Annotated in this window: 51 protein-coding genes and 1 tRNA gene (2 of these 52 only partly in view); 23 read left to right on the top strand and 29 right to left on the bottom strand. The window is 44.6% G+C overall.

All coding sequences use genetic code 11. The features are described 5' to 3' along the window. Positions 1–448, bottom strand: the start of a protein-coding gene (lepA, locus tag Q1B04_RS07090) for a translation elongation factor 4 (RefSeq protein WP_299757327.1). 1,337 nt of this gene lie to the left of the window's left edge; only the first 448 of its 1,785 coding nucleotides appear in the window; its start codon is at positions 446–448; the stop codon falls past the left edge of the window. Positions 449–645: 197 nt separating this feature from the next. Here lepA and Q1B04_RS07095 point away from each other — a divergent pair, with 197 nt between their 5' ends. The 3 genes from Q1B04_RS07095 to Q1B04_RS07105 all read left to right on the top strand — a co-directional run bounded on the left by Q1B04_RS07095 (position 646) and on the right by Q1B04_RS07105 (position 4,743). Further along, the gene (locus Q1B04_RS07095) at positions 646–822 is read left to right on the top strand and encodes a hypothetical protein (protein ID WP_299757330.1); all 177 of its coding nucleotides are present in this window, start codon (positions 646–648) and stop codon (positions 820–822) included. A gap of 240 nt (positions 823–1,062) precedes the next feature. Further along, the gene (locus Q1B04_RS07100; protein WP_299757333.1) at positions 1,063–4,449 is read left to right on the top strand and encodes a methylmalonyl-CoA mutase family protein; all 3,387 of its coding nucleotides are present in this window, start codon (positions 1,063–1,065) and stop codon (positions 4,447–4,449) included. Positions 4,450–4,581: 132 nt separating this feature from the next. Next, entirely contained in the window at positions 4,582–4,743 is a 162-nt protein-coding gene (locus Q1B04_RS07105) for a hypothetical protein (RefSeq protein ID WP_299757336.1), read from the top strand. 138 nt (positions 4,744–4,881) lie between these two features. Here the strand turns inward: Q1B04_RS07105 and Q1B04_RS07110 are convergent, their stop codons facing one another. Beyond that, complete coding sequence (locus Q1B04_RS07110) at positions 4,882–6,438, bottom strand: FMN-binding glutamate synthase family protein (protein ID WP_299757338.1); 1,557 nt, start codon at positions 6,436–6,438, stop codon at positions 4,882–4,884. Between the two features lie 543 nt (positions 6,439–6,981). On the opposite strand from Q1B04_RS07110, the gene Q1B04_RS07115 reads away from it, so the two are divergent. Next, a complete protein-coding gene (locus tag Q1B04_RS07115; RefSeq protein ID WP_299757340.1) occupies positions 6,982–7,113 on the top strand; it encodes a hypothetical protein in 132 nt (43 codons plus the stop codon). Between the two features lie 222 nt (positions 7,114–7,335). After that, positions 7,336–7,935, top strand: coding sequence for an FKBP-type peptidyl-prolyl cis-trans isomerase (locus Q1B04_RS07120; RefSeq protein WP_299757343.1), 600 nt, complete (start codon positions 7,336–7,338; stop codon positions 7,933–7,935). Between the two features lie 85 nt (positions 7,936–8,020). Here Q1B04_RS07120 and Q1B04_RS07125 read toward each other — a convergent pair whose 3' ends face one another. Beyond that, positions 8,021–8,503 (bottom strand): hypothetical protein, encoded by a 483-nt coding sequence (locus tag Q1B04_RS07125; RefSeq protein WP_299757346.1) that lies wholly within the window; start codon positions 8,501–8,503, stop codon positions 8,021–8,023. Positions 8,504–8,814: 311 nt separating this feature from the next. Here Q1B04_RS07125 and Q1B04_RS07130 point away from each other — a divergent pair, with 311 nt between their 5' ends. Then, positions 8,815–10,239 carry a Glu/Leu/Phe/Val dehydrogenase gene (locus tag Q1B04_RS07130; protein ID WP_299757348.1) on the top strand — a complete coding sequence of 475 codons (1,425 nt, stop codon included), beginning with the start codon at positions 8,815–8,817 and terminating at the stop codon, positions 10,237–10,239. A 28-nt stretch (positions 10,240–10,267) separates the two neighbouring features. Here Q1B04_RS07130 and Q1B04_RS07135 read toward each other — a convergent pair whose 3' ends face one another. Beyond that, positions 10,268–10,714, bottom strand: a complete 447-nt coding sequence (locus Q1B04_RS07135) for a hypothetical protein (protein WP_299757351.1) — start codon at positions 10,712–10,714, stop codon at positions 10,268–10,270. A 193-nt stretch (positions 10,715–10,907) separates the two neighbouring features. Between Q1B04_RS07135 and Q1B04_RS07140 the strand changes: the two genes are divergently transcribed. Next, the gene (locus Q1B04_RS07140; RefSeq protein WP_299757354.1) at positions 10,908–11,636 is read left to right on the top strand and encodes an SIMPL domain-containing protein; all 729 of its coding nucleotides are present in this window, start codon (positions 10,908–10,910) and stop codon (positions 11,634–11,636) included. 74 nt (positions 11,637–11,710) lie between these two features. On the opposite strand, the gene Q1B04_RS07145 is transcribed toward Q1B04_RS07140, so the two are convergent. Together Q1B04_RS07145 and Q1B04_RS07150 are read right to left on the bottom strand one after the other, a co-directional pair. Then, positions 11,711–13,519 (bottom strand): PDZ domain-containing protein, encoded by a 1,809-nt coding sequence (locus Q1B04_RS07145; protein WP_299757357.1) that lies wholly within the window; start codon positions 13,517–13,519, stop codon positions 11,711–11,713. Between the two features lie 98 nt (positions 13,520–13,617). Further along, positions 13,618–14,037, bottom strand: a complete 420-nt coding sequence (locus Q1B04_RS07150) for a hypothetical protein (protein ID WP_299757360.1) — start codon at positions 14,035–14,037, stop codon at positions 13,618–13,620. 269 nt (positions 14,038–14,306) lie between these two features. On the opposite strand from Q1B04_RS07150, the gene Q1B04_RS07155 reads away from it, so the two are divergent. Beyond that, positions 14,307–14,891 (top strand): C40 family peptidase, encoded by a 585-nt coding sequence (locus Q1B04_RS07155; RefSeq protein WP_299757363.1) that lies wholly within the window; start codon positions 14,307–14,309, stop codon positions 14,889–14,891. Positions 14,892–15,970: 1,079 nt separating this feature from the next. After that, positions 15,971–16,402, top strand: a complete 432-nt coding sequence (locus Q1B04_RS07160) for a DUF2147 domain-containing protein (RefSeq protein WP_299757365.1) — start codon at positions 15,971–15,973, stop codon at positions 16,400–16,402. 125 nt (positions 16,403–16,527) lie between these two features. Here Q1B04_RS07160 and Q1B04_RS07165 read toward each other — a convergent pair whose 3' ends face one another. Continuing rightward, on the bottom strand, positions 16,528–16,995 hold the full coding sequence (locus Q1B04_RS07165) for a hypothetical protein (protein WP_299757367.1): 468 nt from the start codon (positions 16,993–16,995) through the stop codon (positions 16,528–16,530). Between the two features lie 71 nt (positions 16,996–17,066). Here Q1B04_RS07165 and Q1B04_RS07170 point away from each other — a divergent pair, with 71 nt between their 5' ends. Together Q1B04_RS07170 and Q1B04_RS07175 are read left to right on the top strand one after the other, a co-directional pair. Further along, positions 17,067–17,774 (top strand): hypothetical protein, encoded by a 708-nt coding sequence (locus Q1B04_RS07170; protein ID WP_299757370.1) that lies wholly within the window; start codon positions 17,067–17,069, stop codon positions 17,772–17,774. 124 nt (positions 17,775–17,898) lie between these two features. Beyond that, positions 17,899–20,448 carry a gliding motility-associated C-terminal domain-containing protein gene (locus Q1B04_RS07175; protein ID WP_299757372.1) on the top strand — a complete coding sequence of 850 codons (2,550 nt, stop codon included), beginning with the start codon at positions 17,899–17,901 and terminating at the stop codon, positions 20,446–20,448. Positions 20,449–20,554: 106 nt separating this feature from the next. Here Q1B04_RS07175 and Q1B04_RS07180 read toward each other — a convergent pair whose 3' ends face one another. Further along, a complete protein-coding gene (locus Q1B04_RS07180) occupies positions 20,555–21,181 on the bottom strand; it encodes a cytochrome c oxidase subunit 3 (protein WP_299757375.1) in 627 nt (208 codons plus the stop codon). Between the two features lie 272 nt (positions 21,182–21,453). Between Q1B04_RS07180 and Q1B04_RS07185 the strand changes: the two genes are divergently transcribed. The 4 genes from Q1B04_RS07185 (at position 21,454) to Q1B04_RS07200 (ending at position 26,018) form a co-directional block, all read left to right on the top strand. Beyond that, positions 21,454–22,035 carry a hypothetical protein gene (locus Q1B04_RS07185; RefSeq protein ID WP_299757378.1) on the top strand — a complete coding sequence of 194 codons (582 nt, stop codon included), beginning with the start codon at positions 21,454–21,456 and terminating at the stop codon, positions 22,033–22,035. A gap of 223 nt (positions 22,036–22,258) precedes the next feature. Beyond that, a complete protein-coding gene (locus Q1B04_RS07190; RefSeq protein WP_299757380.1) occupies positions 22,259–22,765 on the top strand; it encodes a DUF4920 domain-containing protein in 507 nt (168 codons plus the stop codon). A 192-nt stretch (positions 22,766–22,957) separates the two neighbouring features. Continuing rightward, the gene (locus Q1B04_RS07195; RefSeq protein WP_299757383.1) at positions 22,958–24,808 is read left to right on the top strand and encodes a glycoside hydrolase family 13 protein; all 1,851 of its coding nucleotides are present in this window, start codon (positions 22,958–22,960) and stop codon (positions 24,806–24,808) included. 127 nt (positions 24,809–24,935) lie between these two features. After that, positions 24,936–26,018: a mechanosensitive ion channel family protein gene (locus Q1B04_RS07200; RefSeq protein ID WP_299757385.1), complete on the top strand. Its 1,083-nt coding sequence runs from the start codon at positions 24,936–24,938 to the stop codon at positions 26,016–26,018. Positions 26,019–26,101: 83 nt separating this feature from the next. Here the strand turns inward: Q1B04_RS07200 and arsB are convergent, their stop codons facing one another. The 6 genes from arsB to Q1B04_RS07230 form a co-directional block, all read right to left on the bottom strand. Beyond that, positions 26,102–27,187, bottom strand: coding sequence for an ACR3 family arsenite efflux transporter (gene arsB / locus Q1B04_RS07205; RefSeq protein WP_299757387.1), 1,086 nt, complete (start codon positions 27,185–27,187; stop codon positions 26,102–26,104). 62 nt (positions 27,188–27,249) lie between these two features. After that, the gene (locus Q1B04_RS07210; RefSeq protein ID WP_299757389.1) at positions 27,250–28,020 is read right to left on the bottom strand and encodes a metallophosphoesterase family protein; all 771 of its coding nucleotides are present in this window, start codon (positions 28,018–28,020) and stop codon (positions 27,250–27,252) included. Positions 28,021–28,100: 80 nt separating this feature from the next. Beyond that, on the bottom strand, positions 28,101–28,634 hold the full coding sequence (locus Q1B04_RS07215; RefSeq protein WP_299757392.1) for an ArsI/CadI family heavy metal resistance metalloenzyme: 534 nt from the start codon (positions 28,632–28,634) through the stop codon (positions 28,101–28,103). A gap of 32 nt (positions 28,635–28,666) precedes the next feature. Beyond that, positions 28,667–29,008, bottom strand: a complete 342-nt coding sequence (locus Q1B04_RS07220; RefSeq protein WP_299757394.1) for a metalloregulator ArsR/SmtB family transcription factor — start codon at positions 29,006–29,008, stop codon at positions 28,667–28,669. A gap of 277 nt (positions 29,009–29,285) precedes the next feature. Then, positions 29,286–29,849 carry a hypothetical protein gene (locus Q1B04_RS07225; protein ID WP_299757396.1) on the bottom strand — a complete coding sequence of 188 codons (564 nt, stop codon included), beginning with the start codon at positions 29,847–29,849 and terminating at the stop codon, positions 29,286–29,288. Positions 29,850–29,916: 67 nt separating this feature from the next. After that, positions 29,917–30,612 carry a hypothetical protein gene (locus Q1B04_RS07230; protein ID WP_299757398.1) on the bottom strand — a complete coding sequence of 232 codons (696 nt, stop codon included), beginning with the start codon at positions 30,610–30,612 and terminating at the stop codon, positions 29,917–29,919. A 134-nt stretch (positions 30,613–30,746) separates the two neighbouring features. Here Q1B04_RS07230 and Q1B04_RS07235 point away from each other — a divergent pair, with 134 nt between their 5' ends. Together Q1B04_RS07235 and Q1B04_RS07240 are read left to right on the top strand one after the other, a co-directional pair. Beyond that, the gene (locus tag Q1B04_RS07235) at positions 30,747–31,463 is read left to right on the top strand and encodes a hypothetical protein (protein ID WP_299757400.1); all 717 of its coding nucleotides are present in this window, start codon (positions 30,747–30,749) and stop codon (positions 31,461–31,463) included. 67 nt (positions 31,464–31,530) lie between these two features. Beyond that, a complete protein-coding gene (locus Q1B04_RS07240; RefSeq protein WP_299757403.1) occupies positions 31,531–31,767 on the top strand; it encodes a hypothetical protein in 237 nt (78 codons plus the stop codon). 128 nt (positions 31,768–31,895) lie between these two features. Here the strand turns inward: Q1B04_RS07240 and Q1B04_RS07245 are convergent, their stop codons facing one another. After that, positions 31,896–32,141 carry a hypothetical protein gene (locus Q1B04_RS07245; RefSeq protein ID WP_073851105.1) on the bottom strand — a complete coding sequence of 82 codons (246 nt, stop codon included), beginning with the start codon at positions 32,139–32,141 and terminating at the stop codon, positions 31,896–31,898. Between the two features lie 543 nt (positions 32,142–32,684). On the opposite strand from Q1B04_RS07245, the gene Q1B04_RS07250 reads away from it, so the two are divergent. Then, entirely contained in the window at positions 32,685–33,302 is a 618-nt protein-coding gene (locus Q1B04_RS07250) for a TetR/AcrR family transcriptional regulator (protein ID WP_299757412.1), read from the top strand. A 48-nt stretch (positions 33,303–33,350) separates the two neighbouring features. Here the strand turns inward: Q1B04_RS07250 and Q1B04_RS07255 are convergent, their stop codons facing one another. The 10 genes from Q1B04_RS07255 to Q1B04_RS07300 all read right to left on the bottom strand — a co-directional run bounded on the left by Q1B04_RS07255 (position 33,351) and on the right by Q1B04_RS07300 (position 44,515). Next, positions 33,351–34,508 (bottom strand): iron-containing alcohol dehydrogenase, encoded by a 1,158-nt coding sequence (locus tag Q1B04_RS07255; protein WP_299757414.1) that lies wholly within the window; start codon positions 34,506–34,508, stop codon positions 33,351–33,353. Between the two features lie 102 nt (positions 34,509–34,610). Continuing rightward, positions 34,611–35,624 carry an NADP-dependent oxidoreductase gene (locus tag Q1B04_RS07260; protein WP_299757416.1) on the bottom strand — a complete coding sequence of 338 codons (1,014 nt, stop codon included), beginning with the start codon at positions 35,622–35,624 and terminating at the stop codon, positions 34,611–34,613. Between the two features lie 254 nt (positions 35,625–35,878). After that, complete coding sequence (gene bshB1, locus Q1B04_RS07265; protein ID WP_299757419.1) at positions 35,879–36,595, bottom strand: bacillithiol biosynthesis deacetylase BshB1; 717 nt, start codon at positions 36,593–36,595, stop codon at positions 35,879–35,881. A gap of 11 nt (positions 36,596–36,606) precedes the next feature. Further along, a complete protein-coding gene (locus tag Q1B04_RS07270; protein WP_299757421.1) occupies positions 36,607–37,584 on the bottom strand; it encodes a M23 family metallopeptidase in 978 nt (325 codons plus the stop codon). A gap of 214 nt (positions 37,585–37,798) precedes the next feature. After that, the gene (gene trxB, locus Q1B04_RS07275) at positions 37,799–38,737 is read right to left on the bottom strand and encodes a thioredoxin-disulfide reductase (protein ID WP_299757423.1); all 939 of its coding nucleotides are present in this window, start codon (positions 38,735–38,737) and stop codon (positions 37,799–37,801) included. A gap of 146 nt (positions 38,738–38,883) precedes the next feature. Continuing rightward, complete coding sequence (locus Q1B04_RS07280; RefSeq protein WP_025605096.1) at positions 38,884–39,747, bottom strand: sigma-70 family RNA polymerase sigma factor; 864 nt, start codon at positions 39,745–39,747, stop codon at positions 38,884–38,886. Between the two features lie 192 nt (positions 39,748–39,939). Next, the gene (gene pnp, locus Q1B04_RS07285) at positions 39,940–42,078 is read right to left on the bottom strand and encodes a polyribonucleotide nucleotidyltransferase (RefSeq protein ID WP_299757434.1); all 2,139 of its coding nucleotides are present in this window, start codon (positions 42,076–42,078) and stop codon (positions 39,940–39,942) included. A 136-nt stretch (positions 42,079–42,214) separates the two neighbouring features. Continuing rightward, positions 42,215–42,490: a 30S ribosomal protein S15 gene (gene rpsO / locus Q1B04_RS07290; RefSeq protein ID WP_266205382.1), complete on the bottom strand. Its 276-nt coding sequence runs from the start codon at positions 42,488–42,490 to the stop codon at positions 42,215–42,217. A 109-nt stretch (positions 42,491–42,599) separates the two neighbouring features. After that, a complete protein-coding gene (locus Q1B04_RS07295) occupies positions 42,600–44,012 on the bottom strand; it encodes an LptF/LptG family permease (RefSeq protein ID WP_299757440.1) in 1,413 nt (470 codons plus the stop codon). Positions 44,013–44,110: 98 nt separating this feature from the next. Continuing rightward, a complete protein-coding gene (locus tag Q1B04_RS07300) occupies positions 44,111–44,515 on the bottom strand; it encodes an START-like domain-containing protein (RefSeq protein WP_299757442.1) in 405 nt (134 codons plus the stop codon). A 134-nt stretch (positions 44,516–44,649) separates the two neighbouring features. Between Q1B04_RS07300 and Q1B04_RS07305 the strand changes: the two genes are divergently transcribed. Both Q1B04_RS07305 and Q1B04_RS07310 read left to right on the top strand, forming a co-directional pair. Next, a tRNA-Met gene (locus tag Q1B04_RS07305) sits at positions 44,650–44,723 on the top strand. Between the two features lie 772 nt (positions 44,724–45,495). Then, positions 45,496–47,112, top strand: a complete 1,617-nt coding sequence (locus tag Q1B04_RS07310; RefSeq protein ID WP_299757445.1) for an alpha-amylase family glycosyl hydrolase — start codon at positions 45,496–45,498, stop codon at positions 47,110–47,112. Positions 47,113–47,181: 69 nt separating this feature from the next. Here Q1B04_RS07310 and Q1B04_RS07315 read toward each other — a convergent pair. Together Q1B04_RS07315 and Q1B04_RS07320 are read right to left on the bottom strand one after the other, a co-directional pair. Then, positions 47,182–48,424 (bottom strand): IS3 family transposase gene (locus tag Q1B04_RS07315; RefSeq protein WP_299757448.1). Its coding sequence is split into 2 segments (ribosomal slippage): positions 47,182–48,085 and positions 48,084–48,424, totalling 1,245 coding nucleotides; the frame shifts between segments, so codons are not numbered across the junction. Between the two features lie 217 nt (positions 48,425–48,641). Continuing rightward, positions 48,642–50,570 carry an ABC-F family ATP-binding cassette domain-containing protein gene (locus tag Q1B04_RS07320; RefSeq protein WP_299757451.1) on the bottom strand — a complete coding sequence of 643 codons (1,929 nt, stop codon included), beginning with the start codon at positions 50,568–50,570 and terminating at the stop codon, positions 48,642–48,644. A 351-nt stretch (positions 50,571–50,921) separates the two neighbouring features. Here Q1B04_RS07320 and Q1B04_RS07325 point away from each other — a divergent pair, with 351 nt between their 5' ends. Then, complete coding sequence (locus tag Q1B04_RS07325; RefSeq protein ID WP_299757453.1) at positions 50,922–51,473, top strand: 2'-5' RNA ligase family protein; 552 nt, start codon at positions 50,922–50,924, stop codon at positions 51,471–51,473. Positions 51,474–51,887: 414 nt separating this feature from the next. After that, entirely contained in the window at positions 51,888–54,098 is a 2,211-nt protein-coding gene (locus tag Q1B04_RS07330; RefSeq protein WP_299757456.1) for a catalase, read from the top strand. An 84-nt stretch (positions 54,099–54,182) separates the two neighbouring features. On the opposite strand, the gene Q1B04_RS07335 is transcribed toward Q1B04_RS07330, so the two are convergent. Both Q1B04_RS07335 and hslV read right to left on the bottom strand, forming a co-directional pair. Next, positions 54,183–55,154, bottom strand: a complete 972-nt coding sequence (locus tag Q1B04_RS07335) for a deoxyhypusine synthase family protein (protein WP_299757458.1) — start codon at positions 55,152–55,154, stop codon at positions 54,183–54,185. A gap of 183 nt (positions 55,155–55,337) precedes the next feature. Beyond that, positions 55,338–55,880, bottom strand: a complete 543-nt coding sequence (gene hslV, locus Q1B04_RS07340; protein ID WP_299757460.1) for an ATP-dependent protease subunit HslV — start codon at positions 55,878–55,880, stop codon at positions 55,338–55,340. A 296-nt stretch (positions 55,881–56,176) separates the two neighbouring features. Here hslV and Q1B04_RS07345 point away from each other — a divergent pair, with 296 nt between their 5' ends. Continuing rightward, a protein-coding gene (locus tag Q1B04_RS07345; RefSeq protein WP_299757462.1) for a CTP synthase crosses the window boundary here: on the top strand, positions 56,177–57,671 show its 5' portion. 119 nt of this gene lie beyond the right edge of the window; the window shows 1,495 of its 1,614 coding nt (coding positions 1–1,495); it begins with the start codon at positions 56,177–56,179; the stop codon falls past the right edge of the window.

Genomic DNA, 57,671 nt, shown 5'->3' on the forward strand with positions numbered 1-57,671 from the left:
TCAGTTCAATAATTTGGTCAGACACCTCTTCCGGCATGGAGTGCGGCAGGTCGATCTTGTTCAATACCGGAATAATTTCCAGGTCGTTACCGATTGCCAAGTATAAATTCGAGATTGTCTGCGCTTCTATACCTTGCGATGAGTCCACAATCAGAAGTGCGCCCTCACAAGCGGCAATCGAGCGGGAAACTTCATAAGAAAAGTCAACGTGGCCTGGTGTATCAATCAGGTTGAGTACATACTCCTCACCTTTATAATGATAGTTCATCTGGATGGCGTGGCTCTTAATGGTGATGCCCCGCTCGCGCTCCAGGTCCATATTGTCTAGCAGCTGGTGTTGCATTTCACGCTCCGCTACCGTCTGGGTAAACTCCAGCAGACGGTCGGCCAGGGTACTCTTACCATGGTCAATATGGGCGATGATGCAAAAATTACGGATGTTCTTCATAAATATCTATACGAAGAACAAAGTTAATAAATCTTCTATTCATGTCAGCAGATTTAGCTTATCCTTGTAAAGAAATAAACCGACTGAGGTTATGGATGGCTATGTTTATGGTTGCAATCTGCCTAAAACTGTACTTTGAATCTAATTCCAGCAGCTTAAGTTACTCAGTTGGTTGTGAAGAAAACTAACCCAGAGAGATGACAAAAGAAGAATTTGGAAGTGTGTTTCAGGAGAGCCTGGACGCAATATTGGAAGCAATGGCTGAGAATCAGGAAATTGACCCTGAGAAATTTTATAATATGACCTGCATCTTAGAGAACCTCAGCTTCTTCAGTCCTATACTTTACAATGCCATCCGGTCTAAGAAACTATAAAGTTTGGTTAAGCTTACATTCAGATTGTTATCAGGTACAAATGTAAGCTGCTATTATAAATACCTTTTAAATTTATCATCGCCTCAGGCTTTTTGCTCCCTCTGTACACTTCTGATTACCGTAAAGTCAGGTAACTGAGCACCGCCTGCTTCTGATGCCGGCAGGGCGTACTGCTACAGCAATTGTGCTACAAAATGAGTATATTCGCATCAAATCTGGAAAAAACCTGTTAATATAAGTATGCAACTTACTAAAGTAGAGCCTTATAAGCCTGTCAACCATATCCGTATTGTTACAGCCGCCTCTCTATTCGATGGTCACGACGCTTCCATTAACATTATGCGTCGTATTATTCAGGCCTCGGGTGCAGAAGTAATTCATTTAGGACATAACCGCTCAGTACAGGAAATAGTGGATTGCGCCGTGCAGGAAGATGCGCAGGCCATTGCCATTACCTCCTACCAGGGCGGGCACCTAGAATATTTTAAATACATGCACGACCTGCTCAGCGAGCGTGGCTGCGGACACATCTGCATCTTCGGCGGCGGCGGCGGGGTTATACTTCCCACCGAGATCGAGGAACTTCACGAATACGGCATTTCCCGCATCTACTCCCCTGACGACGGGCGCGCCATGGGCTTACAGGGCATGATCAACGATATGCTGGAAAAATGCGATTTCCCAACCGGTAAGGACTTAAATGGCGAGGCAAAGCACCTCCGTGATAAAGATCCTAAAGCGATTGCCAGGCTGATATCAGCAGCAGAGAACTTTCCGGATGAGGCAAGGGCTATACTTAACGAGGTAAAAGAGCAGGCAAAGGATATTAAAACGCCTGTGCTCGGCATTACAGGTACGGGTGGAGCCGGTAAATCTTCTTTAGTTGATGAACTGGTACGTCGCTTTCTGATGGACTTCCCGGAGAAGAAAATCGCCATTATATCAGTTGACCCGTCGAAGCGAAAAACAGGCGGTGCGCTGCTCGGCGATAGAATCCGGATGAACTCTATCTCCAACGAACGTGTGTATATGCGCTCTCTGGCTACCCGCCAAAGTAACCTGGCCCTTAGCAAGTATGTGCAGGACGCCGTGGACATTGTTAAGGCCGCTGATTTCGATCTGATTATACTGGAGACTTCTGGTATTGGCCAGTCCGACACCGAGATTATCGAGCACTCCGACATGAGCCTGTATGTGATGACACCAGAATATGGTGCCGCTACGCAGCTCGAGAAAATCGACATGCTGGACTTTGCCGATGTAATTGCCCTAAACAAATTCGATAAGCGTGGCGCCCTGGACGCTCTGCGCGATGTGAAGAAGCAGTATAAGCGCAACCATCAGCTTTGGGATATCAATGACGAGGAGATTCCGGTATTCGGGACCATTGCCTCGCAATTTAACGATCCGGGCATGAACCAGTTGTACCGCGCCATTATGGCGACTATTTCAGAAAAAACAGGTGTAGCATTTGCTTCAAATCTTCAGACTTCTAAGGAAATGTCGGAGAAGGTGTTCATCATCCCTCCTAGCCGCACACGTTACCTTTCTGAAATTTCTGAGACTATCCGCAACTATGATAAGTGGACGAACGACCAGGCAGAAGTAGCGCAGAAACTATACGGCATCAAAAAGTCTATTGAGGCGGTGCAAGGTATAGAAGTGGAGGACAAAGACCGTTTGGTGAAGCAACTGGAGCAGGCATATGCTGAAGTAGAACTGAATCTGGATGGCCAGAACAAGAAAATCCTGGAGAACTGGAAAGAGAAGGTTCAGGCGTACAAAAATGAGTTCTATGTCTTTAAAGTTCGTGATAAAGAGCTAAAGATAAAGACACATACCGAGTCGCTTTCGCACCTACAGATACCTAAGGTTTCTACACCACGCTATGAGGCTTGGGGCGATTTGCTGAAGTGGAACCTGCAGGAGAACGTGCCGGGCGAGTTTCCTTACACGGCAGGAGTGTTCCCGTTCAAGCGCGAAGGTGAAGACCCTACCCGTATGTTTGCCGGCGAGGGCGGGCCGGAGCGTACCAACCGTCGTTTCCATTACGTTAGCCTTGGCATGCCAGCCAAGCGTTTGTCTACGGCCTTTGACTCTGTAACGCTTTATGGCGAAGACCCGGATTACAGACCAGATATTTACGGTAAGATAGGCAACTCAGGTGTAAGCATCTGCTGCCTGGATGATGCTAAAAAGCTATACTCCGGTTTTAACCTGGCCGACCCGAAAACATCGGTTTCCATGACCATCAACGGCCCGGCCGCCATACTTACGGGCTTCTTTATGAACGCCGCTATCGACCAGCAGTGCGAATTATACATTAAAGAGCATGGCCTGGAAGATGAAGTAAACGCCAAAATCGAAGCCATCTATAAGGAAAAAGGTATTGCCAGACCAAGCTACCAAGGTCCTTTGCCAGAAGGAAACGATGGTTTAGGCCTGATGCTACTGGGCGTTACCGGTGACCAGGTTCTGCCTGCCGAAGTATACGGACCGATTAAAACACGCACCTTGGCTGCCGTTCGTGGCACGGTGCAGGCAGATATTCTGAAAGAAGACCAGGCGCAGAATACCTGTATTTTCTCAACGGAATTCTCGCTGCGTTTAATGGGCGATGTACAGCAATACTTCATCGATAAGAGCGTACGTAACTTCTACTCAGTTTCTATTTCCGGTTACCATATTGCGGAGGCGGGTGCCAACCCAATCTCACAGCTGGCCTTTACGCTGGCAAACGGCTTCACTTTTGTAGAGTATTACGTGAGCCGAGGCATGGACATCAACAAGTTTGCGCCAAACCTGAGCTTCTTCTTCTCCAACGGTATTGATCCGGAGTATGCCGTAATTGGCCGTGTGGCGCGTAGAATCTGGTCCAAAGCCATGAAGCACAAGTATGGCGCTGATGCCCGTTCGCAGATGTTGAAGTACCACATCCAGACATCGGGGCGGTCGCTGCACGCGCAGGAAATCGACTTTAACGATATCCGCACCACGCTACAAGCGCTTTACGCCATTTACGACAACTGTAACTCGCTGCATACCAATGCTTACGACGAGGCGATTACTACGCCAACTGAGGCTTCGGTGCGCAGAGCCATGGCGATACAGCTGATCATTAATCGAGAGCTTGGCTTGGCTAAAAATGAGAATCCGCTGCAAGGTTCGTTTATCATCGAGGAACTGACTGATTTAGTGGAAGAAGCTGTATTGACCGAGTTTGATCGCATTACAGAGCGTGGCGGCGTATTGGGCGCCATGGAAACTATGTATCAGCGCGGAAAGATTCAGGAAGAGAGTTTATACTATGAAACCCTGAAGCATACTGGCGAATACCCTATTATCGGCGTTAACACTTTCCTTTCCTCAAAAGGCTCTCCAACAGTTATCCCAACTGAGGTTATTCGTGCCACTGAGGAGGAAAAGAAATACCAGATAAACATGGTGCATATGCTTCAGGAAGGTAATTCCAGCAAGTCAGCAGAGATGCTTACCAAACTGCAGCAGATGGCCATTAACAACGGCAACATCTTTGAAGAGATGATGGACACTGTTAAATACTGCTCACTGGGCCAGATTACAAACGCCTTGTTTGAAGTAGGCGGACAGTATAGAAGAAATATGTAAAACTAATTTGATAAAGGAAAAGCCGGATTCATTGTCCGGCTTTTCCTTTATCACACTTCTATTGCAATAATTTTATATTATTGGGAATCAATAGTGTAAAGCTACCGTAAGTATAAACTTGTTTCGCACAGCATGAAAATTATGAGGGAACCAACCGCTACCAGAGTATTGATGGTTTTCGGAGTGGCGCTAGCAGTTTTAGGAACAGCGGCCTACCTGATCGTTAACAACAGTTTTGATGAAGATGATTTCGAGTTTGACACCCATGATGAACTTAGCGACGACTATCTTTAGATTTAAAACCATCTTCTGAGCTTAAATTAAAAGAGCCCGCTATACTCCAAGTATAGCGGGCTCTTTTAATTTACAGTTACCACTTTTAAAAAAAGCTACTATCTCTGCAGCAGTTTAAGATAAGCTCCTGCAGAGATATTAATTTAACACATAGTTTTGGCTGATGCTATTAGAAGTCTGGTTTTTAGAAAAATACAGCTCCTTGAAGCTCATGTTTTTGCCCTGTTCCACGCGGCGGAAAATCTTATCAGGAGTAATGCTGCTTACGCTGTCAAAGCCGCAAGCCTCCATCACTTCTATGGTAGATTTGATAGTATTTCCGTGGAAATTAGCAACGCGCACGCGCTTATCAGCCACATCAAGTCCTTGATACAGGTTTTTATCCTGCGTGGCAATTCCCACCGGGCAACGACCAGAGTCGCACTGAAGCGCCTGTATACAGCCTAAAGCAAACATCATTCCGCGGGCACTGTAGCAGATATCCGCCCCTAACGACACGGCCTTGATAATGTCAACACCTGTAATAATCTTTCCGGCAGCAATTAGCTTTATCTCCTCACGCAGACCATACTTGTGGAGCGTATTTTGAGCGAAGGCAAGCGCATCGTAAAGAGGCATGCCCAGGCTGTCAGTAAACTCAAGAGGTGCAGCTCCAGTACCTCCCTCTGCCCCGTCTATAGTAATGAAGTCAGGATAAATACGGTTGTGCATCATTTCCTGGCACAGGCGCTCAAACTCCTGCTTATTACCGATACAGAGTTTGATACCTACCGGTTTACCTTCAGAAAGCACACGAAGCTTCTCGATAAAGAGCAGCATGGTAAACTGATCATGGAAAGAAGCGTGCGCAGGAGGTGATGCCACTGTCGTAAATGGCTCAACTTTACGGATGGCAGCAATTTCAGGTGTGTTTTTAGCCGCCGGAAGTATACCACCGTGTCCGGGCTTGGCACCTTGAGAAAGCTTCACCTCTACCATTTTTATCTGCGGATGAGCCACCTGCTCCCGGAAAAGCTCCTCTGAAAACTGGCCAATTTTATCGCGGCACCCAAAGTAGCCGGTGCCAATTTGCCAAATCAGGTCGCCACCCCCTTCTAAATGGAACGGGCTTACACCACCTTCACCGGTATTGTGGGCAAACCCTCCTAACTTAGCTCCAGCACTTAAGGCCGTAACCGCAGTTTTGCTTAAAGAGCCATAGCTCATAGCCGAAATATTGTAGATGCTGGCATTGTAGGGCTGCTTGCACCGGCTGCTGCCAACAGTTACACGCAGGTCCTCTACTTTAACATGCACCGGAAACATGGTATGAGCTATCCACTCATAACCCACCTCCAGGCTATTGCTGTGCATACCGAAAGGCACTGTCTGCCGAACGTTTTTAGCACGCTGGTAAACGATGGACCTTTGACGCCGGCTAAAAGGTTTGCCATCCGTATCTGATTCAAAAAAATACTGCCGAAACTCGGGGCGGATACTTTCGAAGAAGTAACGCAGATAGCCTACCAGCGGATAGTTACGCAGCAGCGAGTGCTTTGCCTGCCTAATGTTGTACAGGTACACCAGGTGCAACGGCACAAGCAGCAGCACCAACCAGAGCATCTGCCGGTCGAAAATAGATAGGAAAAGCGTAACAAGGTAAGCACTTGCAAAGGCGTACGAAAACGTGCGCCTGACGCTAACAGTTGTAGCCATATAACTGATTAAAATGTATGACGGATTTTTATACTTTAGAAAGCCTTGGGGATGTAACACCAGAACTGCCGGAGCTAAACGTAGCCAACAACTCTGGAAAGATTAGCTAAAGTCTTTAGGAGTGGTATAAAAGTGGAGACAATAACCGCTCAGTTTATCGCACTGCGAAACATGGTGCGAAGCCGAAACCATACCTGCGCGAAGAGAGCAAGTAAAATTTAAATTGCTATATAGTTGCTGCGGTTGCATATCGTGTATCCGGGTGCAAAGTTATGCGAAACTTATTGATAAAAGCCAGCTAAACTTTCATGTATATTTTACTCCAACCTATTCCGGCAGATTAGCGGCAAAACATATATCCTTAGTACACCTTTAAGTCAGCTTACTATTATTCACACCTGCTTCTTGGCACTACTTTAGTACCTGAAATGGATGCTTACATAAGTTTAACATCATGGTAAAGTATAAGTTACATAAGATAGCAACCTTAGCATCAGAAACGCGTTTTAAAACCAAGTCAAACCCTTTACCTCCTTACTGCTTATGAGACAGTTCGCATCCATATCGTCTGTGCTTTTGCTGGGCACTTCAGTAGCGCTTTTTGTAAAAAAATGGTTAGCTCCTGCAGACATCAATATTGACATGACAGATGAAGATTATCATCTGTACCTATAAGTAACGTTATATAATGCAAAGGCTGCTTCTCCTAAGAGGTAGCCTTTCTGTTCAGGCTATATTCCCAATTTTAAGTAACAACTCCCGTTAAACTTAGAGCCTCCAGTAGGCCAACCTACCTAAACTTTGTCTTAGGGCTTAAAATTGGTAACTTTGTACTACAAGCTCTGTTGAGCTAAACGATCATATTAAACCGCACCTGAGGGTGCACAACCACACACTATGGATTTAAAAGAAAAAATCAGCTACATCATTGGCCGCGACATGGCTACTAACCTGAAAAAGCAAGGCATCGAAGTTGAAGCCGAATCTTTTATGAAAGGCTTAAAAGATGTGCAAGCTGGTACCGCCTCTAGCTTATCGCAGCAGGAAGTGCAGGAGGCAATGATGGCGCTTCAGCAGGAAATGGCACAGAAGCAGAATGCTGCCGGCTCCTCTAACCAGCAGGCTGGAGAGCAGTTTTTGGCTGAAAACAAAAATAAAGAGGGTATTAAGACATTGCCAAGCGGCCTACAGTACATGGTGCTGCAGGAAGGCTCAGGCAAATCGCCTTCTGCTACAGACACAGTAACAACACATTACCACGGCACGCTGATTGACGGCACTACATTTGACTCATCTTACGAGCGCGGACAGCCTGCCACTTTCCCGGTAAACGGCGTAATAGCAGGCTGGACGGAAGCATTACAGCAAATGAAAGAAGGCTCTAAATGGAGACTTTTCATTCCGGCTGAACTGGCTTACGGTGCCCAAGGTGCCGGTGACGTAATTGGACCAAACTCTGCGCTAATATTTGATGTAGAGCTACTGCAAGTAAAATAATAATCTGCAAAGCAGCCTTAAAGTATAAAAGCCCGCACTTTAGTAAGTGCGGGCTTTTATACTTTAAGGCATTGATTATATTGGCTCAATTAACACCGTACTTAATCAGGCACATTTCATTCAGCCAACGCTGCGCTTCTTCTGGGTACATAAAATGCTGCATAATCAGAAAGTTCTCCCCCGTCATCAACTCATCACCGTCTAGCTCCCCTACCAAATTGTATATGGAAGAAACTGGCACAACCACAGCTACAAACACGTCATCATTTACAATCTTAAGAACCTCCGGAAATACATACTCAAACACCCAGCGCTGATCCGCCCTCCTGAGCGATTGCCTGTTCTGCACATTCAGCTGCCATTTTACAGGTTTAAAGGCTTTGACATGCTCTATTATCTGCGTGTAGCCATACTTAAACTCATCAGAGGTTACATCTCCTTCCCAGCAAATTTCGAGCGTTTCTTCTTGTTTCAAATACTTAACACTTAACTTATCAGTCTTCAGCAACTGTATTGTTTCTTCAGGTAAAATGAATCGGGAAGTATAAACTTCTACAGTTTTTGCCATGCCTCTATGGTTAATATTATTAAGTTTGATAATGTATACAGCTGTATGAATAGAATTTAACCCATACTTTTACTTCAGGGATATTTTATGATGATAGCATGGTAAATTTGCTTATTTTTAAGTTCAAAAGCAACTATATTATAATTAATATATAAAATTTATAATATTATCTTACAGTTTGGCATTGCAATTCATTCATTACCAATAATTAGGAGTAGATTGAATGTACCAAAATAAGCTATAAGTAAACAAATAGTTACTTTAGCCGTTCTAAAACCATCTAACTATCATACCTTAAAAAGAAAACTTGTATGGCAAATACACCTAACGAAGGCAAAAAATTCTTAGACAGTGTCCATCAGTATTTCGATCACGCCGCCAGTTTTTCCAAACTCAGCCCCGGCATACTGGCACAGATCAAAGCAACAAATAGTGTATATAAAGTATCGTTTCCGGTAGAAATTGAAGGCAAGATTGAGGTGATAGAAGGAATACGGGTACAGCACAGCCATCACAAACTTCCATCTAAGGGCGGTATCCGGTTTAGCATGCAAGTTGATGAGGAGGAAGTAAAGGCACTGGCTACTTTGATGACGTTTAAATGCGCGGTGGTTGATGTTCCCTTCGGAGGTGCTAAAGGAGGTGTAAAGATAAATCCGAGAACCAGTTCTGTAAAGACGCTGGAGAAAGTAACGCGCAGGTATGCAGCCGAACTTATAAAAAAGAACCTGATAGGCCCGGGCATGGATGTACCTGCACCTGATTATGGTACGGGCAGCAGAGAAATGGCTTGGATTGCCGACACTTATCAGGCACTGAAGTATGGTGAGACCAACGCATTAGGTTGTGTTACAGGCAAGCCTGTTGGCCAGGGTGGTATTAGGGGCCGTGCTGAAGCAACAGGTTTAGGTATTTACTTTGGCCTGCGCGAGCTGTTGGCTGACACAGAAATGCTGAAAGGAAAAGGACTGGACGGCAACACCATGGAAGGCAAGCGAATTATAGTGCAGGGCTTAGGAAATGTAGGCTACCACGCTGCTTTCTTTTGCCAACAGGATGGTGCCATTATTACCGGCATTGCAGAACGCGAAGGAGGAATCTATAACGAAAACGGAATTGACATTAAAGAGGCTTTCAAGCACCGCAGCGAGAACGGCTCTATACTTAACTTTCAGAACTGTAAGAACTACGAGAATTCTGAGGAGATGCTGGAACTGGAATGCGACATTCTATTACCTGCAGCCCTCGAAAACGTGATTCATAGCGGTAATGCGGGACGCGTAAAAGCTAAAATTATAGCAGAAGGCGCCAATGGCCCTGTTACCCGTGAAGCGGAAGACATTTTGATTAAAAACGGCATCGTTATTTTGCCTGATTTATACTTGAATGCCGGTGGAGTTACAGTATCATACTTCGAATGGCTGAAAAACCTGTCGAACGTGCGATTTGGCCGGATGGGCAAACGAGCGGAGGAAGCCAGTTACAGAAGATTGGTAAATGCTATCGAAACAAGCTCAGGTAAAAGTATGAGCTCCACGGAGCGCGCTTTTCTGACACAGGGCTCAGACGAAATTAGTTTGGTGCGTTCTGGGCTGGAGGACACCATGATTAATGCTTACCATGAAATAAGAGAGGTGATGGTGCAAAACAATACGCCAGGCTTACGCTCTGCAGCATTTCTGGCCGCTATCGAGAAGATCGGGGTAAGCTATCAGCTACTTGGCATATTTCCTTGATTAAGCCCAACAGAGGCAAAGTATTAGGTCAGTTTATGGATGGATTTAACGCCGCGAACTGGCCTTTTTTTACGTCCAAAAGCCACTGTTTAGCCTCCTGTAACTTCGTGAAGTAGTTAAACTGTATAAAGTGCTGCTGAGGCATAATTGCTGATGCCTGATAATTGGTAACAATGGCCTGGAAGTGCGTAGTATTAAACACGACAGCGGCATACGTTTCATCTTTAATGCAGTCATACACTTTAGGATAAAACTCCTGAATCAGCCAATTCTCCTGCTCTCTGTCAAGCGGGCCGATTAAGGTCTGGTCGGTGCAGAAGTAGTATGTTTGCAGGTGTTCACAAACAAATTGAAGGGCGTGATAATATGCCTCTTTCAGGAGAACCATATCTGGTTTCTTTAGCCAGCTTATCAGCAAAAGCTGCTCCTGTTGCTGATAAGTAATATTAACGCCTGGGTTTTCGAATATCACCATAGATCTAAATAGCGCATTATATAATCGAAATTTACATAGCTATAAATTAATAAACAAGCACTTACAGTTTGGCGATAGACGCATTTGTAAAAGAACCTTGTTTATGTATAAACATAAGGATATTTACAGCAGAAACATAAAATACAAATTGATAGAGAGATAGCTTCACTACACGTATTTTCGTATTTAAGATATGAACAGAAACAGCCTCCTGCTTCCTTTTGTAGTACTTGGCGTAAGCTTAGTAATTAGCGCCTTTTTGCTGTCGCAGATTTTCCGGTTCAGAGACCAGGCAAACCAAACCATCAATGTAACCGGCTCAGCTAAAAAAGAGATTACATCTGACCTCGGCATACTCCGGAGCAATATTCAAGCGGAGGCGCCTACTGCTGATGCTGCTTACCTGCTCCTGCAGGAGCAGCGCCCCATGGTGTTACAGTATCTGAAGGAGCAGGGCTTTGATGATTCATCTGTTGACCTGAACACAATCAATTTAAACCCTATATACGAAGTCACGGAACAAGGCTATAGTACCAACCGTGTTAACCGCTATATAGCCAACCAGATGATTCAGGTGACATCTCAGGATGTGCAGAAAATAAAATCCGTTTCGCTGGACATGACTTCGCTGGTAAGCAAAGGCATAAACATCAACGTTATGTCTCCGGAGTATTATTATACCAAACTGGCCGACCTTAAAGTTGAGATCCAAGCTGATGCTGCAAAAGACGCCCTCCAACGGGCAGAGAAAATAGCCGAAGCTACCGGCAGCGACCTGGGTGCTATCACAAATGCACGCATGGGTGTAATCCAAATAACACCTGTAAACTCTAACATGATTTCCGATTATGGCATTAACGACGCATCTTCCATAGAGAAAGAAATTACGGCTGTCGTGAGTGCTTCCTTCAGGTTAGACTAAACATATTAATACCTCCTAAAACAGCAAAGGCCGGAGTTTGAGCTCCGGCCTTTGCTGTTTTTATACTTTTATACTTAGCTATTGCTGATGCTTAGCCACTTATTGTATATTTTCTGTTGTGTATTAGAGGGATTATCAACCTGAATAAACTGATAACGAACACTACTATCTGGAAGCATTTTCACTTTCAGCGTCTGCAATTTACCATCGCGGGCAATCAGAACATCAGCCGTATCACCCACATTCATACTTGCAACGAAACGCTCCAGGTCATCACCAGCACGATAATCATTTATAGCGATGATCTCATCGTTCACGTTTAAGCCACCCTCCCAGGCGCTGCTGCCACGGCTTATGCCACGCACAACCAGTTTACCACCCGACGAATAAGTAGATGCTCCCCAGTTAATAGCATTGTTGCCTTCGTTGGTGTTAACCAGTTTAAGACCGGCTGCATCAAAATATTTGTTATAATCTGGGCTTGCTGTTCCGTGCACATAATTTTGGAAAAACTCATCCATTTTACGTCCTGAAACTTTTTCAATTGCTTCTTTAAATTCGGCCTCTGTAAAACCACGATTCAGCTTTTTATAGAAGCGCTCATACATAAAGCGCATCACATCATCCAGGCTTTTCTCGCCTTTAGTAGCCTCCATAATTTCCATATTCAGTAGATGCCCAAGCACACCGCCTTTGGTATAATAAGACACCTCTGCGTTACTGGAGTTCTCGTTGCGGCGGTAATATTTAATCCATGCATCAAAGCTGGACTCCGCCACTGGCTGTACTTTGTTTCCGGGTGTGTTTTCCACTGAGTTTATACTTCCGGAAACAACTCCTAAATATCTGTCCGGAGATGTAAAACCAGCTCTGCGCACTAACAGGTCATCATAATAGCTTGTTATACCCTCAGATACCCAAAGCAAGCGAGTGTAATTTTCAGCGTTGTAATCGAAAGGGCCTAGCGGCTCAGGACGAAGGCGTTTTACATTCCAAAGGTGAAAATACTCGTGCGCCACTAAGCTTAAAAAGCCATTGTATCCTGCCTCTGTGCCGTAGTTCCAGCGGGAGGTTTGCAGTGTAGTTGAGTTCAGGTGCTCTAAGCCGCCGCCGCCGCGCTCCAGGTTGTGCACAATAAACACATAACGGTCTACAGGCAGCTCACCCATCAGCTTTACGGCCTCGTCTATTACTTTAGTCATGTCTGACATTAGTTGCTTCGGATCGTAATTTCCGCCGCCATACATTGCCAACTCGTGCGGAACGCCTGCAGCCGTAAACTTATATACTTCGTGGGTGCCGATTTCCAGAGGTGAATCAGCCAGAATATCGTAATTAGGGAAGCTAAAAGTATACTTGCCCGTGCTTTTTAACCCGGTAGACACTTTATCCCAGCCTTTGAAAGGCTCTACAGCTAACGTACCCTTTAGATCCTGATAGCCTTCCGGATACATAAAAATACTGGTGCCGTTTACATACCCATGAGAGGCATCTAAAAAACTGGTGCGTACACTCATCTCATAGGCGTAAACATCATACTTAGCACGAACAGTATTGGCTTTATTACTGTGAACGCGCCAGGTGTTCTTGTCAATCTTCTCGCTGCGCAGTGATTTTCCGTTGCCGTCTGTGGCCTCAAACCCTTCAACGTTTTTAGCGAATTCGCGCACCAGATAAGATCCCGGTGCCCAAACAGGCATCGTGAAGTCAATATAGCTTTTGCGGGCTCCGCTCAGCTCTGCTTCTACCTCAAAATAATGGGTATGCGGCTCGGGCATGGAAAGGGTGTAACGCAGCTCTTCAGCCAGGGCTGAGGCCACGTTTCCTATACTTAAGAACAGAAATACTAAAAGTGAAAGTTTAAATCGGTTGTTTTTGAGCATGTTAGTATAAGGAATGATTTCTATTTAACAGGCATTTTACAACAAATACCGTGCTTTTCAAAATCAATGCCCTTACACCCGATGTTACCACTGCAACTTTAAGCGAGGTGTGGAGCCTTAGAATTGAGCCAGTTAACCGCATCCGGCACCTCATAAAAGTTTTTCATTATAATAACTTCATTATAGCTCTCCAAGCCAAACTTCCCCGCCTCCTGCAGCAAAGCCTGATAACACTTCTCCGACAACACAAGAGCGATATAATTGCCTACACCGAGTTTAGCCATCATACAAGGGAAAAGGTAACGCTGCAGCCACTCCTCCTCACTTTCATTGAGCTCTCCAATTTCTCTTAAGTCCAGAAGCCAATGTTTTATCTGAAACATTTCAGCACAACCCAATGCCTCCACTAATCCTTCCCTGAATTCTTTTGAACTCAATTTAAGCAGGCAACGCAGATAAAGTCGCTTTTGGGCCTGATCAACAGTTATCTCCAAAGAACTTGCTTTGTAAAGTTTCATCTAATAAAATGTAATGAATACATAAAGGTATCATTTTGATATTTATTTACATTATTATTATACTTCTATGATGGCTTTTTTGGATACTCTACTTTGTGAATGATCTTATTTTACCTTTTAATGCAGAAAATTAAGTGGTAGAACTTTTAATCTATTACTGTATGTTTTAGCTATTAAATAAAACTCAATGTGAGAGTTAAATCAAATATAAGTGATAATTGGCATGAAGTTTTCACTATACCAGTAATTGCTAAACTAAAACCTATACTATGAAGAAGACCTTGCTATTCGTTATATCGCCTATTATTCTGCTTGTGCTGCTGTTTGTGTTTGTGCCGCAACACTTTGCCCATCCTGCCACATCAACTGCTGAAGTACATAATGTTGACTATTCTCCCGCTTCAGTTACTGACATCAGCAAACCTTCTTACCCTACAACTGAAACTTCAGGCATGGAAGCATCTTCGGGTACAGACTCTGAGTTGGTTGAGTATGCCTTGAGTTTAATGGGAACTCCTTATATATGGGCAGGTGAAACGCCTGATGGTTTTGACTGCTCCGGCTTTATCACGCATGTGTATGATAAGTATGATGTCAGCCTCCCTCACTCCTCTCGTATGCAATCCGAAGAAGGCAAACAGGTGCTTCGCCATGAAGCCCAGCCCGGAGATTTAGTGATTTTTACTGGCACAAATCCGCAGGTGCGTGAACCCGGTCATGTGGGTATTGTCATCTCGCAGCCAAACGACACAATAGAGTTTGTGCACTCATCTTCTAACGGTGGTGTGAAAATCAGCCAGGTAGAAGGCAGTGGCTATGAGGTGCGGTTCCTGGAAATTCGCCGGGTGTTGTAAGCAAGTATAACACTTCTACGTTTTCACGTACACACAACCATCGCAGGGCTGCAACGGCCCTTTAAAGCAAAACACACTGCTATGGTACATCCTTACATTATAAATACTGTTAATGCGCTGGTGCTTATTATAGCTGGCTTACTGTTATACTTTGGGAACCCGGCTAAACCGCCAACGGCTCTGGTAGCTCCTTTTGTAGGAATTTTATTATTAGCCTGTACCTATCATCTGCGCAAGCACAACCGGTTTGTTTTTAATACGGTAACAGCGCTTACTCTGCTGGCTGGCTTAGTTATTATCTGGCAAATAGAACCTGAGGTATTTGAGTGGAACCTTCACCATATACTACTGCTGCTCATGTGCTTAAGCTGCTTTATGGCAGTAGTTGTTTATGTTGGCACTTTTGTACAAGAACGTCGAATGCGGAACAACAACATTTATAAAGACGATTTGTAACAAAAGCATATAAAAAAGAAACACCTGATGTAGCCCGTCAAAGTACATCAGGTGTTTCAGGAATCCTTCAATTTCTCAGTAAGCGGCGCCCTGTTTTTCAGTTTACCATCTTGTAAGAAGACCAAAGGTAAATCGCTATCTGCGTAAGCAGTAGCTAGTACTGCTTACTAAGCCAGCTCACCTTTTACGTGAACATTGTTACCTTGGCTTACTAAGACGACCGATGGATTAGACATAGCACCTCCTTTCTCTTTAGTCCGACATAACCCTTAAGCCGCTGCTGCTTTTTTAAAGCTCACTTTGTACTTAATGGCCGTGGCACTCGCCACTCACTTGTGTATAAAGATAAAAAAACGGTTAAAAGTTCACAATGTTTCCGCAATTTCTTGCACTACTTTACCTTAATCTTAAACAGTACTTGAACAACCTAACTTGGGGTTAAAGCACTGTTTGCACAACTTATTGACTTACAAAATTATAGCTTACAACTTTGTTTAATTCTCCAAAAGCAGCTTTAAAAACTTAGATTTGAAAAATATTTGAAATAAGGCTCGAAATTTGAATAAGAAGAAATATCAATTAATTTTTTATAAATTACATTGCAAACAATCAACCCAACTCTCATGAAAAAACACCTTTTAACTCTGTTAGTGCTAATGCTATTCGCCTCGGGCGCTTGGGCGCAAAAAATGTCTCCGGTAGGCGTCTGGACAAATGAAGAAGGCAAAGCCAGATTCGAAATTTACAAGTGTGGCGATAAGCTCTGCGGCAAGATTGTGGAGCTGAAAGAGCCTCTGCGAAACGGCAAACCTAAAATGGATGATAACAACCCTGACAAAAAGCTACGCAGCAGACAGCTTCAGGGAATGCGCTTTATGGAAGGTTTTGAATACGAAGGCGACAATAAATGGGATGAGGGCACGATCTACGACCCAGAAAGTGGTAAAACTTACTCCTGCTACATGAAAATGACTGGCAAGGATAAAATGGAAGTGAAAGGCTATATAGGGATTTCTTTGATAGGCCGTACGCAAAACTGGACACGCGTAAACTAGTCTTCTGTAAGTATAAAGCAAAAGGGTTAGCAATGCTGCTAACCCTTTTTTATTAACCCTTTACCAGCCTATTAACTCAATTTCAGCCATCTGGGTTATTCATATTTAAATAAAAAAGATATATTCTAAGATACTTGCAATATCTTATAGCTTTTGTCCCTAAATTCAAACGTTTCTCCGGAAGATTTACCTACCATTGCTTTGAAAAGTGGCGACATGCCTGATATAGCAAAGTATGATTCTCCATCTAGTTTAATCTCTCCCAGGCTAACACCTATAAAATAATTTTGCAGCTCTGTGTGCACCACTGCCCCAAGCGAAACATCGTGGTTTGCTTTTGTTGCGTTAATTCGGCTTAGCACGCTTCGTGTGGTTATCAACTCATCCAGCTGCCTGGCATACATGTCTCGCTGAATATGGCAGTTCTCTCTGTAAGACTCAAACTTGTCTTCCATAGCACCTTGGTGGTCGTTTGCGCTCTCCTGTGCCTCATCCATGGCGGCTTTAGCGGCACTGATTTGCGCATTAAGCAGCTTATTGCTTTCCTGCAGCAAGCGCTTCTTTGTTTCGAGTTCTTGTGTTAATATTTCCATTAGGCATCAAATTTGGCAGCAGCGGCACAGTTAGCTCATATTTTGCCTGTCAATTGTCACGCAGCTGACGGTTGATAGTTAGTAAAAGTTTTTTTGTTAGTATTATCGCCCAAGCAAGTAAAACCGGAGGCACAACTGGTAAACTATTTGGAGCAATGTATGTTTATCAGGTAAATTATCAGATGCCATTTAACGATTTTTTCAAGCAATTGTTGAGCTTTAAAAAGAACTTAATAACCTGTAGCACTATTTCACGCTCAGCCAAGTTTTTGAAAGCATACCAAGCCTGGGTGTCTGCCCAGACTTACCTGAATTGGACAGGTCCTTTTTTTAAAGCCTACCATTACCAGAGAGCTGGAATGCCTGCTCAACTTAGAGTACAGGTAATATCGGAAGATAGCGTGAAAGGTGCGTTGCTTTTCTACGAGCCAAGTATAGGCGCAGATAATTTTAACTTTTTATTCGACTTGCTGAAAGATCGGGTGCAGCAGCAAGGCTACAAATTGCACAGCGCCAGCAAACTAAAAATTCGCCATGAGCGCTATACAGAGCAAGCAGAAAAGCTCCTTTTAACCCCTCCTGCCTCTGATTTACCTGATTCCAGTTTATGCAACCAACTGTACGGCAATATCCTGCTAGATTATATTAAGGTAAATAAACTACCTGGCTATATTCGCTTTGCCACTAACAGCTATAACGACGCTTATTTCTCTAAGCCTTTACCTTTCGATGAATTACTGGAGCTTACACTCCAGCCAAAAGAGCAGTATTTAAAATAAACTTTACAGTTACAACAACAGCCTTACCTGAAGCATAGTATAATCATTGAAGATTATGTATTAAATATCCGCAGATAGAGTTATATTTAAGTCAGATATTTATTATAACTTCTTGAGTATGCCTATGCTTAAACGTTTACTTCTCCTTGTCTTCCTGTTGTGCATCACTTTAGCTAGCGCCAAGGCTACACACATTGTGGGTGGTGAGTTTGAGATGCAATACATTAGCGGGTATAATTACAAACTTAACCTTAACTTGTACTTTGATGTTGTTAATGGCAGCCCAGGTGCACGTGACGGCTTTGTGTCTATAAATATTTTTAGCAAAGCAACAAACAGAAACATAGGCCGTGTAACACTTAATTCTGCCAGCAGTTCCAGAGTGCCTTACACTAATATTGACTGTACCGTAGGCGAGTTGGTTACAGACAAATTAATCTATTCTGCAAACATTTACCTTGACCCCAATATTTACAACGAGCCTGAGGGATACTACGTTACCTGGGAGCGTTGCTGCCGAAACTACACGATCAACAACATTGTAAGGCCACAAGATGCCGCTCAGGTATTTTATATGGAATTTCCCCCTGTAGTTAAAAGCGGGCAGTTTTTTCAGAACTCCTCTCCTATCCTCTTTCCGCCCCTAAGCGACTATGCCTGTGTAGATGAGCTATTTTACTTTGAGTTTAACGGTTCAGACCCTGATGGCGATTCGTTGGTTTATGACATGGTAACGCCTTTAAACGGCTATACCACACCAGCCATGCCTGCTTATTATAACCTGACGTATCCGGTAAGTTACATAACTAACCCAAGGTCATCTCCTTACACGCCTATTCAGTGGCTGCCAGGTTATGGCGTAAGTAACCAGATTCAGGGCTCACCCGCTATAGACATTGACCGCACATCTGGGTTACTGACTATGCGCCCGGCTCAGAAAGGATTATTTGTGTTCGGTATTCGTGTGCAGGAGTTTAGAGATGGAGTAAAGCTGGGAGAAGTGCGTAGGGACTTTCAGGTGCTGGTCTTGGATTGCCCTAGAAACCAAACCCCTCAGGTGGTAGCACAGGAAAAAGGGAATAAGAGCCTTTACCAGGAAGGGCAAGTTGTACGAATCAGCTCTACAGATACAGAGCGATGCCTCAACGTGCTATTCACTGACCCGGACATGCGTGAATATATAGAATTACGTGCGCGGCCGGTCAACTTCTCTGGCAGTAGCTTTACATTTACAGGTGCCACCAAAGGGTTAATTAACCAAGGTGGCCGACAAGATACACTTAGTGCCACTGTATGTTTTGACGAGTGCTTTGATACCGATGGCAAAGTATACATGATGGATTTTATTGTTAAAGATGATGGCTGCAGCCTGCCCCGCCAAGATACTATACGGGTAAGCTTTGTGATTGATCCTGTGTTGGATGCACCGCCAGCTTTATCACTTTCCACCAACAGGCGCGTATTCGAAGTCCGGGAGGGCGATCAGCTAAATTTTGATGTGTTAGGCTTGGACCCGGACGAGGATGAAGTATTTTTATCAGCAACAGGTCAGGATTTCGATATTGGCACCGAACAGATCTTTTTTGAAAATAAAAATGGTACTGGTCGCGTCAGTTCTCCCTTCACTTGGGATATTACTTGTGAAACCGTTAAGAGAGCAAGTTATACTTTAAATTTTACAGTGAAAAGCAAGGGCTGTAACGAGGAAAAAATACGGACTGAGATAATTGAAGTGCGCACTATTTCTAATAATAATGAGCCTACCATCAGTTCAGATCAGCAGGTTAAAACCATAGAATTGGAAATAGGAAAACCATTTACCGCCAATATTTTCGGGCGCGACAAAGACCTAGATATGCTTATGCTTACTGCAAGTATAGAAGGCCGCACTTTGGAGGAATACGGCATGCAGTTTAGCAGCACCAATGGAGCCGGCGCTGCAGACGGGGTGTTTACCTGGACACCAACCTGTGAGGCTTTTCGAGAAGAGAACCTGGTGGTAAAATTTGATTTGGCAGAAGATGCATGCGCCTCCTCACCAAATAAAGAACTGACGCTGGAGTTTGTTATAAAAGCACCAAACAATGCTCCTACGCTTACGTCTGACCAAACTACTTATACCTTTGACTTAAAGCTGAATGATGCATTTGAGGCTAATTTTGATGGTCTGGATCTTGACTTGGACAACCTGATCATGAGCGCTGAAGGGGAAGGCTTTTCGATAGAAGATTATGGGATGCAGTTTACAGCCACAGGAGGTTCCGGTGAAGCAAAAGGCAAATTTACTTGGATAGCCAACTGCCCTGCCACCGAGCAGGAAATGCTGCGGGTAAACTTTATACTTCGGGAAGATGCCTGCGATCCAAAACCACAGCGCCTGACTATGGAGTTTAAAGTTGAAGCTCCTAAAGTGGCTGATTATATCCCCTCAAACATCTTTACACCAAACGGCGACGGCAAAAATGATTTCTTCCTGATACCAGGATTGCCGCCCGAGTTCTGCACCGCCACTTTCAACAGCATTCGTATTTATAACCGATGGGGCCGTGAAGTATACCGGAGCACCGACAGTAGCTTTAAATGGGACGGTAAAGAGGTTAACGACGGCGTATACTTTTATGTGATTGATTACGGAACCACCTCCTATAAAGGCAGCGTAACCATAGTGAGATAAAATAAGCAAAGATCCCCGCCTAATTCTAGGCGGGGATCTTTGCTTATAGCTTACTTTATGATTTCTCTTTTAAAAACTTTACAGCCTGCTTGTAACACCTCTAGTATTAAGCAATAAACAACAGCACCAAGTATAGGCCTAGCCACAGAAAATCTAGGAAATGCCAGTAGCTGTTAAGCATGGATAACTGCAGTCTTCGGAAAGGGTCACGGATAAAGACAAGGCTGCGAACGGCATCGCTGTTGACATACATTGTTTTGAACACCATAAACGAAAGAAAAATGATACCACCAAGCAGGTGCAGAATGTGCAAAGCTGAAATCAAGTATAGGTAGGTGCCTGAGGATTTGCCAGTAAAGTACACCCCCGTCTTCGTCATCTCATTCCAGCCAATCAGCTGCGCTCCAATAAACAGTACACCCAAGCCAAGAGTCGCCCCCAGGTAGCGCGCCATCTTCTTTAACTTCTCCTGCTTGTAAAACCGAGCAACCTTAGAAATTGTATAACTGCTGAACAGAAGTATAATAGTACTAATACTAAAGAATTTCGGCAGCTCAAACTGGCCCTGCGGAAAGCCTCCCGTACGGGCAAAAGCTACAACCAGTACAAAAAAAAGCACCCCGATGCCAACCATACTCAGGTAAAGCAACATCCTGATCGGATGCATCCTCTCAATCCGCTTAAAGGCTGACCGTTGTTTGGGGTTAACTTGATTTTTCTTATCCTGATTCATCCTCTGCTCCGTTATCCTGTGCTATGAAAGCGGGCGTCGCTATACTTACTTGTTGCACGTATTTATGTGTAGTATTTTATACTTTTACAGCCATGTTATAGTTTTGCAAATACCCTTTTAATTTAGTTCTAGACCTATTTATAATTAATAAACTTATACATCAACTATTTGTTGCACCTATTTTTGTACTAAATGTTGGTTTTTTCTTCATCACCATTGTCAGGTTATTTGCGTTAGAAGGTTTATATAAACTAAACTCTCAGCACTTACTCATGAATAAAAAATTACAACTTATTTACCTTTTGTTATTGTTGCCCCTGCTTTTGTTAACCACAACTGTATCTGCGCAAAGGAACCGCAATGCATATACCGGCAATAACAGCGTGCTGGTAACGCTTGATGGCTTCACCAATAGGTATGAATTTAAGTCTGAGCAGACATTGGTGCGCTACAATAAAGACACACAGCAAATAGAATGTATTATACCGGTTGAAACGCTGCTTCCGCTCCGGGATACTATTCCTCCAAGTATGGCTTATGATGTACTCTTCGGAGCGGTGCACCCTCAGATATTCATTAGCTTTGCTGCCCCAACACAGCAGATAAATGCCGCCAACTTAAGCCCTGAGAATGTAAATCTTAAAACTTATGTCAGATTGCAAGAAGTGACAAATTCATTGGCTGCACCGGTCATTTTTACGCCTGAGAGTACAGCGCTGCACTTTTCTACTACGCTAGATTTACAACTTTCCGACTTTCAGGCCTCCATACCTGTAGCTTACCTACCGCTACTTACAGGCCGAATGATGATCACGATAGATAGAGCTCGATGGGTAAAATTAAACGGCCGTTAAACTTCTACGGCTATTCACAAATCATAAACAAAAATTATAAGCACCACATAAACTGCTTGTTGAGAGATCCAGCGAAAGCTAAACTTGAAAGTATACTCCGAGTAACAAGCTACTTTATACACATTTGAAAATGAACAGAAAGTAACTATAGCCTAGTCAAATCATTTGCTTCTTTGGCGCGATTAACTACATTTGGATAATCTAACCTTTTATAGCACTACGCATGAAAAAAATCACTCTAGTTATGCTTATGGCTGTTGCGGCTTTCGGTTGTAATCAAAACCAGGCTTCTAACAGTTCTGAGACAAATAATGCTTCAGAAGCTGTTGCCAGTACCAGTAGCTCTGCTTTTGGCGCTACCTTTGCAGAGGAAAACGTAATTCCGGGGTCTGAACTTATGGCTGCCGTTGCAGACAAAGATTCTGTGCAAGCTACTGTTACAGCAGAAATTAAGGAAAGCTGCCAGGCCAAAGGATGTTGGATGGATGTAAAGCTGGCAGACGACAACACAATGAAAGTAACTTTCCGGGACTATGGCTTTTTTGTACCGACAGAAGATTTAGAGGGCCGACAGGTTGTTTTTACAGGCACCGCTAAACGTGAGGTTGTTTCTGTAGAGGACCAACAGCACTATGCGAAAGATGCCGGTAAGTCAGAGGCAGAGATAGCAGCCATCACTTCACCTAAAGAAGAACTGCGCTTTGTAGCTGACGGTGTAATCTTGAAGTAAAGAACTATAATGTATACTTAGCAGGGGCTACCAGAAACGGTAGCCTTTTTTATTTATCGAGCCTCCTCAAGCTTCATTTGATAAATACGCCGTTTATTAAGGGATAAAAGTACACTTCTGGCGCTATTATTTAGTAACAGGATAGCTCACCGCTACACTTTTTATAAGAATTCACAATTTAACCTCTCGCATATGCACCGGAAAAAAATACTTATTCTTCTGCTCTGCCTGCTCCAAGTAACTGTATTCGCACAGCAGCAGAACCTACGCGTGGAGCCTGCCTTTTGGTGGGCCGGCATGAAAGACCCAAACCTGCAGCTAATGCTTCACGGCAATAACATCAGCAGCCTACAACCTGAAGTTTCCTTTGCTGGTGCAGAGGTGAAAGATGTTATTAAGGTTAAGAGCCCTAACTATTTATTTATCAACCTAAACCTTGCCAATGCAAAGCCGGGAAAATTTACCATACAGCTAAAGAAAGGCAATAAAACGGTCCATCGCTATACTTACGAGCTGAAGCAGAGAGAGGCAAACTCAGCTAACCGGGAAGGCTTTAATAGCTCAGATGTAATGTACCTGATTACTCCTGACCGCTTTGCCAATGGCAATCCTAAAAACGACTCAGTTAAAGGAATGGAGGACAAACTGAACCGCTCTGACAGAAGCGGGCGCCACGGTGGTGATATCAGCGGCATCATTCAGCACCTTGATTACATAAAGGATATGGGGTTTACAGCGCTATGGGTGAATCCTGTGCTGGAAAACGACCAGCCTAAAGTATCCTACCACGGCTATTCCACCACAGATTATTACAAAGTAGATCCGCGATTCGGGAGCAACCAAGAATATGTGGAGCTGTCTGAGAAAGCAAAGGCGCGTGGAATTAAGCTAGTGATGGATATGATACTGAACCATATCGGGTCTGAACACTGGTGGATGGACGATTTGCCAACCGATGATTGGTTGAATTTTCAAGTTGATTATCAGATCACAAACCATCGCCGAGAAGCTATACAGGACCCTTATGCCTCAGCCTATGACCGCCAGATGCATACAGACGGCTGGTTTGTTGAGTCGATGCCGGACCTGAACCAGAAAAACCAGCTTTTATCAACTTACCTGATCCAGAACACGCTTTGGTGGATAGAATATGCTGATTTAGGCGGCATACGCATGGACACTTACTCCTACCCAGACCCTGCTTTTATGGCTGAGTGGACTCGTCGCGTAATGGGAGAGTATCCGAACTTTAACATTGTAGGCGAAGAATGGTCCCTGAACCCGGCTATAGTGGCTTACTGGCAGCGCGGAAAGAAAAATCCGAACGGTTATACTTCCTACCTGCCCAGCCTGATGGATTTTCCGATTCAAAACGCCCTAGTAACATCTTTACGTGATGATGAAAGCAGCTGGGACACGGGCTGGGTTAATTTGTACAACACCTTGGCAACCGATTTTCTCTACGCTGACCCAAACAACCTGGTGGTATTCCCCGATAACCACGACATGGACCGCATCTATACGCAGCTGAACCAGGATGCCGACTTAACCAAACTGGCCTTAGCGTATAATCTGACTACTCGTGGCATTCCGCAGCTATACTATGGCACGGAAATTTTGATGCATAACGAGGATAAAGGCGACCATGGCATTATCCGAACTGATTTTCCGGGAGGATGGTCCGGCGACCAGACAAGCGCTTTTACTGGCAAAGGCTTATCAGAAGAACAATTGGAGATGCAGCAATTTACCAAAAAACTACTGAACTGGCGCAAAAATGCAAAAGCAGTGCACTCCGGAAATCTAACGCACTACGCACCTTACAAAGGCGTTTATGCATACTTCCGGCAGCAGGGCGACCAAAAGGTAATGGTAATACTGAACAAAAACGAGAAGCCCTATGAACTGGATCTTGAGAAATTCTCGCCTCAATTGGAAGGTGTAAAGCAGGGGGCAGATGTCTTAACCGGTAAAACCTATGATCTGAGCCAGCCAAAGATTACGCTTCCTAACCAAGCGCCATTGATACTGGAATTACGATAATCCATTTCTGCAGTGCCAAAAACAGCATCGGGTTTGCAAACCGGATGCTGTTTTTTTATACTTGCCACTTATCATTTAAAGCCGAAGTGAAGTATAATCCTTTGGCAAACTACATATATTTAACCTCATGACTGAATTTCTGGAAAGAGTATACTTCCATAATACCGTGCAAACTTATCTAATAGCAATAGGCTTTATTCTGCTGGGCCTGATTCTGATCAGCTTCTTTAAACACAGAATACTTACACGCATTGCCCGGCTGACGCAGCGCACAAAATCAAACTTTGATAACCATCTGGTAGAAAGTATCGATCGCTTTGGAGTGCCTGCGCTGTATATTGCCGTTATTTATGCAGGATTAAACTACCTGGAGCTTCCGGTTAGAGCATCCAAAGTAATTCAGCTTGCCACAACGGTGGTTCTTACTTATTTAGCTATCAGAATCATTTCCTCCACCATTTTGCTGCTGCTGCGCTCCTACATTAGCCGGCAAGACAATGGTGATGAAAAGGTAAAGCAGCTGGGTGGCGTTATACTTGTCGTTAACATCTTTATCTGGGGACTCGGTATACTTACCCTGCTCGATAACCTGGGCTACGATGTAACAACCGTTATAGCAGGTCTTGGAATTGGCGGTATAGCTATTGCTTTGGCTGCCCAAAACATACTTGGTGACCTTTTCAACTACTTCGTGATCTTTTTTGACAGGCCTTTTGAAGTAGGTGATTTTATCATAATTGATGATAAAATGGGCGTAGTTGATAAAATCGGGGTTAAGACCACCCGTATAAAAAGCCTTTCGGGCGAGCAGCTGGTGTTTGCCAACTCAGATCTTACAAACTCCCGCATACATAACTACAAGCAGATGCAGCAGCGCCGCGTTTTGTTTAAGCTGGGCGTAACTTACCAAACAACATACGAGCAGCTAGAAGCTATACCTGGCTTGCTTCGGCGTATTGTGGATGAGCAGGAAAACGTGCGCTTTGACCGTGCCCACTTTTCTTCTTACGGAGACTCAAGCCTAGACTTCGAGGTTGTCTACTATGTGCTGGCCTCTGACTATAATGTATATATGGATACACAGCAACGTATAAACCTGCGTATATTTAAAGAATTCCATGAGCGCGGTATTGACTTTGCCTACCCTACCCGCACGCTATTTGTGGTAAATGAGGATCAGGAAAATAAAGAGCAGCCTGTTTTACGTTAGTAAAGTATAAACCACAAAATAGAAGGGGCACCGGTTATAAATCCGGTGCCCCTTCTATTTTTAGAACTCTTGATTGTTATACCTCAGTTCGCTACTTTTTCTGTTACCTTATCGGAAGTATAAAAACGTCTGCGCAGCCACTGAGCCACATTAACCAGAAGTATAAGTGCCGGCACCTCTACTAGTGGGCCTACAACGCCGACAAATGCCTGCCCAGAATTTATACCGAAAACGCCAATGGCAACGGCTATGGCCAATTCAAAATTGTTGCCAGCGGCTGTAAAAGAAATAGCTGCATTCTGAGAGTAATCTGCACCTACTGCCTTACCGGCAAAGAAGCTTATCAAAAACATTACTCCAAAGTATATCATCAGCGGAACTGCCAACAGAAGCACATCGAACGGTATACTTACAATCGTGTTGCCCTTCAGGCTGAACATCACCACAATGGTAAAAAGCAGCGCTACCAGCGTAATGGGGCTAATGGCAGGTATAAACTTCTGCTGATACCACTCTTCCCCTTTCAGGTTCTTTAAAAGGAAACGCGACAGCAGTCCGGCCGCAAACGGAATACCAAGGTAAATAGCTACGCTCTTAGCTACCTCGCTCATGCTGATGCTTACCACTTCACCTGCTATACCGAAGTATGGAGGCAGCACCGTAATAAACAGGTAAGCAAAGAAGCTGTAAAATAGCACCTGAAAAATACTGTTAAAAGCTACCAAGCCTGCCGCATACTCCCGGTTACCCTCCGCCAGCTCATTCCAAACGATCACCATGGCAATGCAGCGGGCCAGGCCGATCATAATCAATCCAACCATGTACTCCGGATAATCCCGGAGAAACAGGACAGCCAGCAGAAACATAAGCACCGGACCAACCACCCAGTTAAGCACCAGCGATACTGACAGTACTCTAAAATTACGGAATACTTTGCCAAGCTGCTCGTAGCGCACTTTTGCCAGTGGCGGATACATCATCAGGATAAGCCCTAAAGCAATAGGCACATTAGTGGTTCCGCTCTGAAACGAGTTTATGAAACCTTCCATACCCGGAAAAAAGTATCCGAGAGCCACACCAACACCCATTGCCAGAAATATCCAGAGTGTCAGGAAGCGGTCCAGAAATGAAAGCCGCTTGCGTTTATAAGCGGGGTTACATGTTGTCATTAGCTAATAGTATAGTTAGATTGGTAAAACAACAATCTGATCTTAAATAGTTGATTTTAAAACTAGTATGCTTTACGTAGCATGTCGGCAAACTCATTCGGAAGCGGGCTATCCTCCACAGCTTTGGCTGCTTGCTCTACGTTGTAAGGCACGCGCACAAACTCAACATTTAAACTTTCAGGCTGCGCTGCTTTGCTGTCTTCGTTCAGTTCTAACATGGCATAGCAGGCGCGTGCGTCACCATCTTTTGGCTTACCAACCGAGCCGAGGTTTATAGCGTGTTTGTATGCCTGGTCTTTCTCAGATGCAAGTATGCGGTGGAATGGCTTGTGTGTATGGCCAAACAGCATAATGTCAGCTCCGGCATCTTCCAATAACCTAACCATACTTTTCTCCGGCCTGTCCTCAAACAAATATTCATTTATCTTTCTCGGGCTGCCATGCACCATTAGTAATCTCAGCTTTACGCCTTCCTGCAGCTGAAAGTCCAGGCGCATATGGCGCGGCAATTGGCGCAGATACTTTCTGTTATCACTGCTGATGATTTGGTTAGTATAGTCGATGGATTGGTTGCCACGGTCTTTATCGTCGTCAGATTTGTAGGCACAGCCACAGTCACCGCTGTTCAGCCCCACTCCTTCATCGTAGTTACCGGCAATAGTAGGAATGCGGTGCTGACGGATCAGCTCCACTACTTCGTTTGCCCAGACGTTATAGCCCACTAAGTCGCCGAGGCAATAAACCATGTCAGGCTGCTTCTGCTGCAAATCCAGTAACACAGCCTCCAAAGCTGGGAGGTTAGCATGTATATCGCTAATGAAAGCTAATTTCATAGAAGTTTTAGTTTAACACTGCTATTGCTAAAATTAGTGCGTTAGCAACTTATACTTTAGCAATAGAAATAAGTGAGAACTTAACAGCAGCCACTGTCCGGTGTGCAGAAGCCACCATCTGCATCAGAAATTATACTGATATCAGCGAGCTGTACTTTTGGTTTCTCTTCTTTGGCAGGCGGCATACAGCAAGCGCTGGCATCATTCATTTCGTAATGCGGATCATTAAACTCAGCGTCCTCATGAAAATAGTATACTTCCCACTGCACGCCATCAGGGTCCTCTACCCAAAATTTGTCCTGAACTGCATAGCAACAGGCAGTGCCAACTTCCTCCTTCGATACAAGGTCCATGGCTTTCGCTTTGTACAGGCGCTCCTCCAGCTCCTGCTTCGTTTCCACCTGAAAGCCCAGATGGCCGAAGTTCTGCTGCACCCGTTCCGGGTTCTCCACAAAGGATATAATCAGAGAAGGATTATCAAGAACATATTTTGCGTAGTTGGTTTTTAACTTGGCTGGCTCTTGTCCAAAAAATGAAGTATAGAAATCTGTTGTTTTGCTGATATCAGACACGTAAAGGCTCACGTGCATACGCGGAAAAATTGCTTCGCTCATTGTCTTATACTTTAGTAGGTTGAAATATTATGTTAACAACTGCAGTCATCTTCGCAGCAGGTACTCTTTATCGTAGTCAGCATATGCTGCAGTAAATGCACTGCTTTATCATACTGCTCCTGATCAATGCAGTAGCAGACGGTAAGGCCAGCAATCTCTCCTTTTATCAAGCCAGCATTCTTCAGCTCCTGCAGATGCTGCGAGACTGTTGAACGGCTTAATGGAAGCGCGTTCGAAATGTCGCCGGAGATGCAGCTTTTGGTTTCAGCTAAGTGCTGCAGAATGGCTATACGTGCCGGGTGAGACAGTACTTTGGCTACTCTAGCTACCTCCTGCTGCTCCTGTGTAAACTCTGTTGATTTAGTATAGGTCATGCTTTTAATGAAGTATGACGTAAACATACGTCATTGTAAAACAAACCTCAAATAGTTTGTGTGTTTTTTTAGGAAATGTATAAATGGCAAATAATTAGAGGTAGGAGTATGTGCAAGTATAAGGTTGGCTCTGCCAGGAGTTTAAAGCTGGAATGCTTTTCTAAAAGCGGTATTAGGGATAAAAAAAGCCGCAGCTCATGCCGCGGCCTTTTCTCAGATGGAAATTTAATACAATGTACAGCTACTTATACGGATTGGTTACAAATTAAGTAAGCATTTATCTGTCATAGGCGCCAAAATGACCGTAATACCCTCTGTTAGTGCGATCTTGTCGTCCGTAATGGTCATTGCCAAAGTCTCTCAACTCGTCAGCGCTTCCGTATGATGCATCATGGCGGAAACCATGATTACCACGGCTGTCAAAATCACGATAACTGTCCCCTTCTTCCGGGTTGTCGTAATTAGGGTTATAGTTAGAATTATAGCGATAGTGCCGTGGTTGCCTGCTATAAGGGCCTTCAGCATAAGGAAATCGCTCTACAGTATCCAAATCATTTTCAGCTCCCCGAGGCAAGCCGTAGTCTGCTGATCTGGGTTGGTCAGTGTAGTTTGAGATATCATACATCTCGTTGTAATAATCTTCTCTTGTGCCTGCAGGTCCTCCCTGGCGGCCGTATTGCTGGCTATGCTGTATTCTATAATGTTCTCCTGGTTCACGGCGTGTATCTCCCAAGTGCGCATTCTCTCTGCCATGGAAGCGCCAATGCCTGTGGTTACCGTGTCCCTCCTGCCGGTAGTTTCGGCTAAAATTACCGTAGTGCATATCTCTTTCGTCTCTCATGTTTTATAATATTAAGGCGGCACAGGCTTTTGCCAATGCCGCACTGTAAAACCATTAGTAATTTGTATTAGCGGCGATCTCTGTTGCGCATGTAGCGCTCGTAGTTTTTATCACTTTGGCCGCTCCAGTTGTCCATGTCACTGTAATATTGTCCTTCTCCATAGTGCTGCTCTCCCCGTGCGTAATTACGGCCAGAGAATCCTCCGCTGTAGTCATTGTCATAGTTGGGGTTACCCTGTTCGTACCTTCTGAAAGACTCATGATCGCCCCGTGAGTTGCGGGTCCATCCTCCTTGTCTCTCCCCACGGCGTACATCATGGCCGAAGCGCTCGTTTGCCATTCCGGAGCGGTAATCTGAGCGGCCCTGGCTACGCAGGTCTTCATAATCCCTATCAGAGTAATCGGCTCTGGCATCGTAGTGGCGCCCTGAATTGTAATCATCGTTCGGCACGTAGGTCATTCCGTAAGGATTGTCGCCGCCGCGTCTTCCACGCGAATAATCGGGACCGCTATACTGTGCTCCGCCTGACTGGAACCTACCTTGCGGATACATCTGACTTTGGTCTGCATTACTGTTAAAGCTGCGTGTGTCGCCATACTGGCTGTCGGAAGCGTCACCGTAACCGCGGTTAAAATGCGTATCTGTGGTATAGTTGCCTCTGTCGGAGTTCTGCCCTTGGTGGTGGCCATGCAACCAACGCGCATCCCTGTCTTCTCTGTAATCTTCTTGTCTTCTATAATTGTCTCTTCTTTCGTCTTTCATAGCTTTTTAAATTTTTGATGAATGGTTTACTCAACATGTTTTACGGGACAGCCCCACCCTTAGGTTAAGCAGTCTTAAACCTCAGCCCTTAACATCCGTTAAAATGGATACATCTAAATAAAACTGTACTAACTATGGAAGGAAATAATTGGAACCAAAACAACGATAGAAACGAACGAAACAGATACCGCGACAACGACCGTCACCGTATTGATGAGGATAGCTACCGCGGCGCATATCGCTTAGACACCACCAGCGACCACCGCAACGATTCAACCTGGGACGGCTATGGCAGCACAGAGCAAAACCGCCGTCGCGGCAACGACTATAACGAAAACTATAACCGAGACTATAATCGCAACTACAACAGCGACTATAACCAAAATTACAACGACCAAGACCGCAACAGAGGCTATGATCATGATAACTACAATATGAACAGCAGGTATCGTGACCAGGGCAACCATAACTACCGCAGCGGCAACAATGCTGATTGGAATGCACAGCGCCAGCAAAGAGGTAGTGATTCTTATAACAAGTATGATCAGGGCAGGCAGCATAGAAGCGTACATGACCGCATTGAGGATAGCGATCCTTATGGAGCTGGTAATTTTAGCGCTGATTATGGCCCCGACAGGTATGGCCAGGGAGGCGGCGAAAACTATGGTAATCAGGCTGGTTCGCTAAGTTTCGGCTATGACGGCACCAGCAACTATGACCCGGACTGGAACAGTAAGTATGACCCTTTGACTGGGGAACGCCGTAGCTACCATGGCAACTATACCAGCCGTCACCCGGAAAGAGAGAACCGACGCTATCGCTCCGGTAGAAATTCTGATGAGCGTTATTAATTATACCTTGGCTCTCAAGAACTTGAATTTAAAATTGTTAATTTCTTAACCAATAAATAATACGAAGATGAACACGAACGATAAAAATAAAGATAAGCTCAAAAACGAGGATCCGAACGATACATTAAACAAAGGGAATAAAGTACCTAATATAAACCCGACAGGAGAACGTAAAACTGTTGATAATGAAGACTTAATGAAAGGCAATGTTGGCGGAGCGCCATCACAGAAAAGCGGTAGCCGCGGCAGTGCCGACGTGCAGGATGGCGGCTCTGATGTTGGCAGCAGCGCCGGAAGTCATTAATATGTCTTAAGAAAGGAAAAAGGGAAGCCCTGTTTTGATGGGGCTTCCCTTTTTTATACTTCTGAAACAGCAATAGCCGCTATATTTAGCGGCTATTGCTGTTTCAGAAGTATAAGTATAAATTCAGTCTATTGCAGTTCCTCTTGCTCCATATACTCCCACATCGCATCTTCACTTGCGCCGCTCTTAGCAGCATAAATCAGCATAGTAGTATACACGCCGATTAAAAGAAAACTCAGAGGAATAGAGAAAACAAAAGATACAATCAAAGTCTTAATAGGGTCCGGCTTGGATCTCATCTTAGTAGATGCATACCAAAAAAACAAAACATTGAAAATTCCGGAAAATGCAATTAGGTTGATGATGTCTAGCATTGGCTAAAAGTTAGATTGCCTCTTAATGCCAAATAATACGCTTCAAAGAGAAGTATGTATTTTTTAAGCATCCTTTATAAATAATTTACCAACTGTGGTCAATCGTTTGTGTATTTTCCGGTTAACTTATACCGGAACCGCTTGATGCAATTTATAATACAACTTTTAAATATACAAGTATCTGCAACATAAAATTTATAAAATAGTAACAACCTTCTAAATCCTTTACAAGCTATATATTAATATCTTAATTGATAAATACTTGTAAATGATCCTCAATTATAAAAGATCCAAATTGAAATTTTAGTACAATAATACTTTATACTACCCGATTGTCATTGAGACTTTGTTTATCATTTTTGCAATAGAGTTGGCCGGGTTTATACTTCTTTAGTATATTAGCTTTAGCAGATCTTAAGGAATCAAAACGAAATTCTCATCTTGTTTATGAGTTAATCTATATATTTGTAAGTCTGTTTCTGATTAATATATACAGTATAACCTGGCTGAGAAGCAGATAACAAGTGGTTTAACTTACCTCCTATGGAAACCTCGGACAACCCACGTGGTAGAATTATAGCTGAAGCCAAGTCGCTTTTTTTTGTACACGGCTATAGCAAAGTTTTGATGGCTGACCTTGCGAAACGCCTCGGGATGAGCAAAAAAACGCTCTACCAATACTTTTCTGGTAAAGAGGAGCTTCTAAACGTAATCATCCGACAACACGCTCAGGATATTCAACAGGAAGTGGAGCTTATTTTAGCAGATAAACAACTGCTGTTTCCTGATAAAACAAGACGCATTTTTAGCTATGTAGGCACCAAACTGCACGACATAAATGCCGACTTTGTACTTGACATCAAAAAGAACGCCCCATCGGCTTGGCAGCTTTTGCAAAAGCACAAAACCGATGCAGCATTTCTTCGCTTTAACTCGCTACTGGAAGAAGGGTATGAAAAAGGATACGTAAGAAGTAGCATAAATCGGTCACTTGCTGTCCTGCTTTATGCCAGCGCACTGGAAACAATCCTTAATCCGGAATTCACAGACCAGGTTCCGAAAGAGTTAATTCAAGATATGCCTAAAACACCGGGAGAGGTATTTGATGGGTTGGTAAAAGTTATTTTTAAAGGTATTCTTTTAGAGGATCATAAAGTATAAAAAAGCCACTGTAATAACTATTATAGCGGCTTTTTTATACTTTATGATCTAAAGGCTCAAAGCAAGAATTTCCTTTACGTCCTGAACCTGAATATCCGCTCGCTCACCTAAGTTTTTCACACCTCGCTCCTCAAAACGCTGGATGATAATGGCAATAGTATCTTTGCCAACTTCGTAGTCAGATAGACGTGTTTTGATATTAAGTGACTCGAAGAATGCAATAGTAGCTTGAATTGTAGCTTCTAATCTTTCGTCTTCTGTGCCAGTGTTAACGCCCCACACGCGCTCACCATACTGTAGCAGCTTTTCTTTCTTAGTTTCGCTTTTATAGCGCAGTAATGCCGGGAACACAACTGCCAGCGTGCGAGCATGGTCAATGCCGTGCAGTGCCGTCAGCTCATGCGCAATGTAATGAGTTGCCCAGTCAGTTGGCACACCTACTCTAATCACGCCGTTCAAAGCCATTGTAGCAGCCCACATAAAGTTAGCCATCGTTTCGTAATCCTGCGGATTCTGAACAGCCTTAGGTCCCTCCTCCTTTAAAGTGAGCAAAACTGCCTCGGCTAAGCGGTCCTGAAGCGGTGCATTAACAGGATACGTAAGATACTGCTCCAGCACATGCGAAAAAGCATCCACAACTCCATTCGATATCTGACGCACCGGCAGCGTGAATGTACTTTCAGGGTCCAATACCGAGAACTTAGGAAACGTGAAAGGACTACCGAAAGCCAGCTTTTCTTTTGTTGAAACACGATTGATAACAGATCCTGAGTTCATTTCGGAACCAGTGGCAGGAAGAGTCAGCACTGCACCGAAGGGAGCTGCTTTTGTAACAGGCTCTCTTTTAGCCATAATATTCCACGGATCCTCCCCTTCATACTCCATAGCCGCCACAATAAACTTAGTGCCATCTATAACCGAGCCGCCACCCACAGCCAAGAAGAAATCAATCTTTTGGCGCTTAGCAATTTCTACTGCCTGCATCAAGGTCTCGTAATGAGGGTTAGGCTCAATGCCGCTAAACTCAATTACCTCGAACCCTTTCAGCGCCTCCATTACTTGGTCATAAACGCCGTTTTTCTTAATGCTGCCACCGCCATAGGTCATCATGACGCGTGCACCTGCGGGTATTTCTTGTGATACTGCGCTTATCTGCCCTTTGCCGAACAGAATTTTAACAGGATTATAAAATGTGAAGTTATTCATACTTTAACTAATTGTATTGTTGTTTGATCAGCATCCTAAGCTGCTATACTTGTGTTTTGATTTTAAAAGGAGTCACGACAATATGTTGTGATATCGCAGTGTCTATACTTCTCTGTCGGCCACTTTTACCAGTTGCTTACCGGTGTTTTCACCAGTAAACAAACCCAGAAAAGCTTGCGGTATGTTTTCAAAGCCCTCCTCTATTGTCTCCTGATACTGCAGCTTGCCTTCTTTAACCCATGCAGCTAAATCTTTGGCAGCGGTGCCAAACTCTTCTGCGTAATCGCTAACAATAAAGCCTTTCATCAAAGCGCTTTTCTTGAGTAGAATAGGTTCAACCCGCATACCTGTAGGCAAGCTAGTGGCGTTGTAATAGGAAATCTGGCCACATACTGCAATGCGTGCAAATTTATTTAAACTCCAATAAACGGAATCAGAGATTTCGCCGCCCACGTTATCAAAGTATACATCCACTCCATCAGGGCAGGCCTGAGCCATCGCTTCCTTAATATTGGCAGTGTCCTTGTAGTTAATGGCTTCATCAAAGCCTAGCTCTTCTTTTAAGTAAGACACTTTTTCGTCTGATCCTGCAACACCTACCACACGGCAACCTTTCAGCTTTGCAATTTGGCCGACTACTGAGCCCACGGCACCTGCAGCACCAGATACTACCACTGTCTCGCCAGGCTTAGGGTCTCCAATATGTAGTAGGCCAAAGTATGCTGTAAGTCCGGGCATACCTAGAATGCCTAAATGGTAACTTAGTGGGGCAATTTCAGGGTCGATTTTATTAAGCCCTTCACCGTTATGCGCAATGTATAGTTGCCATGGCAAGTTACCGATTACAACGGTCCCTTTCTCCCATTGACTGTTGCAGCTATCTACCACCTCAGCCACAATACCACCGGCAATAGGCTTACCAACCTCATAAGGCGTCACATAAGACTTTGCATCGCTCATACGCCCACGCATATAAGGATCAACTGACACATATAACGACTTCAACAATATCTGCCCTTCTTCTAGAGCCGGTATATCTGCATCCTCAAACCTAAAGTTTTCACTGGCAGGCGTACCCTTCGGGCGGCTGGCCAATACAATTATTTTATTTTTCATGTAGCTGTGGCTATAGTGTAGTTTTAATACACCACAACCAACTTATAGGATTTTTGTTTTGAAGCTCTACAGACTTTGTACATGATCACCTGCATTTCATTTTCCAGGTTTTAGAAACTTACAAAATATAGAAGTTCATTTTAAAGCTCTAGAAGTATAAAAGGGAGAGCCGCTAAACGCTTAGCGGCTCTCCCTTTTATACTTTAACATTGAGGCTGCTATTAATTAAGTTAAGTAGCATCCATTCTATTTCTCTACAGCAAATCAAATAAATTTTTGACTCCTAAATGACGCTCTTTTGTGAATCCCTCACCATATGTTACCCCAATGGCATGTCCTAGTTCCTTTGCCCTGGCCTCAATAAAATCAAGGAATTCTGGCGAAGAGATATAGGTGTTTGGCGAGCTATCATCCGGATTATAAAACTGAGATTTGAAGGCACGTATCGTTTCCATCTTTTTCTCCCAATATGGAGTCACGTCAACCACAAAATCAGGCGTGATAAGGCGGTCCTGGATATAATGATATACAGCTTTCGGGCGCCATGCTTCCTGATCTCCTTCCGATATTTGCGTTTTAATCATTTTCAGGCCTGATTTGAAACAAGCCTCTGATACTAAAATAGATCCTCTGCCATGATCTGGATGCCTGTCATGCACGGCGTTTGCAATCACAACATCAGGTTTATACTTCCTCAGCACCTTCACCACCTCTAATTGATGATCACGATCATTCTGGAAGAAGCCATCAGCAAAGCCGAGGTTTTCACGCACGCTAATTCCCATCACTTTGGCAGCGTCTAAACCTTCCTGAAGGCGTACTTCAGGAGTGCCCCTTGTCCCTAACTCACCAGCCGTCAAATCAACAATCCCTACTTTAAGTCCAGCTTCTACATGGGCTATAAGCGTTCCTGCACAACCCAGTTCAATATCATCAGGGTGCGAGGCAAAGGCAAGTATATCTAATTTCATTCTGTATTTTATTATCTAATACGCAGCGACCGCCCAAGTTTTAAAGTGGTGCGCGTACTAATACCATTTAAGCGCGTTAGTTGGCTAACGGATACGCCGTATTTCTTTGCTATTCCAGACAAGGTGTCGCCACTGCGCACTTTGTGGTAGGCAGCTCTGCGCCCGCTGCTGCTGCCACCGCTTTTAGACCTATTTGCATAATTGAAAACAGCAGAGGTGATCTGGTAACTTTCCCCTTTGAGTAGGTAATCCGGGAAATCATAGATGTTTTCCGGATCCATGGGATTGCCTTGGAAGCGCACTTCATAATGCAGGTGCGGCCCTGAACTACGCCCTGTGCTTCCGCCTAAACCGATCACTTCACCTGCTTTCACAAAATCTCCTGACTTAGAAATTGTTCTGCTCATGTGTCCATAAAGCGTTTCTAAGCCATTATAATGGCGAACAACAATATAATTGCCGTAGCCACCTCCATCCCATTTATTGATGCGCACCACCCCGTCGAAGGCAGCATAAATGGAGTCACCTGTATCCAGATCTATGTCTGTGCCATAGTGCCAACGTCCGCTACGAGGCCCAAACCTGCTTGTAATCGGAGTTTTCTCCAATGGCATTTTATATTCCCGGTTGTTATTGGGATCATATAATTTGATATCCACCGTATCCTTTAGCTGGCGGCTGTCCAGACGGTAAGGGTTAATATTTCGGGTATCCCAAATAGAGTAGTAGCCTGCAATCCTGATCCAGGTAGAATCTACAAGAACCTCCTCAGACATCTCTACAATATGCTGCTCGCCCAGGTCGAGTTCTGATGTATCCTCACTAACTATTGATAACTCTTTTTTTGGGTTGAAATAGATAGACTGATCAGGGTCTGAATCATCATCCGGGAAATCCTCATACTTTATAAGAATAGTTGTGTCCGGACGCACGTACTGTATCTTAGGTGTATTCACCTTGAACAGGTCTTTCACCTTCCCTTGTGCCAACGCACCAGCTGCGTTACAAAGTAAGCTTAGAGTTAACAGTACAAAAATTAAGGGTGCTTTGTTCTTGAACATTTGCATCAAAAGGTTGGCTGTGCTGCCTTACTGCAGCACGTTATTCGCTAAATAAAACTGCAGCACAGCCATTTTATTGTGATACACCTGAAGCCAGGTTTTGATAATTAATGAGCTACTGGTGCAATACGGCAACTACAAATTAATGCAAACCCTTTGCTGCCAGGTAACGCTCCGCGTCTAATGCCGCCATACATCCAGAGCCAGCAGCTGTAACTGCCTGACGGTATGTAAAATCTTGCACGTCGCCACAGGCAAATACACCATCAATATTCGTTTTGGCCGTTCCTGGTATTGTGCGTATATACCCATTCTCATCCAAGTTTAGATACTCAGCAAAAATGGCTGAATTAGGCTCATGGCCGATTGCCACAAAGAATCCTTTTACAGGAATCTCTGTCAGCTCATTTGTAAGTACATTCTTTACTCGGACTGCATCAACAGTATCTTTACCTAAAATCTCGTCAGTAACCGTGTTCCAAAGCACTTCAATGTTTTTAGTGTTTTTTACACGCTCCTGCATAATGGTGGACGCACGCATTTCATCGCGGCGTATCAGCATATATACTTTATTGCATAAGTTTGATAGGTAAGTAGCTTCTTCTGCAGCAGTATCTCCTGCTCCCACTATAGCCACATCCTGGCCTCTGTAAAAGAAACCATCACAAACTGCACAGGCAGAAACGCCACTACCATTTAACCTAGACTCAGACTCAAGGCCCAACCATTTTGCAGATGCGCCAGTTGAAATTATGACTGCATCAGCTTCTATTGTCTTTTGGTCATCAATTACTACCTTATGCGGCTTGGAAGAAAAATCCACTGCAGTAGCTATACCGTAACGAACATCTGTACCAAAGCGCTCAGCCTGCTTTTTAAAGTCCTCCATCATCTCAGGCCCCATAACTCCCTCAGGGTAACCAGGATAATTTTCAACATCGTTGGTTATAGTTAGCTGGCCACCAGGCTGCAAGCCCTGATATAGTACCGGATTAAGACCGGCTCTGGAAGCATAAATAGCTGCTGTATAACCAGCTGGTCCGGACCCAATGATAAGGCATTTTACTTTTTCTATTTCCATTACTGTTTTTAATTCTAAAAGAAATTTGGATGCAAGTATACAAAATTTCTAGGCCTCTGCATTCATTTGCACAACCAAAAAGGTAATCTAAGTAGAAACAAAAAGCCCTGGCTTTGGGCCAGGGCAGTATTGCTGTTGTAGTGCAATTAACCTAAGTATGGCTTCAGTGCTTTACTTCTTGAAGTATGGCGAAGTCTGCGGATAGCTTTTTCCTTGATCTGCCGAACGCGTTCGCGGGTAAGGTTAAACTTTTCGCCTATTTCCTCTAGTGTTAAAGAATGCTCCCCATTCAAACCAAAGTACAAAGTAATAACATCTGCTTCTCGTTTGGTAAGCGTAGATAAAGCGCGCTGCACTTCTTTGCGAAGTGAGTCGTTCATTAAGCCCATGTCTGGCGATTCTTCGTCTTCGTTTTCCAGCACGTCCAGCAAACGGTTTTCCTCACCCTGAACAAATGGTGCATCCACAGAAACATGACGGCCTGATATCTTCAGAGTATCAACTACCTCAGCGGTAGTTAACTCCAGTACTTCGGCAATTTCCTCCGGAGATGGCTCACGTTCGAACTTTTGCTCCAGCTCAGAGAAAGATTTAGAGATTTTATTTAGTGACCCTACACGGTTAAGCGGCAAACGCACAATACGCGACTGCTCTGCCAACGCCTGCAAAATTGACTGACGGATCCACCAAACAGCGTAAGAAATAAATTTAAAACCCCGGGTTTCGTCGAATCGTTTGGCAGCTTTAATCAGACCCAGGTTACCTTCATTGATAAGGTCGCCCAAAGATAGGCCCTGATTTTGATACTGCTTTGCCACCGATACCACAAATCGTAAGTTGGCTTTGGTTAACTTCTCAAGCGCAAACTGATCTCCTTCTTTAATTCTCTGTGCCAGCGACACCTCTTCGTCCGGAGTAAGCAAATCAACTTTACCAATCTCCTGCAGATACTTGTCCAGTGATTGGCTCTCGCGGTTTGTAATCTGTTTGCTTATCTTGAGTTGTCTCATCTGAGTATGTATTATTCAAAAAAATTGTGAAATCTATTGTTTTGGCTCGGTGACTTAACATCAGAAAATCGCGCAAAGTTCTGTCATCTTCAGAATAAAATCAAGATGCAGTACAAAGGCGACAAAAAATAAAAACTCTTGGTGCCTTTAGAGCCACTAAAGCCAGACACCAAGAGTATACTATAGCAGGTGTTATTGGTTGTCTTCTGCTCCTGGCTTTGGCAAAATTGCCTTGCGGGAAAGCTTGAATTTACCTGTCTTTTTATCTACATCAATGAGCTTCACTTTCACATCTTCGCCAATCTCAAGTACGCCTTCCATTGTTTCCAGACGCTCGTGCTTAATCTCAGAGATGTGCAGCAAACCGTCTTTACCTGGCATAAACTCAACGAAAGCTCCATAAGGCTGGATAGACTTCACTTTGCCAATGTAAGTTTCGCCGATTTCCGGCTGCGCTGCAATAGCACGTATCTTACCGATGGCAGAATTCATAGAATCCTGGTCGCTGGCAAAGATATTTACATGGCCTTTTTCGTTTCTCTCTTCAATGATAACTGTTGCACCAGTATCCTTCTGGATCTGCTGAATCACTTTACCACCTGGTCCGATAACTGCACCGATAAACTCTTTGTCGATCACCATGTTGAATGAGCGAGGAGTATGTGGCTTATAATCCGGGTTAGGAGAAGTAAGGGTTTTAGACATTTCGTTGAGGATGTGCAAACGACCAGCATTAGCCTGCTGTAGCGCCTGTGTCATTACCTCATGTGATAAGCCTTGGATTTTGATGTCCATTTGGCAGGCTGTGATACCATTTGTTGTACCGGCAACCTTAAAGTCCATGTCACCTAAGTGGTCTTCATCCCCCAGGATATCAGATAGAACAGCAAATTTACCTGACTCTGGATTAGTTATCAAGCCCATGGCGATACCAGAAACAGCACCTTTTACAGGTACACCTGCATCCATCAAAGCTAAGCTACCGGCACAAACCGTAGCCATAGAAGAAGAACCGTTTGACTCCAGGATGTCAGAAACGATACGGATTGTGTATGGATTCTCAGACTCTGGTGGAAGCACTTTCTTCAGAGCACGCAGCGCTAAGTTACCATGACCGATCTCACGACGGCCCGGACCTCTGTTTGGTCTTACCTCACCTGTTGAAAACGCAGGGAAGTTATAGTGCAACAGGAACTTGTTCGTACCTGATACCATGGCGCTGTCGATCATTTGCTCATCCAGCTTGGTACCTAGCGTTACAGTAGTTAAAGACTGTGTTTCGCCACGTGTAAATACTGCTGAACCGTGCGTAGCAGGCAGGTAGTTTACCTCAGACCAGATAGAGCGAATTTCATCCAACTGACGGCCATCTAAACGAACGCGCTCATCAAGTATCATATTACGAACCGCCTCTTTCTCTACATCGTGGTAGTATACTTTGATCAGGTTCTCGTCATAGCCATGGTCTTCGCCAAGTGAAGCGATAAACTCATCACGTACAGCTTTAAAGCCTTCTGAACGCTCTTGCTTGTTTGCGCTGCCACGCTTGGCAACTGCATAAGCTTTTTCGTAAGTTGCTTCATAAACTTTTTGGCGCAGGTCATTATCATGTGTTTCGTGAGAATACTCACGCTTCACTGTTTTGCCTACCATTTCAGCAAGCTCCAGCTGCGCCTGGCAATGTGATTTAATAGCATCATGAGCGAACTGAATAGCTTCCAGCATCTCTGCTTCAGAAACCTCGTTCATCTCGCCTTCTACCATCACTACGCTATCGATAGAGGCACCAACCATCATATCGATATCCGCACGCTGCAGGTCGCTTACGCTTGGGTTAATTACCAACTGGCCATCAATTCGCGCAACACGAACCTCTGAGATAGGACCGTTGAAAGGAATATCAGATACCGCTAGTGCAGCTGAGGCAGCAAGAGCAGCCAGTGCATCTGGCATAATCTCTGTGTCAGCAGAGATTAGGTGTATAGTCATTTGGGTCTCTGCGTGGTAGTCTCCAGGGAACAGCGGGCGCAGCACTCGGTCTACCAATCGAGACACTAATACTTCATAATCAGAAAGTCTTGCCTCTCTTCTAAGGAAACCACCTGGAATCTTCCCTGAAGAGGCAAATTTCTCTTGGTAGTCTACAGAAAGTGGCAGGAAGTCAACCCCTTCGCGGGCTTCTTTGTTTGAAACAACAGCCGCAAGTAGCATGGTGTTACCCATCTTAACTACTACAGATCCGTCTGCTTGTTTGGCTAGTTTACCAGTTTCAATTGTTATCTCCCGTCCATCCGGAAGAAAAATAGTTTTACTAATTGCGTTGTAGGACATCTTCAATTATCGTTATCATCAAAAAAGACAGGGTCACCCATTGCAACTCTGTCGGTACTGGCAATTTAAGGAAGGAAGGGGGGTGCTGTAAAAAAGATTAGGGAATCCCATAAATGAATTCCCTAACACAACATGCTTATTTACGGATACCCAGCTCGCTAATAATAGCTCTGTATCTTTCAATATCATTTTTCTGGAGATAGTTCAGAAGTCTTCTTCTTTTACCTACCAGTTTCAAAAGACCAAGACGTGTGCTAAAGTCTTTTTTGTGAGTTTTCAGGTGCCCGGTTAGGTCCGCGATACGTGTCGTGAACAGCGCTATCTGAGCCTCAGGAGAACCTGTATCAGATTTTGACTTGTTGAAACCGTGCTTTTCGAAAATCTCTTGTTTCGCTTCAGTGGTTAATCTCATCGTAAAAATATCAATCTGTTTTTATCTTGCAAAGCTTGCTATACAAGCCACAAAGGTATATAATTTACTTTTACAAAAAAAACTTTTGCCAAATCTTTATATAGTGGTTTTACAGTTTATTACGCCGGAGGCGCGCCATCAGCTTTCGCCAGAAGTCCATTTCAAGTAAACTTGAGTCGCTGCGGGCCTGGTAAAGAAAGAATAAACCAATAGGAAGAAGTATAAAATTTGCGGCCCACATGCCTGCCCCTACCGACACAAGTCCCTCTCGCGCCCACTTTTCGCCAAGTATGGTCATTACATACATGGTTATAAAGAAGATGATTGAGATGACAACAGGAACTCCTAAACCGCCTTTTTTGATAATAGCACCCAATGGGGCCCCAATCAGGAACATGACAATGATGGAAGCCGACTGAGTATACTTGCGCCAAATCTCTACTTCATAGTTATTCGCCTCTCGCAGGGTGGAGCGCACCCGCTCTACATAGCTACCTGTAAAGCTTTTTATGTTGCGCGCCTTATTTGTAGCCAGCACCAGTATTTCCGGGGTTGGCTCTGGTAACTCACGCTCTAACTTCTTGCCCATTAAACGCAGACCGTTCTTCACCTGGCCAGTATCTGCTTTAAAGTACATGTAAAAAGGATCAACGTTTGGGGCATATAGCTGCTGCTCACGCTGGCTATGGTTGCGCAAAGAGTCAGTCACCACGTTCAGCTCACTGATGTTTTTCATCATCTTGTTATCTGAAAACAGCTCTTCGCGGGTGCGGTCGAAGTTAAAGGATGCCATACTTAGCATCAGCTTACTCTTTTCAAACTCCTGCCTTACAAACTGTTCGTTGGAGCTACGAAAGGAGGAATTGTTCTGATCGACATAGGTATTACCGCGAAACAGCTCCAGAACCAGGTAAGAATCGTTGTAATCCATGTACATCTCTCCGGAGTCCGCCAAAATCACAGTGGTATTGGTGCCGCCTTTCGTATGGTCATAGATCATCACTTCGCGCAGGCTTTGACCGTCGTTCAGCTTTTCGTTTACTTTTATACTATAACCTGGGATACCATTATAAAACGCACCTTCCTTGAAATTCATAGCGGGCTTTTTCTGCCGAATATCCCAAAGAAGGCTATAGGCCTTAAGGTTTGCCTTAGGCACAACCATGTTATTGAAGAAGAAGGCTCCTACGGTGATTAGGCCCACCACGATCAGGACAGGTCTCAGAATACGGGTGAGCGCAATGCCGGATGTTTTAATGGCAGTCAGCTCATGGTGCTCCCCCAAAGATCCAAAAGTCATAAGAGAGGACAGCAGCACAGCTAATGGCAGAGCCACCGGCGCCATGTTAATACTGAAATAGAAAAGGAGTTCACCAAAAACCTCTGAGCCCAGGTCTTTACCAACCAGCTCGTCAAGGTACTTTAGCATGTACTGGGTGAGCAGTATAAACTCCACCACAGCAAATGTCAGTAAAAAAGGGCCAAAAAACTCCCTGAGTATTAGCTTATCAAGTTTCTTCATGCGCAAAAAATGAGCAGCTGCTACCGTGGGGCAGCCACTTTAACCATGCTTTAGGAAGCAATTACCGTGCAAAGATAAGCTTTACTCCTGCAAAGATGCTAACCTCCTACTATTTCCCGCAGATTTTGCAGCAGATTGTCCCATAGTTCTTCTAATTCTTCCTGACTGTCTTCATTAGAGTAATCTACAACTTTAAGAAATTGTTCCTGCGTAAGCTCACTGCTCTCTATCTGGAAATCAATGTAAGGCGCATCAGGCAAATGTTTTCTATCTTCCGACAGGAAAAGAAAGCGCACGGAGCGGTTTGTGCGGTGGCCTGTCATTTCAGCGAAATGGTTGCGGCCGTCCCAAATGAAATTAAATATATTGTCTTCATTCAGCTTGGCATCGTCGCAGAACCACTGCGAAAGACCGCCGGGAGTGCTCAGGTACGGATAAAGCAGTTTAGCGGAGGCGTTAATAGGGTACTCCCGCACAAATTTCAACTTCGTATCTCTAGTCATAGGGGTATTGTAAGTGTCTGAGTAAGTATAGTATTAATTCTTCAAATTACATATATCTGAAAAATAAAATATTTTTTTTCAGAAGATATGCTTGCATATTTGAAAACAATTCCGCTATATTTGCACCACAATTCGGCGGGGTAGCTCAGATGGTTAGAGCGCAGGATTCATAACCCTGAGGTCGGCAGTTCGATTCTGCTCCCCGCTACTTAAATAAAAAGGCTTGCAGATTTTAAATCCGCGAGCCTTTTTTGGTTTACACCCCCTCCCACTTTTATCACCCTCACAAAACAATGCTTCAATAGATTTTCTTACACTATAAATTCAGCATATAAACACACAAAGCCATACTTTAAAGTATGGCTTTGTGTGTTTCCCCCTTTGGCAGTCCTTAACCTACCGCCACTATACTTAAATTATTTTCGTGCACGATCCTTCAAAAAAGTCGGCTTATTAATAGGCTCAGTTTTGTTACTTGAATATGCTGGACAGTATGTTTTCTGGCAAGAAGACATGAATGCAACAACAAAAATGAAGAGAAGAAGCTTTGGTAAAAGTGTTTTCATAAAATATGATTTTGTTAGCTTATATGTTTATTTGGTTGTTTTGAAACTTGTGAAAAACTTACTTTTCATACTTCCCATATGCTGTAAGTCATTTTATAAATGCAAATATATAAAGTTTAAAATCAATATTAATAGATATAATTAAATATTTAGATAGTAAAATACAAAGTGCAATTACTATATATCCACTGTTGTATATTAACCAATGTTACAACGATTTATTTATATTATTTTATCCAGCTAATATTTGAAGAAAGCAGGCTTTTAGGTAGTATGAGATAAGTTTAAGTCCACTATTTGTTTATCATCTACAAAATATCGTATGCCGAAAGAACTACCTGAGGGTTTATATCTTCAAAAGCAATGCTGCGTAGAAAGCCTACTAAAGACAGAATTTGTATTAGGCACATAACTATGAAGCAAGATCAAAATTACCTTTGGTGGCAATCAGGCATAATTTACCAAGTATACCCCCGCTCCTTTCAAGATTCTGACGGTGATGGTGTGGGCGATCTGTGCGGCATTATCAGCCGGTTGGATTACCTGAAATGGCTAGGCATAACAGCTGTGTGGGTTTCCCCGATTTACCCTTCTCCTATGGCTGACTTCGGTTATGACATCTCAGATTATTGCGGAATCCACCCCCTGTTCGGCACTATGGACGATTTTGACAAACTGCTGAAAGAGGTGCACAAACGCGACATGAAGCTTATACTTGACTTGGTACCCAACCACACGTCACATAAGCATGCCTGGTTCGAAGAATCCCGGTCATCTAAGGATAGCCCCAAGCGTGACTGGTACATTTGGCAGGATGCCCAAGAAGACGGCTCAGAACCTAATAATTGGCTTAGTGTGTTTGGCGGCAGCGCCTGGGAATGGGATAAGCAGACGGAGCAGTACTATTACCACGCCTTTCTGAAAGAGCAGCCGGATCTTAACTGGAGAAACCCGGAAGTGCAGCAGGCTATGTTTGATGTCATGCGCTTTTGGCTTGACAAAGGTGTAGACGGATTTAGGGTAGATGTAATGTGGCACATGATCAAGGACGAGAAACTGCGCGACAACCCCGCTAACCCTGACTATAAAGCGCACCAGGCCACCTATGAGCAGCTAATTCCGGCCTATTCTACAGACCAGCCCGAAATACACAACATTGTAGCGAAAATGCGCGAGGTAACAGATGCGTACGAGGAGCGTGTGCTTATCGGTGAGATATACTTACCAGTTCATAGGTTAGTGACCTATTATGGCCAGAACAACAACGGAGCGCACCTGCCTTTCAATTTTACACTGATAACTTTAGACTGGGATGCGCGGAGCATCAGCTCGCATGTGGATGAATATGAGGGTGCACTACCTGAAGGAGGATGGCCCAACTGGGTAATCGGTAACCACGACCAACCACGCATAACCAGCAGAATAGGTCGGGAACAAGCAAAAGTGGCAGCCATGCTCCTGCTAACGCTGCGCGGCACACCTACTTTATACTATGGAGATGAGTTAGGCATGCGCGATGTGCCAATTCCCGCCGACAGGATACAAGACCCGCAAGGCTTGAATATGCCAGACAAAGACCTTAGCCGAGACCCCGCCCGAACACCCATGCAATGGAGTGAAAAGGATTATGCCGGCTTTACCACAACTGAACCTTGGCTCCCGCTGCCGAATAATTACCAGCGAGTTAATGTAGAAGTACAAAAAGAGGATCAGTACTCTATGCTCTCGTTTTACAGGCGCTTGATTAAACTGCGCCAGCAAGAACCAGCCTTACATGTTGGGGATTACCAACCTGTTATCACAAGCGGCCCGTTAGTAGCTTATACACGGGAGAAAGATGGCAAGAAATTTATGGTGGTATTAAATCTGAGCCATAAGCCTTGTACCTTAAAAGAAGAACACCAACACTATACAGGCAAAGTTGTATTAGCCACAGACCCTGAGCGTGAAGGAGAAGCAGTAAAAGGCAGTTTTAACCTGTATGGTGATGAAGGTATACTTGTTGAATTAGCGAAAAGTATGGCTTATTAATTTTAGATCAAATTGAGAAAAAAACCTTAATTTAAAACCAGAACCCGTCCTAAAATAGGTTGACAGGTTTTACGATGATTTTAGAGAACCTGTGAGCAGCTGCTCACAGGTTTTTTCATGTACCTGCTGTGGTGTGAGCATCTTCAGGCTCAGGTGAGGCCTTCGGGTATTGTAGCTTTCCACCGCCTGTTTTACGAGCACTTCCAGTTCCTGCCCACTATTGCAGTTGTGGAATAAAAATTCTTCTTTGAGTATGCCGTTCATGCGTTCAGCCAACGCGTTCTGGTAGCAGTCATAGCCATCGGTCATCGAGCAGCTCACCTGATGTTTCTTCAGGATTTGTTGGTAGTTATGGGAGCAGTACTGCAGCCCGCGGTCCGAGTGGTGTATGAGTGGCAGGCAAGTCATGCGCCCTTTGATGACCATCTTCAGGGCCCTGCCCACGCTCTCGGCGCCCAGGTCATCACTCAGGGCATAGCCCATGATGCGCCGGCTGAAGGCGTCGGTGACCAGGGAGAGGTAATGGTTGCGCTCCTGGCTCTTGACATAGGTGATGTCAGAGAAAAAAACCTGCTCGGAGCGCTCGACGGCTAGCCCCTTGACCAGGTTAGGGTATTTCCTGAGCCAGTGTTTGGAGTCGGTGGTCCTGGTGTAGCTGCGGCGGGGAGAGATAAGCAGGTTCTCGGCCCGCAGATGGGCAAACAGGCCATCCCGGCCCAGCTTGATGCCCAGCTCCTGCAACTTGCCTGAGAGCAGGTAGTGCAGCTTTCTGGTACCTAGCCGCGGCAGCCCCCGGCGCACCTCCTGCACCAGCTCCCGCACAGGGGCCAGCTGGGCTGCCCGCCTCTTCTGCCGCGCCCTTGACTGGTAGAGTGACTGCCTGCTGCACCCGAACAAAGAAGAGAGACGCGCCAGGCTCACGCCCCCCTCTTGCTGGAAGATCCACATTGTTCGGGTAAGGGCTTTTTTGCCAGCTTGTGGCCACCTGCTGCTCGATGGTTTGAAGGGTCTTCTCCAGCACCTTGTTCCTGAGGCGCTCGTCGGAGAGCTCGCGCTCCAGGCGCTTGATCTTTTGGGCTGGGGTCTCGGCTTTCATCATGCGTGTGTGTATACCGGGATAATGCCAATCCAGCCGGCCGTGTTTCCTGAGCCACACCAAAACCGTGGAGCGCCCCTGGATGCCGTAGTGGCGCTGGGCCTGCTTGTAAGTCATCTCGCCTTCTTCAACCTGCCTGACAACAGCCAGCTTAAAGCCTAGCGGGTAGTCCCGACTCGTGCGCCTGCTGCGCCCTGCTGCTTCTTTTCCTTTCATAAGTCTAAATAGTGTCAACTTATTTCAGAACGACTCACCATACTTACATAAGGCAAGCCTGCTTAACGGTACCTTTTTATTCAAAAAAATTCCATCAGCTGCAGGTAGAGTCGATGGATAAGTATGGCAGCCCGATTTAAAAGTGATCTTAGATACCATGAAACAACGCCCCTTAGAGTTATGCTCTAAGGGGCGTTGTCTATACTTTTAAAGAAGTCTAATCAGCCATTTTAGTCTCAAGCTCTTCAGCCTCTAGCATCAGCTTTTCCCATTCTTCCTGCTTCTCATCCAGTTGCATTCTGATTTTATCGAATTCAGATGTGGCTTTCTGAAGCTTTTCTACATCGCCGAACACTTGTGGGTCTGCCAGTTGTTTTTCCTGGGCGGCTAACTTTTGCTCCAGTTTCTGCACCTCCTTTTCAACCTCGTTCACTTGCCTGTTAACCTGCTTTAGTTGGTTAGAGAGTTGCGTGTATTCGCTTTTCTCACGCGGTTGCTTTTCTGCTTTTGGTGCTGCAGCAGTGTTTGCAACCTCTTTCTTAGATCCCTTCTCGCGCTTCTCCTGCCAGGCCTCATACTCATGGTAAGTTCCCGGATACTCCTTCAGCTGATAATCTTCAATGTACCAAATCTTGGTCGCCACGTTCTCTACAAAATAGCGGTCGTGCGAAATCACCACAAAAGTACCTTCATACTGCTCCAGCGCCTGAATCAGGATATTAACCGACTGCATATCCAGGTGGTTAGTCGGTTCGTCCAGCATCAGGAAGTTAGCCTCCGAAATTAGTGTTTTAGCCAGCGCCACACGACTTTTCTCACCACCCGACAGCACTTTTATTTTTTTAAACACTTCATCTCCCGTGAACAGGAAAGAGCCAAGCAGGGACCTGAGCTCCATCTCAGACTTTTTGGAGCCAGCCTGCTGCAGCTCAGACAGCATATCATTCTCAACATTTAAGGACTCCAGCTGGTGCTGCGCATAGAATGAAAGTATAACATTATGGCCTAATTCGCGCTTTCCGTTTACAGGCTCGGTGCCGGCTATAATGCGCAGCAGCGTAGACTTACCTTTACCGTTTGCGCCCACTAAGGCCACTTTATCTCCACGCTCAATATGCACGTTGGTTTCCCGGAAAATGACTTTGTTCCCGTAAGCCTTGCTCATGTGCTCTAAGCGCAGAATGTGCCGGCCGGGCTGCGTGTTAAACTTAAAGCTAAAGTTAACCTTTGCCGCATCAGGCGCCACATCATCAATACGATCCATACGGTCCAACATTTTCTGACGGCTTTGTGCCTGCTTTGCCTTTGTTGCCTTCGCTTTGAAGCGCTCAATAAAACGCTCGGCCTGCCTGATCTGCGCCTGCTGGTTTTCAAAAGCACCTTTCTGAATCTCGTTACGCAGCTCCTTCTCCTCTACATAAAAGCTATAGTTGCCTGCGTATACATTCAGCTTCCCTCCAGATACCTCCACAATCATGTTCGTTGTGCGGTCCAGGAACTCCCGATCATGCGACACAATCACGACTGCTCCCTCATAACGCTCCAAGTATGACTCCAGCCACTTTATTGAGGGTAAGTCCAGGTGGTTGGTAGGCTCATCGAGAAGCAGCAACGATGGCTTTTGGAGCAATATCTTAGCCAGCATAACACGCATGCGCCAGCCACCTGAGAAAGAAGCTAGCGGCTGCTGCAACTCTTCTGTGCTAAAACCAAGCCCTTCCAGAATCGCCTCAGCTTCGGCCTGCATCGTATAGCCGCCCAACGCCTCGAACCGCTCCTGCAGTGTGGCAAGTTTGTCTACCAGATTATCATGAAAATTATTCTCGAACTCCACCAGAACCCTGTCAATTTCATCCTGCAGGTGTATTGCCTCCCCGAAAGCCTGCATTGCCACCGAAAGTATACTTTCATGGGTTTCGTAGCTGAGCAAATCCTGGTTCAGGAACCCGATGCTGGTTTCCTTGCTCATCTGAATGCTGCCGCTATCCGGTTTATATTCGCCTACAATCAGGCGCAGCAGCGTAGACTTTCCGGTACCGTTAAGCCCAATCAGGCCGATTTTATCTTTTGGTTTAATATGAAGGCTGGCATCCTCATACATGATGCGGCTGCCAAAGTGAAAGTTCAGGTTATTTATGGAAATCATTTGATCTGATATACTTTAAAAACCAAAGGTACTTATTTTTACACGTGAGATAAAAACAACAACTTGCCTTAAATAGTGCTGCACCTTGCTTAAAGTCACCTCTGGCCTGTCTGTAGCAGAAATTTAGTGGCTGCAAATTGAATTACGGCGCAACAACCTCTACATTTGCATTTTTAAAGCGTTAAAGATGCGTAACAGCCAGGCTAAGTCGTTAAAACGAATTAGTGAATTAGCCAAAGTATAGCTTTGGTTACTGGCTGGTAAACAATTATGCTTAGGGCTCGTTTAGATAATTTATGCGATCGCCGCGCCTGGTTAGGCGGGCAACACCAGTACTGAAAGCTATACTATATGATTGCGATTGCTTCGCTTTTGGACAAGAAAACTTCTGAGCGTGTGTCTGAGCTTACTGAGCTTCTGGAAAAGAAATTCGGCCTGAGCGGTGTTAAAATTACGCCATACCCACACCTGACGCTGCTTACCGCCGAAGTGCCAGATACAGAAGAACTAAAACAGTATCTGGAGTCTACCTGCTATACTGCGCATAATTTCACCATACGCACTACTGGCTTAGGCATCTTTCCGGGCGAAAACCCGGTAGTATACATTCCTGTGTTGCGCACTCCTCCTCTAAACCAGTTTCATAGCCGCCTCCACCGCGATATTTCGGAGATGAGCACAGAAATGGGCGTGTACTATAATACAAACCTGTGGCTGCCCCATATCTCGCTTGCATTAGGAGACACCACGCCTCATATGCTTGGCCCTGTGCTGGCGTTTCTGTGCCAGTTCAACTTTAACTGGGAGATCACCCTTGACAACTTAACCATTCTTCAAAAATGCGGAGAATTTTTCCTGAAAGATGAGGAGTTTCGGTTTGGAAGGCGCGAACTAATTTGCTAATCACACGCTTCAATTCAAGTATAGTACACCCTTCTGTCAGTGTTCTTAATTACTATTTTAAGATACTTTAGTCAAAGCTATAATTTTAATCAATTTATACTTTTAAGAGTTTTCTCCTCTCCTTCACCTAGTATAATCTTATCGAGCTCAATATCAATATTTAGTTTAATATCGATATTCATAGGCTGGACAAATCATTCTTTCTTCCCTTTCATTTTCTGCTTTGTTTCAGCTTTAAATTAAAGCTGAAACAAAATTTTCCAACGCAGATCAAAACCCTATCGTAGTTTCTGATAAGCCGGCTCTGATAGCTTTTACTGCAGCAGATTTCCGACTCATACAGATTTACTGCAGTGGCACCACAGGAGCCGAATTCCATAAAATCAGGAACCATTCTTTAAACAAGCTTCGAACATGAAGGAAAATGAAAACAAAGACGGGCAAGGCAATATGCCCCAAAACAAGGTGGATGAAAACAGCAAGGACAGACAGTTAGACAGCTTCCGGCAAGACAACACCGGCAAGTACATGACAACTGACCAGGGAGTTCGAATTAACCATACCGACGACTCCTTAAAAGCTGGTTCGCGCGGCCCTACACTTATGGAGGATTTCCATTTTCGGGAAAAGATGACTCATTTCGACCATGAGTCTATGCCGGAACGTGTGGTGCATGCCAGAGGCTCAGGCGCACATGGGTATTTTCAGCCATACGATGACTCGCTAAAAGAATTCACTAAAGCTAAATTCCTGACAAGCCCCGGCACAAAAACACCGGTCTTTGTACGCTTCTCTACTGTGGTAGGCTCTAGAGGCTCTGCAGACAGCGTACGGGACGTAAGAGGCTTTGCCACAAAGTTTTATACTGAAGAAGGCAACTATGATTTAGTTGGCAATAACATGCCTGTTTTCTTTATTCAGGATGCTAACAAGTTTGCTGACCTGGTGCATGCCATAAAGCCGATGCCTGATAATGAGATGCCGCAAGCATCAGCCGCGCACGATACTTTCTGGGATTTTGCCTCGCTTATGCCAGAAATCAACCATATGATTATGTGGGTGCTTTCAGACAGGGCCATACCGCGTAGCTTCAGAATGATGGAAGGGTTTGGCGTACATACGTTCCGTTTGATAAATGAAGCGGGCAAAGGTTCTTTCGTCAAGTTCCACTGGAGACCAAAGCTAGGCGCTCATTCTCTGGTGTGGGACGAGGCGCAGAAACTGGCAGGAAAAGATCCGGACTGGCTGCGTCGGGACCTTTGGGAGGCGATCGAAATGGGAGATTACCCTGAGTTTGAACTAAGCGTACAGATTGTACCGGAGGAAGACGAGTTTAAGTATGATTTTGATTTGCTTGATGCGACTAAGATTATACCTGAGGAGCTTGTGCCATTGAAGCCGGTAGGCCTTATGACCCTTACCCGTAACCCGGATAACTTCTACGCAGAGACAGAGCAAGTAGCCTTTCACCCTGGCAATCTGGTTCCCGGTATCGATGTAACCAATGACCCACTGCTTCAGGGCCGCCTATTCTCCTACATTGACACGCAGATTAACAGGTTCAGCAGCGCCAACTTTGCTGAATTACCTATCAACCGTCCAGTGGTTCCTGTAAACAATCATCAAGGTGCAGGCTTTATGCGTCAAACTATAGGTAAAGGCAAAGTAAATTACTGGCCAAATTCATTAGGTGGTGGCTGCCCTATGATGGCTCCGGAAAACCAGGGTGCATTTGTGCATTACATGGAGAAAGTAGAGGGACACAAAATAAGAGCTAGAAGCCAAAGTTTTAATGACCACTATAGCCAAGCCACGCTCTTCTGGAATTCTATGACAGATGTGGAGAAGCAGCATATTGTAAATGCAGCCCACTTCGAGCTCGGAAAAGTAGAAACAAAGGAGATTCAGGAAAGGATGGTTGGCCACTTCTCAAAAATTTCGATGGACCTTGCCAAGCGTGTTGCGGAAGGTATAGGTGTGGAAGTGCCGAAAAACTTTGACCAAAAATCTACCGGCAATTACGAGAACAACGAAGGGAGCAAAAAGATGCAGCAAGGCAAATCCGTAAAGGAATCTCCGGCTGTAAGTATGGAGCGCAACAAAGTTGAGACGGTTAAATCCAGAAAGGTTGCCATACTTGTTGAAGATGGCTTTGACTGTAATGAACTGACGCAGGTACGGCAGGCGCTTATGGATGCCGGCGCACATGTAAAAATTGTGTCAAAGCTATTGGGTATGCGTAAAGCAAGTAACGGAGAAAAGGTTAAGATTGATAAAAACCATGTTACCACCGGCTCCATTATGTATGATGCCGTTTACATTCCGGATGGCGAGCAAAGTATAGCAGCCCTGATGAAAGAAGGTGATGCGTTACATTTCATAAGTGAGGCATTTAAGCACTGCAAAACCATTGCTACATCCGGCCACGGCATTGCCCTGCTGGAAAGGGCATTTGTGATGGGAGTTGACTTTGCTGGCAAAGATTCAGGCGAGGTGAAAAGCCACAAAGGCATTATTACAGCCGGTAACGATGCAGATGCAGATGAGTTTGCTGCTATGTTTCTAGATGCGATAAAGAAACACCGCCACTGGGACCGAGAAGAAAAATCTATGGTGCCAGCTTAATAACAACAATGATAAAGAAGTATATAAACAGCAAAGCCAGGTGTATGCCTGGCTTTGCTGTTTATATAAAGATCAATCTTCTGATTACATATCCAGCACCAAAGCAAAAATAAGCGGCGCCACAATAGTAGCATCCGACTCAATCATATACTTTGGCGTGTCCTTACCTAATTTACCCCAGGTAATTTTTTCGTTTGGCACTGCACCGGAGTAAGAACCGTAGCTGGTGGTAGAGTCAGAGATCTGTGCGAAATAGCCCCAAAGCGGAACGCCGTCGCGCTGCAAATCCTGGTGCAACATCGGAACCACACAAATCGGGAAGTCGCCAGCTATACCACCGCCAATCTGGAAGAAGCCGATCGTAGACTCCTCTTTAGCAGTTTGTGTATACCACTCTGCCAGCTCCATCATGTACTGTATACCGGTTTTAACCGTGTGCACGTTTTTAATATCGCCGCTGATAACGTGGCCAGCGTAAATATTACCCAACGTAGAGTCTTCCCAGCCTGGGCAGATAATCGGAAGGTTCTTTTTAGCAGCTTCCAACATCCAGCTGTTTTTCGGGTCAATCTGGTAGTACTGCTCCAAATCGCCGCTCAAAAGTATCTGGTAGAAAAACTCGTGCGGGAAGTATGATTTACCTTCTTTGTCGGCTCTCTCCCAATACTTAAGAACTGTGTGCTCCAAACGGCGCATGGCCTCCTCCTCCGGAATACATGTATCTGTAACACGGTTCAGGTGGCGGCTAAGCAGCTCCTCTTCATCGGCAGCAGAAAGTTCACGGTAATGCGGCACACGCTCGTAAAAGTCATGCGCTACCAGGTTAAATATATCCTCCTCCAGGTTTGCGCCAGTACAAGAAATGGCATGCACTTTATCCTGGCGGATCATCTCAGCAAGTATAATCCCCAGCTCAGCGGTAGACATGGCACCTGCCAAAGTCACCAGCATTTTGCCGCCGTTGTTCAGGTGCGTTTTATACCCTTCAGCAGCATCTATCAGCGATGCCGCGTTAAAATGTTTGTAATGTTTCTTTAAGAATTCTGATACGTTCATAGTTCATAGTATAAAGCCATGCAAACCGGAATCTGCTAAGGCGATGGCAAGTTAAGAATTATTCGTATTTCGTTTACCGTTATTCGAAGTTAGCAAGTATAAAGTTTGTTTCTGCTGTAGCTACGCAGCTGCAATAGAATAAACCAGCTATAAAATTCTTAAAGCCACGAATTAAAACAATGCTTAAACGGAAGGCTTCTCGATGATAAGATTATGGTTGGTGTAGATACAGATGTCAGCTGCAATGGTCAGCGCCTCTCTCACCATTTCCTCTGCAGACAAATGCGGCGCATGCTTCTTAAGGGCTAAAGCGGCAGCATGTGCATACATACTTCCAGAACCAATGGCTGCAATCTGGTTGTCCGGCTCCAGCACATCGCCCGTTCCGGAAATAATCAGCAGTTCTTCTTTATTGGCAACTACCATCATGGCTTCCAGTTTGCGCAGGTACTGGTCTTTACGCCAGTCTTTGGCCAGCTCTATGGCTGCACGTTTCATGTTGCTCTGGTAGGCATTCAGCTTTTCTTCAAAGCGCTCCAGCAAGGTAAAAGCATCGGCGGTGGAGCCTGCAAAACCGGTTACGATTTTTCCATCCAGCAATTTGCGAATTTTCTTCACGTTGCTTTTGGCAATATGCTTATCCATGGTAGCCTGTCCGTCGGCACCCAGCGCCACCTCTCCGTTATGGAAAATACCGCACACGGTAGTTGATCTTATTTTAGTCATTCTGCTTATACTTTATTTAAAATATTTCGGCAGCAGCCACTCCTGAAAGTGGCGCATATCCATGGTAAAGCTACGGCAAAAGCAAACAAAAAGCCAAAATAGCAGGATGTGCCAGATTGGCGGTAGTTTGGTAAAGCTTAACAGCAGGCTTAGCGTCTATCAGCTGTTAATTCACCTAAATCATACTTGAATATTAAGAAAGATATACCTATGACGGCGCCTATTCTGTTCCGGAAATGTCAGGATTATAAAATTATAAACGTATCTTTGCAGCCCATAAGACTTAACCCAAACTTATGGCTACGAAATATATTTTTGTTACTGGCGGTGTTACCTCCTCTCTCGGAAAAGGCATAATTTCCGCTTCTCTTGCCAAACTTCTTCAGGCAAGAGGTTTCTCTGTTACAATCCAGAAATTCGATCCCTATATTAATATAGATCCAGGCACGCTGAACCCATACGAGCATGGCGAATGCTATGTAACGGAAGACGGTGCTGAAACCGACCTGGACCTTGGCCATTATGAGCGCTTCCTGAATGTGCCTACATCGCAGGCAAACAACGTTACCACCGGGCGCATTTACCACCACGTAATCACGCAAGAGCGTGATGGAGCCTATTTAGGAAAAACGGTGCAGGTTGTGCCGCATATCACAGATGAGATAAAGCGCCGCATGTTGCTCTTAGGCCAAAGCGGAGAGTTTGACATCGTAATTACTGAGATTGGCGGCTGTGTGGGTGACATTGAGTCTTTGCCATTTATTGAGGCAGTACGTCAACTTCGTTGGGAGCTTGGTGTCAACGAGTCCTGCGTGATTCACCTGACGCTTGTACCTTACCTGAAAGCCGCAGGAGAGCTTAAAACTAAGCCTACGCAGCACTCTGTTCGGGACCTTTCAGAAGCTGGTGTGCAGCCTGATATTCTGGTTTGCCGCTCAGAGCATCCAATTCCTACTGATCTTCGCAAGAAAATCGCTCTTTTCTGTAACGTAAAGCAAAATTCTGTTATTGAGTCAATTGATGCGGAAACTATTTACGATGTGCCGTTGCTCATGCGCAAAGAGAAACTGGACGAGCGTGTAATCTCAAAACTGAAGCTGCCGCACAGAGCTGAACCAAACCTGGACACCTGGAAAGAGTTTTTGGGCCGATTGAAAAACCCAACATCTGAGGTAAACATTGCCCTGGTTGGTAAGTATGTCGAGCTTCCAGATGCGTATAAGTCTATTATAGAGTCGTTTGTGCATGCAGGATCTGCAAACGAGTGCAAGGTTAACATCAAGTGGTTCCAGTCTGAGAATATCTCTGATGATAATGTAGCTGGCTTGCTGCAGCAGATGGATGGCGTGCTGGTGGCCCCTGGCTTTGGCGAACGCGGCTTTAAAGGAAAACTGGAGGCGATTCGTTTTGTACGCGAAAACAATATTCCGTTTATGGGCATCTGCCTGGGCATGCAATGCGCCGCTGTAGAGTTTGCCCGCAATGTACTTGGCCTTGAAGGAGCTGCCTCTACCGAGATGGATCCGAACACACCACATCCGGTGATTGACATGATGGAGGATCAGAAACAAATTAAGCAAATGGGCGGAACTATGCGTCTGGGTGCTTATACTTGTGAACTAAAAAAAGGATCTAAGGCTTATTCAATATACGGGAAATCAAAAATTTCTGAGCGTCACCGCCACCGTTATGAGTTTAATAACAAGTACTTACAGGCTTTTGACGAGGCCGGTATGCAAGCCACAGGTATAAACCCAGACACTGGTTTGGTGGAGATTATCGAACTGCAGA

Origin of the sequence: uncultured Pontibacter sp., assembly GCF_947495565.1 — a bacterium.
GTDB lineage: Bacteria > Bacteroidota > Bacteroidia > Cytophagales > Hymenobacteraceae > Pontibacter.

Coding starts and splice junctions, on each gene's coding strand:
- Q1B04_RS07095 (WP_299757330.1), top strand. CDS start 646: ATGACAAAAGAAGAATTTGGAAGTGTGTTTCAGGAGAGCCTGGACGCA.
- Q1B04_RS07100 (WP_299757333.1), top strand. CDS start 1,063: ATGCAACTTACTAAAGTAGAGCCTTATAAGCCTGTCAACCATATCCGT.
- Q1B04_RS07105 (WP_299757336.1), top strand. CDS start 4,582: ATGAAAATTATGAGGGAACCAACCGCTACCAGAGTATTGATGGTTTTC.
- Q1B04_RS07110 (WP_299757338.1), bottom strand. CDS start 6,438: ATGGCTACAACTGTTAGCGTCAGGCGCACGTTTTCGTACGCCTTTGCA.
- Q1B04_RS07115 (WP_299757340.1), top strand. CDS start 6,982: ATGAGACAGTTCGCATCCATATCGTCTGTGCTTTTGCTGGGCACTTCA.
- Q1B04_RS07120 (WP_299757343.1), top strand. CDS start 7,336: ATGGATTTAAAAGAAAAAATCAGCTACATCATTGGCCGCGACATGGCT.
- Q1B04_RS07125 (WP_299757346.1), bottom strand. CDS start 8,503: ATGGCAAAAACTGTAGAAGTTTATACTTCCCGATTCATTTTACCTGAA.
- Q1B04_RS07130 (WP_299757348.1), top strand. CDS start 8,815: ATGGCAAATACACCTAACGAAGGCAAAAAATTCTTAGACAGTGTCCAT.
- Q1B04_RS07135 (WP_299757351.1), bottom strand. CDS start 10,714: ATGGTGATATTCGAAAACCCAGGCGTTAATATTACTTATCAGCAACAG.
- Q1B04_RS07140 (WP_299757354.1), top strand. CDS start 10,908: ATGAACAGAAACAGCCTCCTGCTTCCTTTTGTAGTACTTGGCGTAAGC.
- Q1B04_RS07145 (WP_299757357.1), bottom strand. CDS start 13,519: ATGCTCAAAAACAACCGATTTAAACTTTCACTTTTAGTATTTCTGTTC.
- Q1B04_RS07150 (WP_299757360.1), bottom strand. CDS start 14,037: ATGAAACTTTACAAAGCAAGTTCTTTGGAGATAACTGTTGATCAGGCC.
- Q1B04_RS07155 (WP_299757363.1), top strand. CDS start 14,307: ATGAAGAAGACCTTGCTATTCGTTATATCGCCTATTATTCTGCTTGTG.
- Q1B04_RS07160 (WP_299757365.1), top strand. CDS start 15,971: ATGAAAAAACACCTTTTAACTCTGTTAGTGCTAATGCTATTCGCCTCG.
- Q1B04_RS07165 (WP_299757367.1), bottom strand. CDS start 16,995: ATGGAAATATTAACACAAGAACTCGAAACAAAGAAGCGCTTGCTGCAG.
- Q1B04_RS07175 (WP_299757372.1), top strand. CDS start 17,899: ATGCTTAAACGTTTACTTCTCCTTGTCTTCCTGTTGTGCATCACTTTA.
- Q1B04_RS07180 (WP_299757375.1), bottom strand. CDS start 21,181: ATGAATCAGGATAAGAAAAATCAAGTTAACCCCAAACAACGGTCAGCC.
- Q1B04_RS07185 (WP_299757378.1), top strand. CDS start 21,454: ATGAATAAAAAATTACAACTTATTTACCTTTTGTTATTGTTGCCCCTG.
- Q1B04_RS07190 (WP_299757380.1), top strand. CDS start 22,259: ATGAAAAAAATCACTCTAGTTATGCTTATGGCTGTTGCGGCTTTCGGT.
- Q1B04_RS07195 (WP_299757383.1), top strand. CDS start 22,958: ATGCACCGGAAAAAAATACTTATTCTTCTGCTCTGCCTGCTCCAAGTA.
- Q1B04_RS07200 (WP_299757385.1), top strand. CDS start 24,936: ATGACTGAATTTCTGGAAAGAGTATACTTCCATAATACCGTGCAAACT.
- arsB (WP_299757387.1), bottom strand. CDS start 27,187: ATGACAACATGTAACCCCGCTTATAAACGCAAGCGGCTTTCATTTCTG.
- Q1B04_RS07210 (WP_299757389.1), bottom strand. CDS start 28,020: ATGAAATTAGCTTTCATTAGCGATATACATGCTAACCTCCCAGCTTTG.
- Q1B04_RS07215 (WP_299757392.1), bottom strand. CDS start 28,634: ATGAGCGAAGCAATTTTTCCGCGTATGCACGTGAGCCTTTACGTGTCT.
- Q1B04_RS07220 (WP_299757394.1), bottom strand. CDS start 29,008: ATGACCTATACTAAATCAACAGAGTTTACACAGGAGCAGCAGGAGGTA.
- Q1B04_RS07225 (WP_299757396.1), bottom strand. CDS start 29,849: ATGAGAGACGAAAGAGATATGCACTACGGTAATTTTAGCCGAAACTAC.
- Q1B04_RS07230 (WP_299757398.1), bottom strand. CDS start 30,612: ATGAAAGACGAAAGAAGAGACAATTATAGAAGACAAGAAGATTACAGA.
- Q1B04_RS07235 (WP_299757400.1), top strand. CDS start 30,747: ATGGAAGGAAATAATTGGAACCAAAACAACGATAGAAACGAACGAAAC.
- Q1B04_RS07240 (WP_299757403.1), top strand. CDS start 31,531: ATGAACACGAACGATAAAAATAAAGATAAGCTCAAAAACGAGGATCCG.
- Q1B04_RS07245 (WP_073851105.1), bottom strand. CDS start 32,141: ATGCTAGACATCATCAACCTAATTGCATTTTCCGGAATTTTCAATGTT.
- Q1B04_RS07250 (WP_299757412.1), top strand. CDS start 32,685: ATGGAAACCTCGGACAACCCACGTGGTAGAATTATAGCTGAAGCCAAG.
- Q1B04_RS07255 (WP_299757414.1), bottom strand. CDS start 34,508: ATGAATAACTTCACATTTTATAATCCTGTTAAAATTCTGTTCGGCAAA.
- Q1B04_RS07260 (WP_299757416.1), bottom strand. CDS start 35,624: ATGAAAAATAAAATAATTGTATTGGCCAGCCGCCCGAAGGGTACGCCT.
- bshB1 (WP_299757419.1), bottom strand. CDS start 36,595: ATGAAATTAGATATACTTGCCTTTGCCTCGCACCCTGATGATATTGAA.
- trxB (WP_299757423.1), bottom strand. CDS start 38,737: ATGGAAATAGAAAAAGTAAAATGCCTTATCATTGGGTCCGGACCAGCT.
- Q1B04_RS07280 (WP_025605096.1), bottom strand. CDS start 39,747: ATGAGACAACTCAAGATAAGCAAACAGATTACAAACCGCGAGAGCCAA.
- pnp (WP_299757434.1), bottom strand. CDS start 42,078: ATGTCCTACAACGCAATTAGTAAAACTATTTTTCTTCCGGATGGACGG.
- rpsO (WP_266205382.1), bottom strand. CDS start 42,490: ATGAGATTAACCACTGAAGCGAAACAAGAGATTTTCGAAAAGCACGGT.
- Q1B04_RS07295 (WP_299757440.1), bottom strand. CDS start 44,012: ATGAAGAAACTTGATAAGCTAATACTCAGGGAGTTTTTTGGCCCTTTT.
- Q1B04_RS07300 (WP_299757442.1), bottom strand. CDS start 44,515: ATGACTAGAGATACGAAGTTGAAATTTGTGCGGGAGTACCCTATTAAC.
- Q1B04_RS07310 (WP_299757445.1), top strand. CDS start 45,496: ATGAAGCAAGATCAAAATTACCTTTGGTGGCAATCAGGCATAATTTAC.
- Q1B04_RS07320 (WP_299757451.1), bottom strand. CDS start 50,570: ATGATTTCCATAAATAACCTGAACTTTCACTTTGGCAGCCGCATCATG.
- Q1B04_RS07325 (WP_299757453.1), top strand. CDS start 50,922: ATGATTGCGATTGCTTCGCTTTTGGACAAGAAAACTTCTGAGCGTGTG.
- Q1B04_RS07330 (WP_299757456.1), top strand. CDS start 51,888: ATGAAGGAAAATGAAAACAAAGACGGGCAAGGCAATATGCCCCAAAAC.
- Q1B04_RS07335 (WP_299757458.1), bottom strand. CDS start 55,154: ATGAACGTATCAGAATTCTTAAAGAAACATTACAAACATTTTAACGCG.
- hslV (WP_299757460.1), bottom strand. CDS start 55,880: ATGACTAAAATAAGATCAACTACCGTGTGCGGTATTTTCCATAACGGA.